This window comes from Pseudoalteromonas sp. Z1A2 (assembly GCF_011378755.1).
In the GTDB taxonomy this organism is placed as follows: domain Bacteria; phylum Pseudomonadota; class Gammaproteobacteria; order Enterobacterales; family Alteromonadaceae; genus Pseudoalteromonas; species Pseudoalteromonas distincta.
Genome location: NZ_WTKX01000015.1, coordinates 57,672 through 112,277 on the forward strand (window position 1 = coordinate 57,672; position 54,606 = coordinate 112,277).

42 protein-coding genes are annotated in these 54,606 nt (G+C 38.7%); 17 read left to right on the top strand and 25 right to left on the bottom strand.

Annotation, left to right across the window (positions count from 1 at the left end; translation table 11 throughout):
* Positions 1–118: 118 nt before the first annotated feature.
* Complete coding sequence (locus GQR47_RS11765; protein WP_310736023.1) at positions 119–1,336, bottom strand: ROK family transcriptional regulator; 1,218 nt, start codon at positions 1,334–1,336, stop codon at positions 119–121.
* A gap of 226 nt (positions 1,337–1,562) precedes the next feature.
* Here GQR47_RS11765 and fucP point away from each other — a divergent pair, with 226 nt between their 5' ends.
* The 7 genes from fucP to GQR47_RS11800 all read left to right on the top strand — a co-directional run bounded on the left by fucP (position 1,563) and on the right by GQR47_RS11800 (position 10,015).
* On the top strand, positions 1,563–2,870 hold the full coding sequence (gene fucP, locus GQR47_RS11770; protein WP_029753314.1) for an L-fucose:H+ symporter permease: 1,308 nt from the start codon (positions 1,563–1,565) through the stop codon (positions 2,868–2,870).
* A 131-nt stretch (positions 2,871–3,001) separates the two neighbouring features.
* The gene (locus GQR47_RS11775; protein ID WP_024597030.1) at positions 3,002–3,610 is read left to right on the top strand and encodes a flavin reductase family protein; all 609 of its coding nucleotides are present in this window, start codon (positions 3,002–3,004) and stop codon (positions 3,608–3,610) included.
* A gap of 43 nt (positions 3,611–3,653) precedes the next feature.
* On the top strand, positions 3,654–5,585 hold the full coding sequence (locus GQR47_RS11780) for a S9 family peptidase (protein ID WP_024597031.1): 1,932 nt from the start codon (positions 3,654–3,656) through the stop codon (positions 5,583–5,585).
* 76 nt (positions 5,586–5,661) lie between these two features.
* Positions 5,662–7,317 carry a YHYH protein gene (locus tag GQR47_RS11785; protein WP_024597032.1) on the top strand — a complete coding sequence of 552 codons (1,656 nt, stop codon included), beginning with the start codon at positions 5,662–5,664 and terminating at the stop codon, positions 7,315–7,317.
* Between the two features lie 9 nt (positions 7,318–7,326).
* Positions 7,327–7,857: a hypothetical protein gene (locus tag GQR47_RS11790; RefSeq protein ID WP_024597033.1), complete on the top strand. Its 531-nt coding sequence runs from the start codon at positions 7,327–7,329 to the stop codon at positions 7,855–7,857.
* On the top strand, positions 7,857–9,302 hold the full coding sequence (locus tag GQR47_RS11795) for an ATP-binding protein (RefSeq protein ID WP_024597034.1): 1,446 nt from the start codon (positions 7,857–7,859) through the stop codon (positions 9,300–9,302). The genes GQR47_RS11790 and GQR47_RS11795 overlap by 1 nt, the downstream gene beginning before the upstream one ends.
* A 38-nt stretch (positions 9,303–9,340) precedes the next feature.
* Positions 9,341–10,015 carry a response regulator gene (locus tag GQR47_RS11800; protein WP_024597035.1) on the top strand — a complete coding sequence of 225 codons (675 nt, stop codon included), beginning with the start codon at positions 9,341–9,343 and terminating at the stop codon, positions 10,013–10,015.
* 24 nt (positions 10,016–10,039) lie between these two features.
* Here GQR47_RS11800 and GQR47_RS11805 read toward each other — a convergent pair whose 3' ends face one another.
* Positions 10,040–10,897: a PA4780 family RIO1-like protein kinase gene (locus GQR47_RS11805; protein ID WP_002958167.1), complete on the bottom strand. Its 858-nt coding sequence runs from the start codon at positions 10,895–10,897 to the stop codon at positions 10,040–10,042.
* Positions 10,898–11,199: 302 nt separating this feature from the next.
* On the opposite strand from GQR47_RS11805, the gene GQR47_RS11810 reads away from it, so the two are divergent.
* Both GQR47_RS11810 and GQR47_RS11815 read left to right on the top strand, forming a co-directional pair.
* Positions 11,200–11,475 (top strand): EF-hand domain-containing protein, encoded by a 276-nt coding sequence (locus GQR47_RS11810; protein WP_165723823.1) that lies wholly within the window; start codon positions 11,200–11,202, stop codon positions 11,473–11,475.
* A 12-nt stretch (positions 11,476–11,487) separates the two neighbouring features.
* The gene (locus GQR47_RS11815; protein ID WP_024603529.1) at positions 11,488–11,943 is read left to right on the top strand and encodes a hypothetical protein; all 456 of its coding nucleotides are present in this window, start codon (positions 11,488–11,490) and stop codon (positions 11,941–11,943) included.
* 88 nt (positions 11,944–12,031) lie between these two features.
* On the opposite strand, the gene GQR47_RS11820 is transcribed toward GQR47_RS11815, so the two are convergent.
* The 5 genes from GQR47_RS11820 to GQR47_RS11840 all read right to left on the bottom strand — a co-directional run bounded on the left by GQR47_RS11820 (position 12,032) and on the right by GQR47_RS11840 (position 18,425).
* Positions 12,032–13,411, bottom strand: a complete 1,380-nt coding sequence (locus GQR47_RS11820) for a VCBS repeat-containing protein (protein WP_024597037.1) — start codon at positions 13,409–13,411, stop codon at positions 12,032–12,034.
* A gap of 499 nt (positions 13,412–13,910) precedes the next feature.
* Positions 13,911–15,851: an EAL domain-containing protein gene (locus tag GQR47_RS11825; protein ID WP_024597038.1), complete on the bottom strand. Its 1,941-nt coding sequence runs from the start codon at positions 15,849–15,851 to the stop codon at positions 13,911–13,913.
* A 259-nt stretch (positions 15,852–16,110) separates the two neighbouring features.
* Complete coding sequence (gene yghU, locus GQR47_RS11830) at positions 16,111–16,956, bottom strand: glutathione-dependent disulfide-bond oxidoreductase (RefSeq protein WP_024597039.1); 846 nt, start codon at positions 16,954–16,956, stop codon at positions 16,111–16,113.
* 87 nt (positions 16,957–17,043) lie between these two features.
* A complete protein-coding gene (locus tag GQR47_RS11835; protein WP_010555361.1) occupies positions 17,044–17,625 on the bottom strand; it encodes a rhomboid family intramembrane serine protease in 582 nt (193 codons plus the stop codon).
* A 116-nt stretch (positions 17,626–17,741) separates the two neighbouring features.
* The gene (locus tag GQR47_RS11840) at positions 17,742–18,425 is read right to left on the bottom strand and encodes a type 1 glutamine amidotransferase domain-containing protein (RefSeq protein ID WP_024597040.1); all 684 of its coding nucleotides are present in this window, start codon (positions 18,423–18,425) and stop codon (positions 17,742–17,744) included.
* Positions 18,426–18,582: 157 nt separating this feature from the next.
* On the opposite strand from GQR47_RS11840, the gene GQR47_RS11845 reads away from it, so the two are divergent.
* The gene (locus GQR47_RS11845) at positions 18,583–19,506 is read left to right on the top strand and encodes a LysR family transcriptional regulator (RefSeq protein WP_024597041.1); all 924 of its coding nucleotides are present in this window, start codon (positions 18,583–18,585) and stop codon (positions 19,504–19,506) included.
* A 19-nt stretch (positions 19,507–19,525) separates the two neighbouring features.
* Here GQR47_RS11845 and GQR47_RS11850 read toward each other — a convergent pair whose 3' ends face one another.
* The 5 genes from GQR47_RS11850 to GQR47_RS11870 form a co-directional block, all read right to left on the bottom strand.
* Positions 19,526–20,260, bottom strand: coding sequence for a dienelactone hydrolase family protein (locus GQR47_RS11850; RefSeq protein ID WP_024597042.1), 735 nt, complete (start codon positions 20,258–20,260; stop codon positions 19,526–19,528).
* 510 nt (positions 20,261–20,770) lie between these two features.
* Positions 20,771–22,096 carry a glycerophosphodiester phosphodiesterase family protein gene (locus GQR47_RS11855; protein WP_024597043.1) on the bottom strand — a complete coding sequence of 442 codons (1,326 nt, stop codon included), beginning with the start codon at positions 22,094–22,096 and terminating at the stop codon, positions 20,771–20,773.
* 69 nt (positions 22,097–22,165) lie between these two features.
* Entirely contained in the window at positions 22,166–23,017 is an 852-nt protein-coding gene (locus GQR47_RS11860; RefSeq protein ID WP_024597044.1) for a carboxylate/amino acid/amine transporter, read from the bottom strand.
* A gap of 114 nt (positions 23,018–23,131) precedes the next feature.
* Complete coding sequence (locus GQR47_RS11865) at positions 23,132–25,267, bottom strand: M3 family metallopeptidase (RefSeq protein ID WP_024598247.1); 2,136 nt, start codon at positions 25,265–25,267, stop codon at positions 23,132–23,134.
* 213 nt (positions 25,268–25,480) lie between these two features.
* Positions 25,481–25,687, bottom strand: a complete 207-nt coding sequence (locus GQR47_RS11870; RefSeq protein WP_002958182.1) for a hypothetical protein — start codon at positions 25,685–25,687, stop codon at positions 25,481–25,483.
* Positions 25,688–25,883: 196 nt separating this feature from the next.
* Here GQR47_RS11870 and GQR47_RS11875 point away from each other — a divergent pair, with 196 nt between their 5' ends.
* The 6 genes from GQR47_RS11875 to yegD all read left to right on the top strand — a co-directional run bounded on the left by GQR47_RS11875 (position 25,884) and on the right by yegD (position 32,863).
* Entirely contained in the window at positions 25,884–26,744 is an 861-nt protein-coding gene (locus tag GQR47_RS11875; RefSeq protein WP_002958183.1) for a mechanosensitive ion channel domain-containing protein, read from the top strand.
* A 414-nt stretch (positions 26,745–27,158) separates the two neighbouring features.
* Complete coding sequence (locus GQR47_RS11880) at positions 27,159–29,423, top strand: TonB-dependent receptor (protein ID WP_024595666.1); 2,265 nt, start codon at positions 27,159–27,161, stop codon at positions 29,421–29,423.
* A 105-nt stretch (positions 29,424–29,528) separates the two neighbouring features.
* Positions 29,529–29,828: a hypothetical protein gene (locus tag GQR47_RS11885; protein ID WP_002958185.1), complete on the top strand. Its 300-nt coding sequence runs from the start codon at positions 29,529–29,531 to the stop codon at positions 29,826–29,828.
* A gap of 75 nt (positions 29,829–29,903) precedes the next feature.
* Positions 29,904–30,560 carry an HAD family phosphatase gene (locus GQR47_RS11890; protein WP_024595667.1) on the top strand — a complete coding sequence of 219 codons (657 nt, stop codon included), beginning with the start codon at positions 29,904–29,906 and terminating at the stop codon, positions 30,558–30,560.
* Between the two features lie 33 nt (positions 30,561–30,593).
* A complete protein-coding gene (locus GQR47_RS11895) occupies positions 30,594–31,436 on the top strand; it encodes a DNA ligase (protein ID WP_024595668.1) in 843 nt (280 codons plus the stop codon).
* Between the two features lie 62 nt (positions 31,437–31,498).
* On the top strand, positions 31,499–32,863 hold the full coding sequence (gene yegD, locus GQR47_RS11900) for a molecular chaperone (protein WP_024595669.1): 1,365 nt from the start codon (positions 31,499–31,501) through the stop codon (positions 32,861–32,863).
* A gap of 19 nt (positions 32,864–32,882) precedes the next feature.
* On the opposite strand, the gene GQR47_RS11905 is transcribed toward yegD, so the two are convergent.
* The 3 genes from GQR47_RS11905 to GQR47_RS11915 all read right to left on the bottom strand — a co-directional run bounded on the left by GQR47_RS11905 (position 32,883) and on the right by GQR47_RS11915 (position 35,254).
* Positions 32,883–33,347: a methylglyoxal synthase gene (locus GQR47_RS11905; protein ID WP_002958191.1), complete on the bottom strand. Its 465-nt coding sequence runs from the start codon at positions 33,345–33,347 to the stop codon at positions 32,883–32,885.
* Between the two features lie 66 nt (positions 33,348–33,413).
* Positions 33,414–34,058, bottom strand: a complete 645-nt coding sequence (locus GQR47_RS11910) for a LysE family translocator (protein WP_024595670.1) — start codon at positions 34,056–34,058, stop codon at positions 33,414–33,416.
* Positions 34,055–35,254, bottom strand: coding sequence for a multidrug effflux MFS transporter (locus tag GQR47_RS11915; protein WP_002958193.1), 1,200 nt, complete (start codon positions 35,252–35,254; stop codon positions 34,055–34,057). Before GQR47_RS11915 ends, GQR47_RS11910 begins: the two co-directional genes overlap by 4 nt.
* A gap of 183 nt (positions 35,255–35,437) precedes the next feature.
* Here GQR47_RS11915 and GQR47_RS11920 point away from each other — a divergent pair, with 183 nt between their 5' ends.
* Positions 35,438–35,911, top strand: coding sequence for a hotdog fold domain-containing protein (locus GQR47_RS11920; protein WP_024595671.1), 474 nt, complete (start codon positions 35,438–35,440; stop codon positions 35,909–35,911).
* Positions 35,912–35,932: 21 nt separating this feature from the next.
* Here the strand turns inward: GQR47_RS11920 and GQR47_RS11925 are convergent, their stop codons facing one another.
* From GQR47_RS11925 to bcsA, 10 genes are all read right to left on the bottom strand, one after another.
* On the bottom strand, positions 35,933–36,415 hold the full coding sequence (locus GQR47_RS11925; protein WP_002958196.1) for a polymer-forming cytoskeletal protein: 483 nt from the start codon (positions 36,413–36,415) through the stop codon (positions 35,933–35,935).
* A complete protein-coding gene (locus GQR47_RS11930; RefSeq protein WP_039487126.1) occupies positions 36,405–37,568 on the bottom strand; it encodes a M23 family metallopeptidase in 1,164 nt (387 codons plus the stop codon). The genes GQR47_RS11925 and GQR47_RS11930 overlap by 11 nt, the downstream gene beginning before the upstream one ends.
* Positions 37,569–37,711: 143 nt before the next feature.
* Positions 37,712–39,025 carry a fumarylacetoacetase gene (fahA, locus tag GQR47_RS11935; protein WP_024595673.1) on the bottom strand — a complete coding sequence of 438 codons (1,314 nt, stop codon included), beginning with the start codon at positions 39,023–39,025 and terminating at the stop codon, positions 37,712–37,714.
* A gap of 136 nt (positions 39,026–39,161) precedes the next feature.
* Positions 39,162–40,208 (bottom strand): 4-hydroxyphenylpyruvate dioxygenase, encoded by a 1,047-nt coding sequence (hppD, locus tag GQR47_RS11940; RefSeq protein ID WP_002958202.1) that lies wholly within the window; start codon positions 40,206–40,208, stop codon positions 39,162–39,164.
* Positions 40,209–40,526: 318 nt separating this feature from the next.
* Positions 40,527–43,256 carry a metallophosphoesterase gene (locus tag GQR47_RS11945; RefSeq protein WP_154903366.1) on the bottom strand — a complete coding sequence of 910 codons (2,730 nt, stop codon included), beginning with the start codon at positions 43,254–43,256 and terminating at the stop codon, positions 40,527–40,529.
* 147 nt (positions 43,257–43,403) lie between these two features.
* Positions 43,404–44,897: a peptide MFS transporter gene (locus GQR47_RS11950; protein WP_024596013.1), complete on the bottom strand. Its 1,494-nt coding sequence runs from the start codon at positions 44,895–44,897 to the stop codon at positions 43,404–43,406.
* Between the two features lie 247 nt (positions 44,898–45,144).
* On the bottom strand, positions 45,145–48,963 hold the full coding sequence (locus GQR47_RS11955; RefSeq protein WP_024596014.1) for a cellulose synthase subunit BcsC-related outer membrane protein: 3,819 nt from the start codon (positions 48,961–48,963) through the stop codon (positions 45,145–45,147).
* On the bottom strand, positions 48,954–50,084 hold the full coding sequence (gene bcsZ, locus GQR47_RS11960; RefSeq protein WP_024596015.1) for a cellulose synthase complex periplasmic endoglucanase BcsZ: 1,131 nt from the start codon (positions 50,082–50,084) through the stop codon (positions 48,954–48,956). The genes GQR47_RS11955 and bcsZ overlap by 10 nt, the downstream gene beginning before the upstream one ends.
* Positions 50,084–52,330, bottom strand: coding sequence for a cellulose biosynthesis cyclic di-GMP-binding regulatory protein BcsB (gene bcsB / locus GQR47_RS11965; RefSeq protein WP_024598452.1), 2,247 nt, complete (start codon positions 52,328–52,330; stop codon positions 50,084–50,086). The genes bcsZ and bcsB overlap by 1 nt, the downstream gene beginning before the upstream one ends.
* Complete coding sequence (bcsA, locus tag GQR47_RS11970) at positions 52,323–54,497, bottom strand: UDP-forming cellulose synthase catalytic subunit (protein ID WP_076914944.1); 2,175 nt, start codon at positions 54,495–54,497, stop codon at positions 52,323–52,325. The genes bcsB and bcsA overlap by 8 nt, the downstream gene beginning before the upstream one ends.
* Positions 54,498–54,606: the final 109 nt, after the last annotated feature.

Sequence of the window (54,606 nt, forward strand, 5' to 3'; positions counted from 1 at the left end):
ATTATTACTTATTATTTTTTGTACAGCTTTTTGATTGTTTAAGTGAATTTTTTACCTCTGATAAAAAATAAATAAGCAGCCAACGTTACCGATGGCTGCTTTTTAACTTTAAAGTATATTAGTGGTGTGAAAGGCTTGCGTGATCTTGAGAAAAGTTGATAAGTAACGGAAGGTTAGCGCAGCCTACTGATTGAGCCTTGGCGCCAATAGAGCCACTTTGTACTTCACAGCGATTAATACCGCGATGATCAGCCTGGCTCAATTTTAACTTTGTTGCCAAAACTATTTTTTCTCTGACATTGATAGGAATGGCGCCATCAATGACAATTGCCTCAAAATCAAAAATAGCTAAAGAACACAATGCCGCGTAGGCGAGGCCATCTGCAACTTGGTCTATCCACTTATCGAGTACGGGGCCTAAGTCTCCCCAATACTCTTTTGAACTCCATAGTATGTCAGTATTGTAGCCATCACCTTTGAGCATTTTTTCGAGAATATACAGTGATGATTGCATAATAAGTTGTTGGGAGGTTAGTTGTCCTTCTCTATTAAGCATAGGCCTAGGTAATGAACCTATAGCGCCGGCATTACCTTTTTTACCAGTAAATAAGGTTTCGTTTATAACAACTCCACCACCAATAAAAGTACCAATAAAAATATATAAAAAATCGCTAAAACGAGCAGGATTACCAAAGCTTAATTCAGCTGAACAAGCCGCAGTATCATCATTACATACATACACGGGAAGGTGTACAATTTGATTTATTTTTTCTTTAAAATCAAAAGACTTCCATTCATTCAATACTGTTTTTGGAGCGCCGGCTTCTTCTGTCCAGTTCCAAATTTCGTAAGGGGTTGCAACACCCACACCTAAGATACGCTTGGCTAATTCGTCACTTAAGCTCATTTTAAGTACGCTGATCCCTTTCTCTAAAAAGGTTAGCAAGCTCTGTACTGTGGGGTAAGCGCAGTTTTCGTGCAAAGTTGCGCGTATATTTCCTACTAAGTCAATCAAGGTTAAATCAAAACTGCGACGACCTACTTTTAAGCCAATTCCAAATGCACCATCTGGATTTAACGCAAATGGGATGGTTGGTTGGCCAACCTTACCACGCTGAGGGTCTTTCCGTATTAATAACGATTCGGCTTCTAAACTATTGATAATTACTGTGACGGCCTGTGCTGAAAGCCCTGTTTTTTGTGCAATTTCAGCTTTTGGAGCACTACCGTGTTGGCGAATTAATGACATAATTCGGCGTTCATTATGAGCACGCAGGCCAGATTGGCTTCGGCCTTCTTGTAAAGAGAGTCGAGGGTTTTTAGATTTGATAATTATTCCTACCTAGTTGTTATTATCTTGAATAACCTGATTAATTGTACACCGAGTGTGTGTAATTGGCGACTATATTAGCTTTATTGCCGGGTTCATTTCTTATTATTAAATTTACGACAGAGTATAAATAAGTCACAGGAGGTCAATAAATAACTATAGTTGATTTATTGACGGAATGATATTTAACTGGTTAAATGCTTTACTTAACATTAACAACTGAGACACGGCAATGACCACACACACACACACACAAACACCTCTTGTCTCCAAGGAGATGGTGGTTCCCTTTATTTTACTTGTTCTGTGCTTTGCTGCATGGGGAGCTGCGGCAAACATGACTGATCCGCTAGTAAAAGTGTTTAGTAAAATTTTTACTATGTCGTCAGTGCAGTCTGCATTGGTACAATTTAGCTACTATGGAGCTTACTTTTGCCTAGCTATTCCGGCGGCATATATCAATAAACGCTTTTCGTATAAAACAGGTGTGTTAACCGGTTTAGGGATGGCTGCAATCGGAGCATTTTTGTTTTATCCCGCCAGCCAAGCAATGACTTATGGTTTTTTTTTAGTGGCTTTGTTTGTGTTAGCTGGAGGCTTATCTATTTTAGAGACATCAGCAAACCCTTATGTAATGGGAATGGGCACCCAACAAGGTGCAACTCGCAGGTTGAATTTGGCGCAATCATTTAACCCTGTCGGTACTAACATTGGTGTTTTTTTAGCCGCCACCCTTATTTTACCAAAGCTCAATACCGCAACCTCTGGTGAGCGCACAAATATGAATAGTGAGCAATTAACTAGCATTATAAGCGCAGAACTTGATGCAGTTATGGTGCCTTATGTTGGTATGGCTTGTGTGTTGGTTTTTATTTGGTTGGCAATTGCGTTTACTAAAACACCTAATTTTTGTAAGCAAAAAAAAGTCTCTAAGCATGTAGAATTTAGTGCAACGTTTAAGCGCTTGTTTAAAAATACCCATTACCGCTTTGGTGTTATCGCCCAGTTTTTTAATGTTGCGGCGCAAACTTGTGTATGGACATTTACCATCCAGTACGTAATGGAGGCACTCGATACAAATGAAGTTACTGGGGGAAGTATTTTACAATACAGTATGATCACCTTTTTAGTTTCTCGATTTGTAATGACCTGGCTTATGGGATTTATTCGTCCTGCCAAACTGTTAATGGCAACCTCTATTATTGCAATGCTGCTGTGTTTTTATATGGTGAAAATGCCAAATATAAGTGGCGTATGGGCGCTGGTAAGTATATCGGCTTGCTTGTCGTTAATGTTTCCAACTATTTACGCGATTTCACTACATGGGTTAGGCGATGATGCAAAACTAGGTGCTGCTGGTTTAGTAATGGCTATTTTAGGTGGAGCGATAGTTCCTGTATTCCAAGCTGTGTTTATTGATACATACAGTGTCGCGTTTTCTTATGTTGTGCCTGCGGGGTGTTTTATTATTGTTGCAGCTTATGCTGCATTTGATTTAAAAACAAAAGTCAGAGTATTCAATAATGTAGCGCCTTGCTAAATGGATTGAAAACCGAGCCTGAAGGCTCGGTTTTACTTTTTAACTTTTCTCATTTGTAAATCTTCTTTAACCCCAACCTTCATCGGATTAAGATATTAGGCATGTTGATATTCTTATTTAGTTGAAAAAATATGTTTTTAGATCTCACCGAAAATACCAACCAAAATGTTTACTCTTACTTAGTAGGCGGTATCAGCCCAAGGCCTATCGCATGGATAAGTACATTAAATAGCGAAGGTAGTGCAAATATTGCGCCTTATTCATTTTTTACTGTGGCTAGTTGCAAGCCAGCTGTTTTAAGTGTTACGCAAGTAAACCCTAGTGATAAAACGAATAAAGATACGCTTAGTAATCTAATGGCAACTAAAGAATGTGTGGTTAATATTGTCAGCCAAGAGCTAGTTGAAAAAATGAACCAAAGTTGTGCAAATTATCCTAGTGATATAAGCGAGTTTGATGCAGCTAACATTGCCCAAGCTCCAAGTAAGTTAGTTAACGCGCCAAGCGTTGCCGATTCAAAAGTACGGTTTGAATGTAAGTTACGCGAAGTTATTAGTATTTCAAATGAGCCTGGCGGTGGAAAAATGATGTTGCTGGATGTAGTGGGTATTTGTATAGACGATGAAGTGATGAGTGGTGGCTATATTGACCCTGAATTATTAAATGCAGTGGGCAAAATGGGCGGCGATTACTTTAGTACAACCAAAGATAAGTTTTTGCTTAAAAGGCCACAGTTGTGAAATAATCGTTTACCTAGGAATATAATAATAAAAGGATTTACGAATGTTTAAGTACATTTTCACTTTGTTAATTGCTTTGCAAAGTTTTGGCTCTTTTGCCACACAAGATAAAAAACTACCTATAGAGGTTTTTGCAGGCTTAAAAGATTTTAGCCAAGTGAAGCTATCTCCCAATGGTAAGAACCTCGCTTTTATAAGAAACCATCAAGGGACTTTAATCTTAATGGTTAAAAACTTGGAGACGGGGGTTACAACACCAATTATAAACTCAAATAACCATACAGTGTTTTTTGATTGGTATAACTGGGCAAATGATGACGTACTGTTACTTGGTGCTCGCTATATAAAATATCAGTTTGGCGGAGTTAAATATACATCAACGCTTATGTATGCGTATAACTTTAAAAATGATAAAGGTCTTAAATTAGCTTTTAAAGCCAACACAGTAAGAGATGAAATCCAGCCACAATATTCAGACCGAATTGTTAGTTTTTTACCTGAAAAAGAAAATAAAATTTTAGTTCAAGGGGATTTTAAAATAGCAAATACCCCAGCAGTTTATGAGTTAGATTTAACCACATTACGTAAGACACAAATACAAAGACCACGCAGTAATGTAGTTACTTGGTTTGCCGACAGGCAAGGTAAAGTTCGTATTGCAAAAAAAATGGACGATACGCAATTTACTTACGATTATTTTGATGAGAATAAACAGTCGTGGGAAACTTTATTTGATTATGAGGTTTTTAGTAAGCAAAGTATTTCTATATTAGGGTTTGATAAAGACTCTAATTTTTTATACATCACTGCGTTACATGAAGGGCGCGATGCATTATTTAAACTCAATTTAACGACTAAAGCTCGCGAGCTAATTTACAGTAATAGTAAATATGATTTTGATGGGTCTATTTTTTATTCACAACAAACTGGCGAAGTTGCAGGCTTTACTGATTCACATTTAGATGATGGTATTAAATATTGGGATAAAGACTTAGATAAATTACATCGTTCTTTGCGCGTATCACTCCCTAAAGATGAATATAAATTAGACATTGTAAGTACCAGTAAAGATCAGCAAAAATATATACTCTATATCAGCTCAGACAAAACGTCTGGTAGTTATTTATTTGGGGATAGAGTAAAAAAGCAGGTGAGTGCAATTGCTGATGTTTATCCGCAAATAGATGCCTCTGTATACAGAGGCAAAAAGCGCATTAGCTACAAGGCAAGAGATGGCTTGAAAATAGAAGGCTATCTAACTCTACCAGTAGAATATAAAGAAGGTGATAAGTTACCAACAATTATATTTCCACATGGCGGCCCCATGGCAAGGGATTATGCTAATTTTGATTACTGGACAGCTTTATTAGCCTATAACGGATATGCTGTTTTACAGCCTAATTTCCGTGGTTCGAGTGGCTATGGGCACGACTTTTTAATGCAGTCAATTCAAGGTTTTGGTTTGGCTATGCAAGATGACTTGCAAGACGGTGCAAACTGGTTAATTGACCAAGGAATAGCACAAGCAGATAGCATTTGTATTGGTGGTGCTAGCTATGGTGGCTATGCAGCGTTAATGGCTGTAATTAAGCACCCAGAAACGTTTAAATGTGCAGCTAGTTTTGCTGGGGTAAGTGATTTACAGTATTTAGTGAGTAAAGCACGACACTTTACAAACAAAAATATCGTTAGAAAGCAGTTTGGAACTGATGATGATTTACTAGAAGCTAATTCTCCAGTGAATTTTGCTAAAAAAATAACAAGACCAATATTGCTTGTACATGGAACTGACGACAGTGTAGTACCTGTTTATCATAGTAGAGAAATGCAGGATGAACTTGATGATGAAGCAAAAGATGTTACTTATATTGAGCTTGAGGATGGCGATCATTACTTATCTTATCAAGAACACAGAGTTAAAACTCTTCAGGCATTTTTAGACTTTTTTGATAAACATTTGAAAAAAAATAAATAACCAGACTCCAGTTAAATAGCAAAAAGACAACTTAGGTTGTCTTTTTTTGATCACAATTTTCCTTTGTTTGTGCACATTGTTTGCACTTTTACTTGTTAACTTTGTTTTATTAAACGTTAAAGTAAAGGTTCAAGCATTGAAAACACTTCTTAAAACAAAAGCTGCTAATGCAACTAAGTTATTTGCGTTAAGTGCGCTTTGTATCGCTTTAAGCGCATGCAATAGCGATTCAACAAGTACTGCAACAGACGGCGATACAGTCAGTAATAGTGTTCCAACGGTTGACGCTGGTATTGACCAAACTGTTAATGCGGGCGATACCGTTTATTTAAGTTCAATGGTTGAAGATGACGGTGAAGTATCGGTTAGTTGGTCACAAACATCAGGCACTACCGTTAGTTTATCTTCAAGTACTGCAACGTCTACAGAGTTTGTTGCACCTGAAGTTTTAACCGATGAAGCACTTGTATTTGAAATTAGTGCAGATGATGGCACAAACGATGTCGTTGTAGATACAGTTATAGTTAATGTTATTGCTTCATCAGACTCAGATACAGTTGATAATAGTGCAAAACTTACCAGCTGGTTAATTAACAACGATACAACTTCTACATACATACAAAATAATGGTGCAGTGGTTGAAGATGTTCAATCAGTTGAGGTTGTTAGCGTTACTGAGGAAGATGCTGACGTTGAATACATGTATGTGCAAACTACTGACATTCCTAAATATGATGTAACGCTTACACAAGACCAAGTAGACGCGTTAAATAACCGCCCGCGTGCAGCTACCGATTTTTATAACGGTGTAACTTCTGCAGCAGTAGGGCAAACCATTTCCTTTGGTGAAGATATTGGCTATAACAGCAGCACTGAAAACTGTGATGACACAGGCGGTGCAGGTTATTGGCCTCCAGGACCGGGTTGCCCAACAGAACAAGCGGTTGAAGCGTATTTTCCGCTAACACCTACCGATTTATCTGACGCTGAAACTTGCGAAACAGGTTTAGGTACAGTTGGCTTAATGGTTAATGGCACCAGTATATTTAACTGGGGCGATGGTATGAGCTACGGAAATAATATTTGGTATACATTAGCGCCCATTGCTGAGCAATATGATGTTGATGTGTGTGGCGGACATGCTGCTAACGGTGAATATCATCACCATTTTTATACTAGTTGCTTAGCTGATTTACTCGAAGATGATGGCGATGCGCATTCACCTATCTATGGGTTTGCAGCTGATGGCTATCCGCTTTATGGTCCTTATGAAAGTAACGGACAACTAGCATTAAGTGGCTGGGAAATGCGAGATTACGGTGCACCTACAAGTGAAGGGGGTTGTGGTACTGAGGGTGAGCGAAGCTGTACCTTAGTTGATCAATACGATGTTAGCCAAGGTACACAAACAAGTGATGCAGGTCCTGCTATAGGTGCACAAGTAACGACGCTCTCTGGTAATACATTGAATGCCGACGATGGTTATTACTTTGAAGATTATTACTACGCGCAAAAAACAGTAACCGGTGCTCAATTAGATGAGCATAACGGCCACGATACTAATGATGGTAAGGGTTATCACTACCATATAACACTAACGTTAGACAGTGATGGTAAATTACAGCCTTCTTTTCCTTATCAAATAGGGCCTCGTTTTAAAGGTCAATTAGCCGCTAATTCAATTGGTCGCTGTGATACTGGCGAAACAATGGGTCCACCACCGGGAATGTAAGGAGTAACTATGCGTTATTTTAAATACGCATTGATCCTAACAACTGCTGCGCTATTGAGCTTCAAGCTCTTTGCGCAGCAGGAAATGATGGATCATAGCCATATGCCTATAGCTGTGCCAAATGACACGCCAATCCCGGCATTAAGCCTTAAGTTATTAAAAGATAGTATGTCGGGTTATAACTTAATTTTAGATACACAGCGTTATGATTTGTCTGTGCCGCCAGAGGGCACGATGAACATGCAACAAATGATGGGCGTGACAACAAACCAAGACACCGGTTTTTTACAAGGTCATGCTCATTTATACATTAATGGGGTTAAAATACAGCGAATTTACGGACAAGCGTTGCATTTACCTGCTAACTTATTTAAAACTGGTATAAATACCGTATCGGTTACTTTAAATAATCATGGTCATATGTATTGGACCGCTCAAGGTAAAAAAATAGTTGCTACGCTGTATGTTAACGACCAAACCAAAGAGTTTATAACATACCGATTTGAGAGCTTTCCTAGCAAGGTTGAAAACACGCATTAATGAAAATTCATAATAAACTTTTTTTAATACTATTTAGTTTTACCTTTAGTGTTATTGCAGGGCTGGTGGTTCTTATACAGTGGAGCATAGGGCAAGGCGTAATTGATTTTGTTAATGCAAAAGAGGTGAAAGCGCTTGAACCACTTGTTGTGCAATTTGCAAAGCAATATGAACAAACACCCTCATGGGAGCGTGTTGTCGGCAATGGCGAAAACTTTAGAAAACGTGTTGAATCGCAATTAGAAAATAGCCAGTTTTTGCCTAGGCCACAAGAAGGTCCAGGTCCGCGTGGGCGAATGATGCGACGACCGCCGCCAGATCATATTCGTTTAGAGGAAGATCGCCGCCCACCGCCAGAAAATATTGCTCACTACGCTTTGCTTGACGAAAATAAACAGCGAGTAGTGGGTAGATACCTCAGCGATTTAAAATATATAACAACCCCAATTATTGTTAACGATAAAATAGTGGGTTACTTAGCAGTTTCTAAAAGAGATAGCTTGGTTGATGGCTACGAGCTTGATTTTTTACAGCAGCAAACTAACTACTTATGGTTTATTGCTTTAGCTGCGGTATTGCTAACATTAATGGTTACTTTTTTATTGTCTCGTCACCTAGTAAGCCCTGTAAAGCAAATTGCTAACGGTATGCATCGCTTAACGCAAGGTAATTACGAGACCAAACTCACGCTTGAGCGAAAAGACGAGCTAGGACAGTTGAGCGAAGATTTTAATACGCTTGCATTTACACTCGCTAAAGATGAGCAAGTACGTAAGCGTTGGCTTGCTAATATTTCTCATGAGCTTAGGACGCCAATGAGTATTTTACTCGGTGAACTTGAAGCTATGCTACTTGGTATACGAGAACCGAACGCAAAAAATATAAGTTCGGCTAACGATGAAGCCCTACATTTAAAACGCTTAATAGACGACTTGCATATGCTCAATAGCGCAGAGTTAGGAGGTATGCACTACACTATGCAACCTACTGATATGGCGTTATTATTAAATACTATTGAGCAAAAGTATCAGGTTTTGCTTGAACAACATAATATAAAAATATACCTACTAAATAGCGCTAAACACATAACTGTACAAGCAGATAAAACACGCCTTTTGCAGCTACTCGATAATATTCTAATGAACGCAGTACACTATGCACAATGTACAACTATTTCTTTAACGGCTAATAATATAAGCATTAAAGGGCAAACTTATTTAGAGCTTATAATCGAAGATAATGGCGTAGGTGTAGATCAGTCGCATTTATCGCATTTATTTGAGTATTTATACCGAGTAGATAGTTCGCGTAATCGCCAAGAAGGCGGTTCTGGCTTAGGTTTATCTATTTGCCAGCATATAGTTAAAGGTCATAAAGGTGAAATCGCTGCAGAAAAAGCCAGCTTAGGCGGCCTTGCTATTATTATTAGATTGCCAACTATTTAGCTTATAAAATAAAGTTAAGGTTACTTACAGAGATGCCTATGAGTGAACAAATACTAATTGTGGAAGATGAAGTAAAGCTAGCTAACTTAATGAGTGACTTTTTAAGCAGCCATCACTTTATTACTCATCAAATACATCACGGGAATGAAGTATTACCTTGGCTTGAAATTAACAGGCCGAGTGTAATCTTGCTAGACATAATGTTACCAGGTCAAAGTGGTATTGAACTGTGTAAAGCAATCAGGCGCTTTTCAAATGTGCCTATTATTATGGTATCGGCAAAAGTAGAAGAAATAGATAGGCTGCTTGGGCTGGAATTAGGTGCAGATGATTATATTTGTAAGCCGTTTAGTTATGCTGAGCTGGTGGCACGCGTAAAAGCTATTTTAAGGCGATTAAATAACGCAAGTGACGTTACAGAGTCAACAATGAAGCTTGACGAAAGCAGCTATAGCGTAAAATATAAATCTAACAGCATAGAATTGACGAACTTTGAATTTCAGCTATTTAAACCTTTGTTTAACAACCCAAATCGTATTTATTCGCGCGATAGCTTAATGGACACTATGTACGCCGATCAGCGTATTGTGAGCCACCGTACAATTGATAGCCATATTAAAAAGTTGCGTAAAAAACTAGATGAAGTGACACAAACTGAAAGTGTTATCCAGTCTGTTTATGGGGTTGGCTACCGGTTTGTGCATCCACAGTAAGGTGGAATGAGCTATGACGATGAGTTACTCATCGTCGTCAGCATTTTTAATTCGCTCTAAACGGTCAAACTCTTCGTATTCGGCAGCTTGGATTTCATCAAGAATAGAATCTACATCAGCAAGTTCGTCGCTGTCTTCAAATTCACCTGTAAGCGTTGAATTAGGCGTTAAATTGGCCTCTTCAAATAGTGCCCACATTTCTTTAGCGTATTGAGTTTTTAGTATGCTTGGCGCAAATTCACCATAGTATCGGCGTATGTTATTGACATCGCGTGCGAACATAGCTTGTGCACTGTTATTTGCTGAGGCGTTAACGGCTTGCGGTAAATCTATAATTACAGGGCCGTTATTATCTACAAGTACATTAAACTCAGATAAATCACCGTGTATTATACCTGCGCAAAGCATTAGCTTAATGTAATGTATCATGAGTTTATACTGCTCAATCGCTTGCTCTTCACTAAAAACGACATGTCCTAGTTGAGGGGCTACGTTACCATCTTCATCAGAGACGAGCTCCATAAGCAGCACGCCATCAATACAAAAGTAAGTATCAGGAACACGTACACCCACGCCAGCTAAACGAGATAACGCATCAACTTCGGCATTTTGCCAAATTTCTTCTTCTAATTGGCGGCCATAGCTAGAGCGTTTACCCATAGCACGCGCTTGGCGTCCACCACGTACCTTTCGGCCTTCTTGATATTGTGCCGCTTTTTTAAAACTACGTTTAACCGCATCTTTATACACTTTCGCACAGCGAATATGTTCACCACAACGCACAATAAATACATCGGCTTCTTTACCGCTCATTAGTCGGCTTATTACTTCGTCAATAAGGCCATCATCAACAAGAGGTTGTAGGCGTTTAGGTATTTTCACAGATTGCCTGCTAAGTAGGGTTGGTTATTAATCATTATTTATGAAAGTGCTCTGTATTTGTTTGTTTAATTGGCTCAAGCAGTATATCAGCTTTGAGAATTAAGGGCAGTAACACTACTGCCAGAGAGTAATTAATCGTATTATTTTATTAGCTTATATATTGATTGCAAAGCAATCAACCAGAACTTTTTTTGAATCATCAGTTTTTATTAAAAATAATTTATTACTTCCTCATTATTTGCACATTGTTTGCGTTTTTAAAGCGTAAGCTTAGTTTAATTCTTAAATACGAGGTTATTACTATGAAGCATTTTTCAACTCTTGCCACTGTGGCAATATTATCTATTGCTTTTTCAGCTAATGTAGCTGCTCGAGGCGGTGACAATCCTCCTGAAAAACCTGACTTTTCAACTATTGATACTGATGGTGATGGCGTAATCAGCTTTGAAGAGTTTAGTGCTAAAAAACCGCCGCACGGTGATGCACAAACAATTTTTGATTCTATAGATGCCGATGGTAATGGCGAAATTAGTGAACAAGAACTTAGCGAACATAAACCACCTCGTCGTGAACGTTGAAAGGATACTAAAATGATTAATAATATTGGCAGCAGCTCTGTGAGTTTTGTGCCGCAACAAAGTAGTCAAGCTGCAAAATTAACAACAGAGCAAAGTGATTTTGTTAAAGAAACGCTTGCACAGTTTGATGCAGAAAACTTAACTAGCGACGATGCGCAAAGTATTCAAGCTGCATTTAAAGAACAAGGTATTGAACCAACAAAAGAGCTTGCTGATTTAATGGGCGAACTCGAGTTTGATGCTAAAAGCATTGGTGATGCAGGAAGAGCAGAAGGTCAAAGACCGCCGCCACCGCCACAAAACTCATTAGAATCAGTCGATACAGACGAGGTAGTGAGCTACTTAGATGAGCTCTTAACTGAGTATTCAAACCAGTTGTCTGATGAAGATAAAGAATCAATCCTTGCATCAGTGCAAGAGAAGTTTGGTTTAAGTGAAGGCGATTCACTGCTAAATGTAACTGCTTAGGTGTTATTACTTAGAGTAAAGCTGACTGTTACTCGAAAGTCTTAAGTCCAAAGCCCAACGGTTAATTCTGTTGGGCTTTTTTATTGGCTTAATTTAATCGTGTTTCTATTTTGCTGGTGCCATCTTCTTCGGTAAATTTAAATACAAAATCTTTTTTACCGTCTTGGTTTATATCTACCAGAAGAATATCTTTATTATTTTTAGGCAGCGTTAGCTTTAATTTTTTGCGTTTATCATTTAGCAGTGAGTCTTGCTCTCCATAATAAATATACAGCGTTTTTTTACTGTATTTGTATACCGCATCAATATAGCTATCGCCGTTAATGTCACCTAAATAGAGAGCCGGTTCTGATTCATCGCCATTCATCCCCACTTCCATTTCTAAATCAAGTTCAATACTCGATTTATTGGCAAATGAGCCGTCGGGTTGCTGCTTATAAAGATTCATTTCTACATCTACATCAGTACTGCCACCGCCTAATGCCATAGAGGCGATAGTACCTAAGCCAATATCTAAGTCCATTTTTTGTAAATCAATTAAGCCATCATTATTAAAATCAGTTTTGAGCAATAACTCACTAGGGCCCTGTGTTTCAAATAAGGTAATGGGCGTATTAGCAAAACCTTTAGCACTCCCTAGGTACAAAGTATGTGCTATTTTTATATCTAGCGAGTCCATACCTTGTGTAGGCTTAAACTGTCTGGTTGTAAAATCTAGAAATCCGTCGTTATTAATATCAATAATTTGCTTTATTTTGCGAGTCTCGCCATTGCTTAGCTCGCCTAGCTCAATGCTAAAATCAATTGAGGTGAGCTTTTTCTCAAAGCCCTCTGAATTAGCAAGTAGTACATCTGCTCCAAAGTCATTTGAAAAAACCAGGTCGTTTAATCCGTCGTGGTTAAAATCGATAACCACAGGTTTATTGTTAATATTAACTTCTAAAGAAAGCCCTTTTCCTGAAAAGCGGCCTTCATATTTAGGTATTTGCTTAAATTGGTTAGGCTTAAAGCTGCCATCTTTATTTTGAATGTATAAAGTACTGCTTGCTAACCCAGGAATGAAAATATCGCTTAGACCATCGTTGTTAGCATCGAAAACAAAGTCTACTTTTTCAAATTTATCTATTTTTAATTGATTAAGAACCGACTCATAATTAAACAACAATGTTGGTTTACCTGCTTGGGCTTTATATACGCCATCACTTGTTAGTACGAGTGCTTGTTTATCGGTGATGTTAGCAAGTGTTGCCACATCAAACCCGATGGCGTTTTTTGGTAAAGCAAGTTCACTACTAAGTGATGTAAGTAAATTGATGGCTTCTAATTGTTTTAATTCTTTATTATATGCAAATAAAATCTCTGAATCGGTTGATACTAATTCATCCGTTGTTTTTATTGCCATTGTTTGAGCTATAACGCTTATGGGGGTAAGTAAAGTGATGAGTGAATAGCAAAGTGGTTTTATCATGCAAATTCCTTTTTTATATTTAGTTGTATCGTTAAAATTTTTATTATTTAAGCAGCGTCAGCGCATAATTTTACGTACTATCCAGCGCTGGGGCTTTTTCGTTTAAACGTAATATACATATGTAAGTTGGATTATATTTAGCCTACGCTAATTATTATGTACTGGGTGTAAGCAATTGTAAGATTATGTTTTAGGAAGGGGCTGTTGACCTTTAAGGATTGAAATTTGTTCAATCTAAGGACGATTTAATCGCGGCGCGAGGTTTGTAACCTAGTAACAAAGAGTCTATCTCCCTAGGCAGAACCTTTGGGCAGCGCATGTTTGGCATTAATACTACGTTATCAACTATGTATGGTTAATAACCACACTTCATAGGCTCTGCCTTGCTTAAATACCAGACAGTCTACTGCAAATTCAACCTCAAAAAATAAACAGGCCCTAATAAGAAAGGTAGCGCATAACTCATATGGTAGCTAAGCGCTTTTAGAGGTGTTTGCTATTAACTACATTGCTTATTTTGCTCATTTAAATAAGCATCTACAAAACCTACTTCCATCGGTTTTGAAAAGTAATAACCTTGTAGGTGAGATACACCAATTTTAGTGAGTGTGTTTGCTTGCTCAATAGTTTCAACGCCTTCTGCAACAACAGTAAAATCTAAAGTAGAGGCCATTTGTACAATTGCATGAATAATACTTAACCCTCTTTTATCCATATTTTGAATAAAGCTTCTGTCTATTTTTACTATATCTACACCAATATCAAGCATGCTTGATAGTGATGAGTAGCCTGTACCAAAATCATCAATTGAAATACAAAAGCCTTGTTTTTGTAGTGCTTTAACGGCTGTCAAAAATGTGAGTTTATCCTCGGCAAATACTGACTCAGTAATTTCTATGTGTAGGTTTTTAGGTTCTACCTGGTGGCGATTTACTATTTTTAATACCTTAGATACAAAATCAGGATCTTGTAGCTGAATAACCGATACGTTTACGCTTATAGCAATTTGTGGTTGTAAGTGACTTAATTTTGTTGCTTGTATACATGCCTGTTCTATTACCCAAATACCTAACTCGGTTATTAAACCGTATTGCTCGGCAATAGCTATAAATTCATCAGGGAAAATATTTTCACCATCTAGTTGCCAGCGTAATAATGATTCAAAAGAGGTTACTTTTGAGGTTTTGCTATCAACAATTGGTTGAAATACTAGCCTTAAACTATTTTCTTCTATGGCACTGGCTAGGCGTTGACTCAAAAGATACTCTCTTTCTTGTATTAATTTGAGTGAATCGTTATAAATATTCATATTGCCTTTCGCGATGCGTTTTTGGTGATACATTGCAGTATCAGCAGAGCGAATTAAAGTATTAAAATCACTCCCGTGCTCAGGATACATGGCAATACCAATAGTTGCAGATACCCATTTTTGATATTTATATGTTTCATGCTCGGCACCAATGCTTTGAAGTACTTTATCTGCAAACTCGATAAGCTCAGCTTGTTTTTGATACGTTGCTAAAATTAAAAACTCATCCCCGCCCCATCGGCATTTAAAAAGCTGTTGATTGCATACATTACTAATTCTTCGTGCTATTTCTTTTAATACTTTATCGCCTACTTTATGACCCAACGAATCATTTATTTGTTTAAATCCATCTAAATCTACGAATAATAAAGCAAAGGGTTCTTGAGGGTTGTCTGCTAGTTGTCTGTTTGCATTTTTTAAAAATGCGGTTCGGTTTAATAGATTTGTAAGTGGATCGGTATTAGACAGGTGGTAAATTTCTTCAGTGCGTTGCTCTACCTTGTTTTCCATTTCATTAAGCAGCTCTCTGTTTTGGTTTTTGAGCTTGATTGCGCTGTGTGTAAATGTGGCTGATTTGTACGATGAAGCCACCATAATAGCAGTAAATGCTAGGCCTAAAATACCGAGGACAGAGTTGTAGTTTTCGTTAGAAAAGGTTAATAAAAAAGAGTAGGGCGCCAATAAAATAATGCTATAGAGTACAGCGGTTACTCGGCTTCCTGAAAGCAGATTTGCAGAGCCTCCTGCGAAGGCAGATAAAATAGCAATCGTGGTCGTCGTCTCTATTGCTGATGAGGTGCTATGAAACCAAAGTGCATACCCACACCACGATAGCGCAGTTAAAATACACCCGGTTGAAAATCTTTTTGAGTATGTGTCAGCATTAAATAACGGGCTATCCTTTTTGGTTTTATAAAACCACATTACATCAATAGCGCGAGCTGCTAATAAGACAACCATAATGCTTAGCCAGATACTTTTTTCGTAGGATATTTTCTGGTTATTTAAATCAAAAGCAAACACTAATATAAAACTGACTACAATCGAAATGGCAATGCCAGAGATGGCATTAGAGTATAAAATTTTAACGGTTTCTCTGCGTTCTTCACTATTTAGATTTTTATATGGCACTAAGTAAAACCTTATACAAAAGTCACTCCAACTAGCGATGGAGAAACGTTCAAGAAATACAGCAAATATTTCAGATGAACAAAAGCGTATTAAACATCGATTAGTTAGGCTCTAATCCTGAGTATAAGAATAAATATAGTTTATGAAAGCAAAAAAAAAAGCTAGCACAGTAAAAAGGCTCATAATAAATAATCATTATGAGCCTTAAAATTATTAAGCAGGTTAAAGTGTTAACGACTTTACTTGCTGTTTAGTAGATTTAACCTTCGAAATCACTATCGTTATGGCGCTCTGCCATTTGATCTTCTTCAGGGCCCCATGTGCGATTTACGCGGCGGCCGCGCTTTACAGCAGGGCGATCAGCAACTTGTTTTGCCCAACGAACAACATGAGTGTATGAGGCAACATCTAAAAATTCAGCTGCATCATATAAGTCGCCTAAAACAAGCGAGCCATACCAAGGCCAAATTGCAATATCGGCAATTGAGTATTCATCACCCGCCATGTATTCATTTTCGCTTAAATGACGATTTAACACGTCAAGTTGGCGTTTAGTTTCCATGGTAAAACGATCAATAGGGTATTGCATTTTACTTGGTGCGTAACTATAAAAGTGACCAAACCCACCACCTAAGTATGGCGCTGATCCCATTTGCCAAAATAGCCAGTTACGACACTGCGTTTTAGCTTTTAAATCCTTAGGGATGAGTACATCAAATTTTTCAGCCAAATATTGTAAAATAGAACCCGATTCAAAAACGCGAGTAGGTGGGGTAGTTGAATGATCCATTAGCGCTGGGATTTTTGAGTTTGGATTAATATCAACAAAGTCAGATCCAAACTGATCGCCATCACCTATGTTTATTAAATATGCGTCATAGTCTGCATCGGTGCAACCAAGCTGTAAAAGCTCTTCAAACATGATTGTAGCTTTTTGGCCATTTGGCGTAGCAAGAGAATAAAGCTGAAATGCGTGCTCGCCAATAGGTAGAGTTTTGTCATGAGTCGCGCCTGCAATTGGGCGGTTAATGCTGGCAAATTTACCGCCACTTTCACTTTCCCACGTCCATACTTTTGGTGGCGTGTATTCGTTTTGATCACTCATAAATAACCTCAATGTTAAATGGAAATGTTTAATACTTACTCATAAATGTGGCCATAAAAAATTAATTAAAGGCCCTAAATATTTAATTTACCGACCTTTTAATTTATCGGCTTTTGCTAATCTATAACCTAAAAACAACCCGCTTAGCGCTCCAAATAAATGGCTTTCAAACGATACATGATAGCGCTGAGGTAAAACACCCCATATAAAACCGCTATAAAGTATAGCCACTACAACTGCAATTATAATTGATTTTAATGAGCGTCTTACTAAGCCGTAGCATAGAATAAAGCCCCATAAACCATATATAACACCGCTTAAACCAACATGTATGTTACTGCGCCCAAATGCCCAAACTAAGAGCCCACCGACTAGAGCGGTAAAAATAAATACGTTATAAAAACGTTTTACGCTGTACTGGCAAATTAGCCAACTTAATACTACAAATGGGATCATATTACTGGCAAAGTGCCACCAGCTACCATGTAAAAAAGGTGCGCATAGTATGCCAATTAATCCTTGGATACTGCGTGGATATATGCCTAAACCATTAAGATTTATGCCAGGTAGACTATTGATCACTTGTAGTACGAAGCAAATAACAACAATACTAAATATTGCGAAACGGGTACTAGTTAGTAATGACAGTGTGGTTGGCTTGGTTGCCATATAATCGCCCTAATTGACTTTAAGAGTTGCCAGTATAGGAATTGTATTTGCTAATGAAAAGCAATTAAAAAAGCACAGCATAAAATGCTGTGCTTAATTTTAATTATTACTCACTATTAACCTAATTTAGTTAATAGTTTTTTTGCAGCTAGTTCAGAGCTTGCTGGGTTTTGGCCGGTAATTACTAAACCGTCTTCTAGTGCTAATACACCCCAGTCGTCAGTTTTTTGATAATCGCCACCTTTTTTAATTAGCTCGTCTTCAACTAAAAATGGCACGATATCGGTAAGTTGCACTGCAGCTTCTTCAGAGTTAGTAAAACCAGTTACTTTTTTACCCGCTACTAGTGCATTGCCATCGGCATCTTTAACATTTAAAAATGCAGCACTTGCATGACATACCGCAGCAACAGGTTTTTGCTCTTTTACAAAGCTTTCGATAAGAGAGATTGAATCTGTGTTGTCAACCAAGTCCCATAATGGGCCGTGGCCGCCTGGGTAAAATACAGCGTCAAAATCGCTAGATTTTACTTCACTCAACACTTTAGTGTTTGCCATTAATGTTTGCGCCGCGCTATCGGCGTCGTAACGTTTTGTTGCATCTGTTTGAAAATCGGCAAGTGTACTTGTCGGATCAATGGGTGGTTGGCCGCCAGCTGGAGACGCTAATGTTACTTCAACGCCTGCATCAACAAATGCGTAATAAGGGGCTGCAAATTCTTCTACCCAAAAACCTGTTTTTTCGCCAGTGTTACCAAGTTCTGCGTGAGATGTAAGAACCATAAGTACTTTTTTAGACATTGAATATATTCCTTCTGATGATTTGAATTAGTTTATCTTGCTTACCAATTACTATATGCACTAACACTGCTTTAAACAACGATGATAAATTTAACTTTATTGGTTTAATAATTGATACAATAAAAAGGTTGAATTTAAAATACACTACGGAGCATTTATGAAAGTGTCGTTTGAGCAGTTAAAGAGCATGGTTGTATTTGCACAAATTGTAGAGCAGGGCAGCTTAACCGCTGCTGCCAAACAGCTAGGGCTTACGCGAGCAGTTGCAAGTTATCATTTAAAAAAATTAGAAACGCAGCTTGAAGTTACTTTACTAAATCGCTCAACCCGTACCATGGCGCTCACTGAAGCAGGCATTGCTTATTATGAGCGTTGTAGAATAATTACCGAACAAGCTAATGCGGCTAATCAGCAAATAGAAAATATAAAGAGCGAGCCACAAGGTTTACTTAAAATTAGTTGCCCAGTAAATGTGGGAATGCAGTTAATTGTGCCTGCAATAAATACGTTTAAGCGCCAATACCCTAAAATTCAAATAGACTTACAGCTTACTGACGATGTGGTTGATATTATTAAAAATGGGTTTGATTTTGCAATTAGGGGCGTGGCACTGAGTGACTCCAACTTGCAGGCAACCAAGCTGACTACAATGAGCACTTGTATTTGTGGCGCGCCGGAATACTTTGCACATTTTGGTAAACCTAAAACGCCTTTAGAGCTAGCAGAGCACCAATGGGTCGTTTATCAATTGGGCAGTAAAACATTAACACTTCAAAAAGATGGCAAAAAACACGATATTACAATGCAAGGCGCCTTAAGCACCAATAATGCCGCTGCTCGTACTGCTTTTGTTGAAGCAGGGCATGGCATTGGGCGTATTCCGCTTTACGATGCGTGGCCAAAAGTGCAAGCTGGACTGCTTGAAATAATATTAGATGATTATAAAAGCAAAGATATTGAGCTTTACGGGGTATTTCCGCCAGGGGCTGCGGGCTCTAAAAAGCTACGATTGTTTATTGATTACTTAAAAGCATACTTTGTAAAACAGCATACCGCTTTAGGTATGCTGAAAAGTACTTAATGAGTAGTTTTTACAGCATTTATAAAGTTCGGCTAAATAATGCCACCGCTTGTTGATACATATTTATCGCAAGGGCTGCATCGTATCGCTCACCTTCATCACGCATAAAGGCATGCTGTGCGTTAACTTCCTGCCACTGGTAATTGATGCCTGTGCTTACGCATTGCTGGTATATTTTAGCGCGGCCTTCTTTTGGCACATGCGGGTCTTGTTTGCCCCATATAAAGTGAATTTCGCCTTGTATATCAGCCATACGCTCGAATGAGTTATTTCCAGGTTGCGCAGGTAATGTATTGCTGTGAATATCAGTTGCGTATAAACAAAAAGCCGCATTAATTTCAGGATTTAGTGCCGCTCTGTAAGCTAAGTGACCGCCAATACATACGCCCATTGCGCCGACGGAGCCTGTGCAATAGCTTTGTAATCTAATGAAGTCGATCATAGTTTGTGTGTCACTGTCGTGGTGCTCAAGTGGCTTTGCCCACTTGTCGGCATTGCCTTTGTCTTTACCTGTATCATCATAAGCAAGCACAGTGCCTATAGGGTTTAACTCATGAAACACTTCAGGCACTAACACTACAAAGCCATGGCTTGCTAAAATAGCTGCGCTGCGTGCGATGGGGGCAGTTTGCTGAAATATTTCAGAATAAAAAATGATAGCAGGGAACTGTCCTTGCGCTTGAGGGCGATATACAGTTGTTCGCATTAAACCTGTCGGTGTTGGCAAGTCAGCATTATGTTGTTGGATTATCATAAAAAGCGCTCAGTAAAATAAAATTATATATGCTGATATGGTAACTGAGCGCGATAAAATATACGACTTTTGTCGTTGAGTATTTATACCAACCTGCATAAATCTTTGATCAATTTAACGAATTAAATTTCACTACAACGTCGTTAAAAATTTTTTATTTAGAACAACTAGATAAAAAATTTTTGCCTAGTTCTAGGGCCTATTGACCTTTCAGGATTAAAATTTGTTCAATCTAGGGGGCATTTAATCGCGGCGCGAGGTTTGTAACCTAGTGGGCTAAGTAAAAACCGAGTAACAAAGAGTAAATAGCCCCTAGGCAGAACCCTTTGGGCAGCGCCTGTTTGGCATTTATGCTACGTTATCGCCTATTTATGGGGAATAACCACACTACATAGGCTCTGCCTTGCCTAAATACCAAACAGTCTGATGCAAATTTAACCTCGAAAGATAAACAGGCCCTAGCGTAATTTTCTTAACGTTAAATAGACCCCATATATAAGCAGATTGGTATTAAATACTTGCAGGCATTTTATTACAACTGGCGTAGTAACTTACCGTGGCAGGCCAATCTGAAAAAATACCCATTACCCCCACGTCCTTTGCGAGTACGTCGACTACTGTCATCATGTCGCCATCGTTATCTATAACATCAGCAATTGATTGATAGTAATAACCTCCACCTTCATTAAGCGGGCCCGAGCGCTCAAGGCTCCATGCAATAAGCTTTAAACCAGCTGCTTTTGCGTCAATAGCGTATTGCGATGGCACAATATTACTTTCGTTATCTATTGTTAGCATCATCCAAATTGGAGGAGCTAAAATCTTCACCCCATCAGCCACTAACTCATCCATACCCGGTTGCCATGTTTGTGGGTTACTTGGATCAAATCCGGCTTCACTGTCACGTCCATCTAGGTAAACGCTTTTATCTGCAAAGTCAGGGTTATTGTTAATCCAGTATTTTACGTCTTCAAGGTTAAATGATTGCGGATAAACTTTTGAGGCTGGCACACCCATTTTCGTGTACTCGTCTAGCATTTTTTGCGCATATTGTTCTTGCGTCATTCCATCAAATGGCATACTTACTTGTGGCGATTTTAGCTCTGGTGTCATTTTTACACCTAGCTCATTAAACAGTGCAATGCTTTGTTTATGGGTCATCAATGTGCCGTTGGTGGCATATAAATCAGTGCGCCAACTTGGTGTGCCATCCATGTAATCGGCAACGGTCGTTGCATTAGTGTTTGCACCATCCATTTTACCTTCAAGGGTTAAAAACTCCGCTAAGCTTATATCGCTGGTACAACATTTAGCTGATGCGGCAATACCATTAGCAGGGTCGGCTGGTGTAAATGGCACACTGCATTTAGCTGCAAGTTCAGGAATAGCTAAAATATTAGTTGTGGTATGTAAATCGCATTGAGAGTGGCGACAAACAAGCTCTTTGTCGTTTGTAAATGTAACATCGCATTCAACAATGCCAGCGCCCATTCTCGCTGCCGCAATGTAGGCTTCTTTAGTGTGTTCGGGGTATTGCATTGATGCACCGCGATGACCAATAGAAAAATCGGTGCGGTAAAAAGGACCTTCGCTGCATGACTCTAATTTTGTTTTTAGTGTGCTTTGCGCCATATCGTTAATTAAATAGTCAGGGCGAGTCCCTAGCTGAATATTTACTCCTTCAGCAACCTCTACAACAATGGGCGTAGGTACTTCAACAATTTCCACTTCGGTGTTGGTAACAACCACTTCTTTTTCTACTATTTCTACATCATCGTCGCAGCCTGCAAGTGTGGCTAACAATATACAGCTTGTAAGTAAGGTAATACGTTTCATTGTTTATCCTTAAAAAGTAAAATTTGTACTACCTTAATGATTATTAATGACAATTTTGCTACAAGCTTATTAATTTACTTTTTTATTAAGCATTTGATTGACCAATAATGCACCTAACATTATAGCAGCCCCAATACTTAACCGAACTATATCGGCATCTCTGTTCCAGATCAGCACGTTAATTATAATCCCAGCTGGAATAAGCAAGTTATTCATAACTGCCAAAGCACCTACGTTGACAAGGGTTGCGCCTTTATTCCACATAAAGTAACCAAGTCCTGATGCAACCAACCCTAAATAAATTAGTATGCCCCACTGTGTGAAAGTGGTTGGTAATTTGTTTGAGTTACCAAATAATGCATAGCAAATTGTGGCAATAATAAGTGCGCCTATAAAAAACCATCCAAATACGGCTTTATCATCAAGCTGATTGTTATTCATTAATCGTTTGTAGGTAACTTGGCCTACAGCAAAACTTATATTCGCCCCTTGAACGATTAATAAGCCGATTATGAAATCGCTATTTAGGTTTTCGTAACGAATAGTAATTGCACCGATTACAGCAATAAGTGCGACTATAAAAAAGCGTGGGTTAAAGCGTCTGTTCAATACATCATTTAGCAGGGTAATGTACAAAGGAGTCATTACAGTAAATAGCAGCACTTCGGGAACGGTTAAAAATAAAAATGAGTGGTAGTAAAAGCTATACATAACACCAAGTTGTATAGCGCCAATCAGCATAAGCTTTAAGGCTAAAGGTTTAGGCGTTTGTTTGAGCTTTAAAAAAGGTAAAAAAATCAGTGTTGCCAGTGCTATGCGTATTAATACGCTAAACCAAGCGTCAACTTGGCCTGCTAAATACACACCAATTAAACTAAACGAAAACGCCCAAAGCAAAGTGACTGCAAATAAGTACTGCATAACCATCATCTTTTAATAAATATTGAGCTAAGTTTATCTGTTATATGTGAGGGTATAAACAATAAAAGCCCGCAAGCGGGCTTTTATAAAAGTGAGCTTAATAAATTAAGTTATTTACTCAACTAAACCACGGCGCTTAAGTAATGCGTCGGTAGTTGGTTTTTGACCTCTAAACTCAATGTAGCTTTGCATTAAGTCGCGGCTGTTACCTTTAGATAGGATTTCTTTACGGAACTTATCACCATTTTTACGTGTTAAGCCGCCGTTGTTTTCCATGTGTGCAAAGGCATCGGCTGCAAATACTTCAGTCCAAAGGTATGCGTAGTAACCCGCAGAGTAACCACCGGCAAATGTATGGCTAAAGTAGTTTGATTTATAACGCGGTGGTACAGGGTAGTAATCAATACCGTGTGCTTTTAGCGCATCGCTTTCAAACTTTTGAACATCAGTAATTTTTTTATCTGAGCCAAACGAGTGCCATTCCATATCAAGTAAAGCAGCTGCTAAATATTCAGTGGTACCAAAACCTTGGTTGAATTTTTGCGATGCAAGTACTTTATCAAGTAAAGCTTGTGGAATTGGCTCACCTGTTTTGTAGTGTTTGGCGTAGTTAGCAAGTACCGTAGGTTCAATCATCCAATCTTCATTCGCTTGCGACGGAAACTCAACAAAGTCACGCGCTGTAGCAGTACCTGCTAAGCTTGGGTATTTAACGTCAGAGAATAAACCGTGCGCCGCATGACCAAACTCATGGAACATAGTTGACACTTCGTCAAACGTCATTAACGTTGGCTCGCCTGCAGCAGGTTTTGGAATGTTTTGGGCATTGTAAATTACAGGTTTAGTGCCTTTTAAGCCGCTTTGACTTACGTAAGCGCTCATCCATGCACCGCCACGCTTACCTTCACGTGCGTATGGGTCTAGGTAAAATAAACCGATGGCGCTGCCGTCAGCGTTGAATACTTCGTAGGCTGTAACATCTTCATGATAAACCGGTAAGTCTTTACGCTCTTTAAATGTAATACCGTATAGCTTGTTCATTGCAAAGAATAAACCATCGTGAATTACAGAATCCATTTCAAAGTAAGGCTTAACAAGGGCAGGATCTAAGTCGTACTTTTCAGCACGTACTTTTTCTGCGTAAAAAGCCCAATCCCATGGTTTAAGCTCAAAGCTTTCACCTGAATCGTTAATTACTTTTTGAATAGCAGCTGCTTCAATTTTAGCTTTTTCAACTGCTTTTGGTGCTAGGTCATCTAAAATGCCGTACACGTTGTCAGTTGTTTGTGCCATACGCGAAGTCATTACATACGATGCCCAATCTTTAAACCCTAGTAGCTCTGCTTTTTGAGCGCGTAGGTTTGTTTCTTCAATAATAATTGGGCCGTTAGTTTTTGCTGCACGGTTAGCAGAGGCTTTAAATATTTGCTCACGTAGGTCGCGGTTTTCAAGGCTTGATAAAATTGGCTGTTGGGTCGTATTTACCAGCGTGATCATGTAGCCGTCTTTACCTGCTTTTTTAGCAGCGGCCGCAAGACCTGCAATTTCACCTTCAGAAAGGCCAGCAAGTTTAGATTTATCGGTAACTACAATGACATCTTCTTTAAACGATTTTAAAATGTTTTGAGAAAACGCAGTAGAAAGCTCTGCAAGTTGTGAGTTGATTTCACGCATTTTTGCTTTTTCAGCGTCATTTAATTTAGCGCCTGCTTTTACAAATTGCTTATAGTAAAAATCCACAAGGCGTTGATCTTCAGCATTAAGCGAGTCTTTGTTGTCGTAAATAGTTTGTACGCGCTTGAATAATGCACCATTTAAGTAAATGTCGTCAGAGTGAGCAGATAATACCGGCGCCATTTTTTTACTTATACGTTGGTATTCGTCATCAGAAATCAAACCTGAAAGGTTATAAAAAGCAGCTGATACACGGTTTAGTAGCTCGCCAGACATTTCCATTTCAACTAATGTATTTTTAAAAGTTGCAGGAGCTGGGTTGTTAGCAATAGCTTGTATTTGCGCAGTATGCTGAGCAATACCAGCATCAAAGCCGGCTTCGTAGTCTTTTGTACCAAACTTATCAAACTCAGGTGCCATGTATTGTAATGGGCTGGGTTTGAATAAAACATTGTTTGCGTTCATGTCTTGCACTTGTGCTGCGCTCTCTTTTGCCATGTCTTGAGGTTCGTTAGAAGAACAAGCCGATAGGATTAGGGCACTAGCAATAGTAGTGGCGATCAGGGTTTTACGCATAATAACTCCATAAAAAGATTAGCCGAAATAGGCTTTGCGAGTCGAAAAACCTAGTTAACTTATCAAATTTGTGGGTTTATACAATAAAGTTTATCGGTATTAAGGGGGATTTGAACGCAAATTAGCTAATAATTAGTATTAAGGTGGGTAAAAGTAGCTCTAAAATCAAACGTTAAAGCTACTTAATTATACGATTGTGTGCTTGAGAGGGGGTTAGTTATAACCTAAAACAAATTTTTTCTCTGAGCCAAAGCTATTAGATTGCTGCCCAAACTCTTTATTAATAGTTGCTAGAGTTTGCTCTTGTTCGGCCAGCAAGCACAAAACTTTATTTCGGTAATCTAGGCTGCTTTCAAACAATTTTAAATCTACCTGCGGCTGCAAAGTAGCGAGTCTTTGATTTAGAGTAAGTTGTGTCATATGTGATCTCCAGTGCTTGTACACTATTTATATAGCACTCGGTGCAATAAAGAGTTAATAAATTGTTTATAAAATTCATATTGAACTTATTAACTTGGCGTTTTAGTTATATTATGACGTGCTAAGCTTAGCGAAAACTGAACCACACTTATTTTTAGTGAACAAATAACAATCAAAAAAGATATTGGGAACACTTATGACCCTCGAACAAATTAATCAATACTTAGCCTTTGTAATATTCACTTATAACGATGTGAATATTACGGTAGCAAAAGTAATTCAAGTGCCACTTATATTGTTTGCTATGTGGTTTGTAGTCACACGTATTGGCAAGCTTATTAAAAAAACATTACTCGCTAAAAAAATAAGCCAAGATGCAGTGCATTTGTTTACTCGTATTTACTTTATTTTAAGTATCGCAATTTTAATTTTTACATCGCTTGAAGTGCTCAGCATCCCGCTTACGGCATTTGCTTTTGTATCCGGTGCGATTGCTATTGGTGTAGGTTTTGGTGCACAAAACATTATTAATAACTTTATCAGCGGTTGGATATTGATGTGGGAACGTCCAATTCGCATTGGTGACTTTTTAGAGGTAGGTAACGCAAAGGGCGTAGTTGAAACTATTAATACGCGTTCTACACGTATTCGCCGAAATGACGGCGTACATATGCTTATACCTAATTCTCAATTGCTCGAAAATACAGTAACAAACTGGACGCTGATAGATGGCAATGCACGCTCATCGGTCAGTGTCGGCGTTGCGTATGGTTCAGACGTTATACTGGTTAAAAAGCTTATCCAGCAAGTGCTTGATGATCATGATGCAATATTGGTTAATCCAAAGTCATCAGTGTTATTTGATGACTTTGCAGATAGCTCGCTTGTATTTAATGCTATTTTTTGGGTATGCGCCGAGTCTGAAACCATGCTTAGAAAAGTGCGCAGTGATATTCGTTTTAGTATTTATGCTGTATTTGAAGAGCATGATGTAGTGATTGCGTTTCCACAGCGCGATATTCATATAGATGGTGAAATTGCTTTTAAAAGGTCGTAGTTCTAATAAAAAAAGTCGCTTGCGGGTGACTTTTTTATGAGTAACCACAACGTTTCTATTTTGGGTTAATATGTAAAGCAATCTATTTTTCCTACTTTACTTCGCGAACTTCAATAAAGGACATATGTCCTCATTATTAGGTTTTTGCATCTAAATATTGATAAAAACACGCAATCTTGTAGTTAAATGTTGCAAAAAAGTTTCCATTTATGTTCATATTTATGCAGTAAAATTATTACACAATGGTATAATCTTAATTGTTCGTTCAGCCTTGTTACTCCGTTTTGTACTCTCGGTGATGAGGTCCGCGCGCCATATAGCAAGTCGCGAAAAATTGTACGAGCCCGCAATGAATACATTGCGCAACACAAAAAACCGTTGAACAAGAGTGCATACTAAAGGTTAATACCCGACATGAAATCATTAAAGAAATCTGCAATAGCGACAATTATTAACGCTGCACTACTATCTGCTGCTGGCACATCTATTTCAGCATTCGCCGCTGAAGAAGAAACGGCTAAAAAAAGCAATCAACTAGAAGTTATTCAAGTTACCGCCCGTAAACGCGTAGAAAATGCACAAGAAGTACCTGTAGCAGTATCTGCATTACAAGGTGATAACCTTGATGCATATAGCTCTGCAGGTATGGATATTCGCTTTTTAAATGCGAAAATTCCAAGTTTATCTATTGAGTCTTCATTTGGTCGTTCATTCCCACGCTTTTACGTTCGTGGTTTAGGTAATACCGATTTCGATTTGAATGCATCACAACCAGTATCACTTGTTGTTGATGAAGTAGTTCAAGAAAATGCAATTTTAAAAGGTTTCCCAGTATTTGATGTTGAACGCGTAGAAGTATTACGTGGTCCTCAAGGAACGCTATTTGGCCGTAACACGCCAGCTGGCCTTGTTAAGTTTGATACTGTTAAACCAAGCCAAGAATTTGATGGTTATGGCTCTGTTTCATACGGTAGCCGTGGTGCTGTAGATACAAGTGGTGCTGTAGGTGGTGCTTTAACTGACCGTTTATCTGCTCGTGTTTCATTATTATGGCAAGACAAAGACGATTACATTGATAACCAAGCTCCAGGCTTTGAAGCTAAAGATGAGCAAGGTGGTTACACTGAAAAAGCGGCACGCGTTCAGTTTTTATATGAAGGCGATGATTTTACTGCTTTATTAAACTATCACACACGTGACTTAGATGGCTCACCAATTGCCTTTCGTGCAAATGTAATTAAAGCGGGTACTAATGAGCTAGTAGATAACTACGAAAATGATGTTGTTTATCAAGATGCGGCATCTCGCTCTACTCAACAAGTAGAATCGGAAGGTGCAAGCTTAAAGCTTGAGTGGGAACTTAAAAACCACACAATCACTTCTATTTCTGCATGGGAAAGTGCTGAAATTTATTCTCGCGCTGACATCGACGGCGGTTATGGTGCTTCTTATATTCCAGATTTCATGGGACCCGGTTTTATCCCTTTCTCTTCAGAAAGTGCTGATGGCATTCCAGATCACGACCAGTTGACGCAAGAGCTACGTTTATCTAGTAACTTTGATGGTGACTTAAATTATCAAGTAGGTGTATTTTACTTTGATGAAGAGCTAACGATTGAAAACTTCAGCTACGATACATTCTCAACACCTAATGCTGGTGCTTTAAATGGTTATGTTCGCCAACAACAAGACACAACTGCATGGGCTGTATTTGGTTCTGTAGATTATACTTTTTCAGATGATTTAAAAGTAACAGCGGGCCTTCGTTATTCTGATGATGATAAAGATTTTGTAGCTGATCGTACACTTAGCCCAATTGGTGGCGGTGCATTACTTGTAGAGCGTGATGTTAGTGACGACCATGTTAGCTGGGATTTATCTGCAAACTATAAAGTAAACGATGATGTTAACTGGTACGGCCGTGTAGCAAACAGCTTCCGCGCACCTAGTTTACAAGGTCGTATTTTATTTGGTGATGACGTTACAACAGCTGAGTCAGAAACGGTAACATCGTACGAGACAGGTATTAAATCAGACGTGCTAGACGGCCAAGGCCGTGTAAATGCAACTGTATTTTACTACACGATGGACGACCAACAGCTTACTGCTGTAGGCGGTGGTGCTAACTTTAACCGTTTAGTTAATGCTGATAAAACGACTGGCTATGGTTTTGAGTTAGATACGCAGTGGGTATTAAGCGATGAGTTTAATGCAACGTTTAACTTAAGCTACAATAAAACAGAAATTAAAGATAACGATTTAGCTGTCGCTGTTTGTGCTCAATGTACTGTAACTGACCCAATTAATGGTTCTGGTCTTGCTGTACTTGATGGTAATAGCTTACCGCATGCTCCTGAGTGGATCTCTAACTTTACGCTTCGCTACACTAAAGAACTTGCCGATGGTAATTTCTTCGCAAGCGGTGATATTTCTTATCGTAGTAAAATCAATATGTTCCTTTACGAATCAGTAGAGTTTGAAGGTAAAGAGCTTATTGAAACAGGTCTTCGTACAGGTTACACATGGTCTGAAGGCGATTACGAATACGAAGTTGCTGCGTTTGTTCGTAACTTATTTGACGAGCAACAAGTTATTGGCGCTGTAGATTTCAATAACAATACAGGTATTGTTAACGAAGAGCGTTATGTTGGTGCTGAATTTAAAGTTAACTTCTTCTAGAGATAACCTTAAATTATATTAATTTTTAAAAGCCTGCCTTGTGCAGGCTTTTATGTTTTTATAAAGCTGGTAAAGTAGCGTTAATTAATTTAAAGAGATAAAAAGATGGCTGGATTTTGGAATTACCGTGTAATTTTTTGTGAAGCAACGAAAGACGAAGCAGCGCAATATCAAATACATGAAGTAGAATATAACCTAAATGGTAAAGTAACTAACTGGTCAGAAACTGGCGCAGCCCCTTTTGGAACAACCTTAGATGAGTTGAAAGATGACTCTGAGCGTTTAAAAACTGCATTTGATAAACCAGTACTTAAAGTTGTACGTAAAACGCGTGGCTACGAGCTTGTTGATGTTGAAACGGGTGAGGAAGCAACGGGTGAGCCGCCAGCAGGCTTAACGCAATAACTGTATTTATATAAAAGGTGCTTAAGGCGCCTTTTTTATTGTCAAAATTTAGCACAAGTTAAATAAGGAATGAGGATGACTTTAAAAGCAATATTATTTGATATGGATGGCACATTAGTTGATTCAGAAAGCATGCACTTTGTATGCTGGAGTAAATTACTTAAACCCTACGGTGTTAGTTATTTAGAAAATGATTTTTGTCAGCGCTTTTCGGGACGGCCCACTTTAGAAGCCGCAATTGAAATTAAGCAAGAGCATAACTTATCGGTAAGTGCACAGTTTTTAGCAGATGAAAAATACCGTTTATTTGGTGAATATGTAGTAACACATTTACCGCCACTGATGCCATTTACAGAGCAAACATTGAAAGCTGTAAAAGCGAGTGGCTTAAAAATGGCGCTAGTAACAGGCAGTGCTAAAAGTGAAGCTATGCCAATACTGAAAGGCTTAGGGTTTTATGAGCTGTTTGATACGGTGGTTACAAAAGATGATGTAACTAATCCTAAACCTGCAGGGGATCCGTATTTACTGGCACTTGAGCAGATAAATATACAACCTGGCAATGCAATTGCTGTTGAGGATACTTACACAGGGGTAACAGCTGCTAATAATGCTTTGTTACGTGTTGTAGCCATTGCCAATAGCCATACTAAAGATCACGACTTTAGCCAAGCTACCTATCAAATGAGCAACTTAGATGAGTTTTGGCAATGGGCGCAATCTCAACTATAGTTTAAGCCAACTTTTACGTGCTTGGATGCGCCAATGTTTACTATTAAACACCTGCTTTTAATTGTTATTGTACTTTTTACGCAATGCATAAGTGCAGCACAACCGTCTGTTTTACTGGCTAAAGTATATGACGAAACTAAGCATTATGATGTAAGTAAATATTTAGTCAGTGAAAAATATGATGGCGTAAGAGCTATCTGGACCGGCACGCAGTTTGTCACTCGTAAGGGTAATATTATCAATGCGCCAAGTTGGTTTACAGTGCCATTGCCAAATGTATGGCTTGATGGTGAGCTGTGGACTAAACGTGAGCACTTTTCTGCGCTTAGTGGCATAGTCAGAACTAAAAAACCTAATAATCATGATTGGCAAACTATTACTTATAAAGTATTTGATATGCCAGATAAAAATCTGCCTTTTAGCACTCGTTATAAAAACTATAATGAGCTTATTACTAGCCTAAACTCGCCGCACATTAGTGCTGTAGTTCAATATAGCTTTACAAATAATGAGCAACTTACAGAGTATTTTGAGAACATAACTAAGCAGGGCGGCGAGGGAGTAATGCTTCATTTGGCCAGCGCTAAGCACAGCAATGGAAGAAGTAATGCATTACTAAAATTAAAACCTTATTTAGATGCAGAAGCGGTTGTAATTGCGCACTTACCAGGCAAAGGTAAATATCAAGGTATGTTAGGGGCATTAAGGGTAAAAACAGCGCAGGGGCAGGTATTTTCTATTGGTACTGGGTTTAATGATGCACAGCGCTCCATCCCACCGGAGATTGGTAGTACTGTAACGTACCGATTTCATGGCTTAACAAAAAATGGGTTACCGCGTTTTGCCAGTTTTTTACGGGTCAGAGATAGTTTATAACATTTATAAATTTTACAAAGTGTGCTAAATTGCGCGGCCTTTTTGGTAATGTGTGGTGAAGTATGTTTGTAGGTTTTGATTACGGTAGTTCTAATTGTGCTATGGGTGTAATGAGCGAGGGTAATGTTCAATTAGTACCGCTAGAGCAAGGAAAACATTACTTACCGTCTACACTTTACACTCATCACAGCGCGTTGGTTGTTGATTTTGTTGCTAAGCATTTACATGGCACAGCCCATGAGCATGACTTTTTAACGCAGCGCCAAGCATTATTAAATACCTTACCTCGTATTAAGTCAGACCTTGATTTACAACCTTCAGATGAAACCCTATTTATTGGTCGTGAAGCGATTAGCGAGTACGTGCAGTTTCCTGAAGAAGGCTATTTTGTTAAGTCTCCTAAATCATTTTTTGGTGCAACAGGTTTAAAGCAAGGTCAAATTAACTTTTTTGAAGATATCGCAACCGCGATGATCTTAAAAATTAAGCAACGTGCTGAGCTCTCTTTAGGTAAAACACTTACACAAACAGTGATTGGTCGCCCAGTAAACTTTCAAGCTGTGGGTGGTGAGCAATCAAATCAACAAGCGGTCGGTATTTTAGAGCGTGCTGCTAAACGTGCTGGTTTTAAAGACGTAGAGTTTTTATATGAGCCACTTGCTGCGGGTATCGATTACGAGAGTGATTTAACTCAGGATCAAAAAGTACTCGTTATTGATATTGGTGGTGGTACAAGTGACTGCTCATTTGTACAAATGGGCCCAAGCTTTAGAGGAAATAGCCAGCGCGATAGCGATTTTTTATCTCACAGTGGTAAACGTGTTGGCGGAAACGATTTAGATATTGCTTTGAGCTTTCATGGTTTAATGCCGTTATTGGGTTTAGGTAGTACGTTTAAATCGGGTTTGCCTTTGCCTAATCAAGCGTTTTGGCAAGCGTGTAAAATTAACGATGTAAACTTACAAAGCCAATTTTATAGTGAAAGCCATACCCGAGAGCTAAACGCACAATTACGTGATGTAAGTGCACCTGAGCTTTATAAACGTTTAATACATTTACAGCAAAACAAGCAAGGCCATCAGTTAGTGCAACAAGGTGAAGCGGCTAAAATAGCACTTTCGTCTGCTAGTGTGTTTGATTGTGATTTAAGTTTTTTAGATAGTGGGCTGAATAAAAATGTATCTGTAAGAGATTTAGCTGTTGCCGTTGAGAGTAGTATTAGCCAAATAGTTACTTTAGCAAAACAAGCAATCAGCGACGCTGCGACCACGCCAGACATTATTTACTTAACAGGCGGTAGTGCGCAGTCACCATTGATTAAAGCGGCTTTAAGTGAGCACTTAGGCGATATAAAGATGGTTAACGGGGATCACTTTGGTAGTGTAACCGCTGGCCTGACTAAATGGGCCAGCATGCTTTATAAGTAACCTAGATTACAATTGAGGTTTAAAGATCTATTTGTCGGGTTGCGAGGTATTTTTCGTAATCTGGCAATGTGCGTTCAAGCTCTACGTCCATAAGCGGTGAGCTTAATAACATATCTGCACTCACTTCATTACACGCCACCGGAATATTCCAAACAGCTGCTAAACGCAGCAGCGCTTTAACATCAGGGTCATGAGGCTGTGATGCTAATGGGTCCCAAAAAAATATTAAAACATGTATCTCATGTTCTGCTATTTTAGCGCCAAGTTGTTGATCGCCGCCCATAGGACCACTTAAAAGCTGAACTACATCAAGCCCCGTAGTTTTTTGAATTAAATGCCCCGTAGTACCTGTGCCATATAAAGTGTGCTTACTTAGTATTTCTTTGTGCTTTTCACACCATAATTTTAGTGCTGCTTTTTTACCATCGTGTGCCACTAAAGCAATATTTTTTTGTGCGGGAAGAGATTGTGTTTTTTGTTCCATGCTAATTCTTTTTATTGATGAACCTAAACTCGGAAGAATAAATCTCTTAACCAAAGTGCAGGTTAGTTAAAATAATAGATTGATAGCAAGGGCAATAAATACAATGCCAGTGATCCTATCAATCCAAAGTTGGCTATTTGGGTTACGTCTAAAAAACTGTGCAATTTTGTCGCCAAAATAAATATACGTGCAGTCAATCGGAAAAGCAAAAAGAGGGTAAAGTAAGCCAAAAAATGCGAGCTGAAAAGTAGCCGATGAAAGCGTTGGATCTACAAATTGTGGAATAAATGCAATAAAGAATAATGCTACTTTAGGGTTTAATACTTCAGTCATCATGGCCTGAAACATGACATTACTTTTTTTACTGGTACTTATATGCGGTTTATCGGTTTGCTTGTCATCAGATGTCGGCTCTGGCTGCTTTAGCGTGCCTTTAATCATCATAAACCCTAAATAGCATAAGTATGCTGCGCCTGCATATTGCACTGCGGCATAGGCACTAGGGGAAGCTTTCAGTACTGCGCTTAGGCCTACAACAGCAAATAGCGTATGAACAACCCCACCTAATGCAAAACCAAAAGCACTTTGCATACCAGCACTTCGACCATTAGCAAATGTTTGCGCCATCAAAAATGCATTTGATGGCCCAGGCGCTACTGCCATTAAAAAACTGGCTAATAAAAATGAGACTAGAAAGTCAGGATTGATCATTGAGTACTTTTAGCCGGGTGTAAAGTATGTGCTTTTTTGCTCATTAAAATAAGCCAAAGCGGAACTAGCAATAATAAGTGAAAAGCAATCAACCACGGTGTGCTTAGCCCTAAATATTGGGTTAAAACAACAAGTATACTCGCGCCACTCATTTGCATAGCACCGAGTAATGCAGAGGCTGTGCCTGCTTGTTTAGGAAAGCTAGACAGAGACATTCCTGCAGCAGAGCCTAAACTTAAAGCAAACCCTAATGCAGCAATTAAGATAGGTAGCATAAGCGCAAATGCAGTTTCTATATGACTCAAGGCTAGCATTAAAATGCCTGAGAAAACCAGTACACTCACACCGACACGCAAAGCACGTTGGCTATTTCGTTTAATGTAGGTAGGTAAAATAAAACTTGCGACAATACTTATTACGGCATTTAACGTAAACCAAAAAGTAAAGTCGGCTACGGTACCCCCTAAATGTGTAATAAGCCAGCCTGGTGCGAGCGTTACATACACTAATATGGCTGACATTGAGACCATACAAATTAGGCTATTAAACAAAAATACCGGTGTTTTAATAATCGGTGTAAAGCGACGTAAATCTAAAATATGCCCCTGATAATGACTATCAGCAGGACGAGTTTCTCTAAAAAAGAATAGGGTAACAATAAGGCCCAAAATAGCAAACGCGGTTAAAAACATAAAGTTCATACGCCAGCCAAACTGTACGGTAAGCCAAGCCCCTAAAATAGGTGCCATTGCCGGAATAAAGCACACAATCCCGTTAAGGTAGGTAATCATTTGTCCGCTTCGTTCACTACCATATTTATCACGCACTATCGCAAATGCGACAACAAATGTGGCACACGCTCCAAACCCCTGAAAAGCACGTGCTATTAGTAATATCTCAAAAGAAGGCGAGTAGTATGCGAGTAATGCAGAGCTTGCATACAAACTAATGCCCACTACTGCCACTGGTTTTCGGCCAAATCTATCAGCCAAAGGGCCCGCAATTAATTGGCCTAGACCTACTGTTAGCATAAAAATAGCAACTGTTTGCTGTACTTGTTGTTCAGTAACTGCAAATTGTTCTGCAATAGTTGGAAAAGCAGGTAGGTAAATATCGATTGCCATAGGGCAAAATATAACGAGTAACGCTAAGATAAGTAACAAAGTCATATTAGGTTTAGCGGGCTGTGTTTGCATTGAGTCTCCTTTTGTCGAGTATTTTAGGTGGGCACTCATAAAAAAGAAAGGGCTTATGACCCCTGCATAGGTCGTCATTCTTACTTTTTGATTGGATTAAGCTAAAAAGCCAGCATAAATGCACTTTTTAAAACTGGTCTGATGTGTTAATTTTAATAAAGTAACTGTTGATGGAAAATAATAATGAGTAATAAATCTGCACTTGTACAAACATGGCATAAATTTAAGCGCCTACCTTTTGGGAATTGGCTTTTTACTAAAGCTGTTTGCTTTAAAGCGCCATATTTTGGTTCGATGAAACCTTACGTACTCGATTTGAGAGAGGGCCATTGTAGTGCGGTGGTTAAAAATCGTCGAAGTGTTCATAACCACATTGGTACCATACATGCAATTGCGCAGTGTAACTTAGCTGAATTGTGTGCAGGTGTAATGGTTGATGCAACAGTGCCAGTTAAAACGCATCGTTGGATCCCAAAAGGGATGACAGTTAGGTATTTGGCTAAAGTAGATACAGATGTACGAGCAGTCGCTGAAATTGATTTACCACACAAGTGGATTGATAAAGAAGACTTAGTAGTACCGGTTAAACTGTATAATACCCGCAATGAGCTTGTTTTCACTGCAGATATTACTATGTACATTACTGAGAAAAATTAATTTACGTAAAGCTAATTTGACTTAGCTTTTATCAGCGGCTTGTTTATTTACAAATGATAAGTCGCTGCCATCTTCTTTCAATAATGCTTTAACTTCTTTTGCGGGTTTTAGTTCTTTCGAAATTAGTTCCGGCTCTTCTTTTTCAAAGCGTTGCTTTAAACTGCCTTCAATTACTGCGCCTGCATCAATACTCAATGTATCGTGAAATACATCGCCATGAACATGAGCGCCACTTTGTACTTTTACTTCACTGGCATTAATTGACCCAATAACTTTACCTTTAACAATAACGCTTTTAGCTTCAACAATACCTTCAACAACTCCCGCTGAGCCAATAACTAAATGCTCCACTTTTATGTCACCATCAATACGGCCATCAAGCTGTACTTCACCTTGGCTAACTAAAGTGCCTGTAAGGCGTACGTCTTCAGAAATAATAGACGGTGTGTGATTCACTCTTTTTAAATTAGAGCTAACTGTTTTTTGTTTTTTTCTACCAAACACGAGAAAGCGCCTTTGTTATTTTTAGAGGATTGACTTGTTTACCATTAAGTAATACTTCGTAGTGTAAATGCGTGCCTGTGCTTCGGCCGGTGCTGCCCATTAAACCGATTACATCATGTTTAGTGATTGATTGACCTTTCTTTACTTTAATTTTATTTAAGTGTCCAAATCGAGTCACTAAGCCATTTTTATGTTCAAGCTCAATAAAGTTACCATAACCACCATTACGACCGGCACGAAGCACTACAGCGTCTGCTGGAGCGAATATTTCGGTTTTATGCCAACCGGCTAAATCAATTCCTTTATGAAAGGCATGATTACTATTCATGGGATCTTTTCTAAGGCCAAAATTACTCGAAATATAGTATTTAGCTTTAGCTAAAGGCAGGGTATTTGGTAGCTCAGTTAAAAAGTTTTCTAAATTATTTAATATTAATAGCTTATCAACGATGGCTAAAAAGTGGCTCGGAATTTTTGTTTCGTTAAATATATCAAGTGGCCCACCTTGTGCAGTTGTCTGGGCGCTTAATATTAGGTGTTGCTCAAGCGCAGACTCAATTCCTGCGCCTTTAACCATAGCTAAAATGGCTTGGTGACGTTCACTAATTTGGTTATCTAAATAGGTAAAGCTTTGCTCATAATGATTATTTAAGTTGGCCACTCTTGTTGCGAATGTAATTGGAGCGATTAACTGTGCTTGTTTACCTTTTTGATTTTCATCGACTAATGGTTCATGAAATTCATTGCCATTTTCATTAATAGGTACATCAAGTTCTGTATCAAGCTTAATAACATCTTTGCTAATTGAAGCAGGAAGGGATTCTATCATACTTTGCAGTAGCGCCTGCTTTTGCTCAAGAATTGCAAGTTGCTCTAACTGCGTTGCTTGAAGGGCTTGTTGCTCACTGACTTTTTGTTGCCACAGCGTTTGCTCGGTTATTTGATTTTGTTTTATGTCAGAGATTTTATTTGTTTGTGTATAAACACGAAAGCTCGAAATACTCAGCCAAGTAAAAGTGACTAAAATAAGCAACGCTACAAGAAGTTGAAACCAAGAGGCTAAAACAACATGCTTAACTTCGCCATTTTGACGAATAAGTAGCTGACGAGCAGGGAAAAATTTATGATAAAAAGACTTTATAAATACTGACATGGCATATAAACACTGGCTATTAACCGAATTAAGATAGCAATTTGAGTTAAAAAAGCTAGAAAAAAATTGTAACTGTTCAAAAATTAATAAAAAAGGGCTGCTTTTAGTAAGCAGCCCTTTTAATAATTTTTTTGGTATTCGTATTATTTTGCCGGCAGTACAGTACTCTCTACAGAGCCAAAACCTATACGTGCATAGCCTTCTTTTTCACACCAGCCACGCATAATAACGTTATCGCCATCTTCTAAAAAGCTGCGTTGTTCGCCGTTGCTTAGCGTAATTTTTTCTTTACCGCCACGAGAAAGCTCAAGTAATGAACCTGCTTCTTCGTGTGTTGGACCAGACTGAGTGCCCGAACCTAGCATGTCACCTGGCATAAAGTTACAGCCATTTACTGTGTGGTGAGTAACCATTTGTGCCACAGTCCAGTAAGAGTGCTTAAAGCTAGATGTTGATACGCGCGTTGGGTTATGGCCTTCGCTACGCATTTTTTGTGTTTGAATTTTAACATCCATTTGAATGTCAAAAGCACCTTGGTCGCGATTCGCTTTTGACTCTAAATAGTCCATAGGCTGTGGATCGTTTTCATCACGTGTCCAGCTTGTTCTATAAGGCGCTAATGCTTCGGTTGTTACAATCCAAGGCGATACCGTTGAGGCAAAGTTCTTAGCTAAAAATGGACCAAGCGGTTGATATTCCCACGCTTGCAAGTCACGTGCTGACCAATCGTTAAATACACAAAAGCCAAATACATGGTTTTCAGCATTTTCGATAGCGATTGCATCGCCCAGTGCATTGCCTTTACCTAAGTAAATACCAAGCTCTAGTTCGTAATCAAGGCGTTTACAAGGACCGAATGATGGCACTTCTGCATCAGGCGCTTTAGTTTGGCCTTTAGGGCGATGAAATGTTTGACCCGATACGTCAATAGATGAAGAGCGACCATGATAACCAATAGGTACCCATTTATAGTTAGGTAGTAGTGGGTTATCAGGGCGAAACAAACTACCCACAGCAGTAGCATGATAAATAGAAGTGTAAAAGTCGGTGTAATCACCGATGCGACAAGGCAAAGAATACTCTATATCAGACTGTGCAACCAATGTATCGCTAAGCGCTTGTTGGTGCTCAGAGCCTGCTCGTAGTGCTTTTGAAAGCGCTAAACGAAGTGCTGACCAATACTGCCCCCCTAAACCCATAAATGTATTTAGAGTTGCTTCACTTGCTGCATCAGCGGCTGTTTTAGCATCACCTGTTAAAACATTTAATTTACTCAGTTTTGCTAAATCAATTACTTGGTCACCAATTGCAACACCACCACGAAAGGCCTCATCAGACCCTTTACGGCGAAACTCTGCAAACGGTAAGTTTTGAATAGGGAAGTCGCAATTATCAACATTAGCTGACTCTACCCAGCTGGTTAAATTAATATCGTGGGTTTCGTTAATTAGGCTCATTACATTTCCTTTGGATTTTACTGTATGGCGACAAGGTATAGTTTATTTAATCATACTTGTACTTGGCGCCATACTTTTTAAATATTAAAACGACAAAAAGCAGCGAAGTTCGCTGCTTTTAATTTACTCAAATATTTTATAATACGCCGCGACGCTCTTGGTCACGTTCGATTGATTCAAATAATGCTTGGAAGTTACCTTCACCAAAGCCACCATCATCAACGCGTTGGATCATTTCTATAAAGATTGGACCAAATAAGTTTTTAGAGAAAATTTGTAATAAATAACAATTTTCACTTTGGCTATCTACGAGTATCTGATGCTCACGAATTTTTTCTTTATCTTCAGCAACCCAAGGTACACGGTCAAAAATAGTATCGTAGTACTCTGGGATAATATCTAAAGTGGCAATTGTTGATTTATCAAGCTTATCAAGAGAGCTTACTAAGTCATCTGTTAAAAACGCTAAATGTTGAACGCCTGGGCCGTTGTACTCACCAAGGTATTCATCAATTTGGTTGTTATCGTTACCTTTACCTTCGTTTATTGGAATAGAGAAGGTGCCACAAGGTGATTTTAGTGCATACGAAATAAGCGCTGTTTTTTGACCTTTAATGTCAAAGTAGCGTACTTCAGTAAAACCAAATACGTCTTTATAAAAGTTAGCCCATTTTTCCATGGTGCCTTTATAAACGTTATTGGTTAAATGATCGATTCGGATAAAGCCTTTATCTTCTACAACATTTTGCGTTTCTAAGTCTTCAAAATCACTTTCGTAAATAGTGCCTTTGTCGCCAAATTGTTCAATAAAGTAAATTAGGCTGTCGCCAATACCATAGATCGCAGGGTAAGGCATATTTTTATGCGTTGAGTCGGTCGCTGGTTTTGCACCACGTTCTACAGCTGTTTCAAATGCTTTTTGCGCATTCTCAACACGCCAACCCATTGAACAAATAGCAGGGCCATGGCTTTTAGCAAATTCTGCAGAAAAACCTTCACGCTCGTTATTCAGTAAAAAGTGAATATCGTTTTGGTTGTAATAAACAATGTCTTTACCTTTGAATTTTTTAAGCTTAGAGAAGCCAAAATCAGTAAATACTTTATCCATATAATCAGCATCAGGTGTTGCGTACTCGGTAAACTCAATACCGACTAAACCCAAATAGTTATTTACTTCACTCATTATTATTACTCCCGCAATTAAGCACTGCGATTATGTGTTGTTGTCATATTGCAGTAGATAATCAACCAGATTTTTAATTTGGGGAAGAGGGGGGCGCTATTTAGTATGTAGTGCATGTGTAAATTTTATAGGACGGTTATTATAAAGTTACGTGTTTGTAATACAGTTAAGTAAAATGAAGTTATATGGTATAAATTCAAGTGGGAGCATTTGTTTTTAAGTCATTGTATTTAAATACTAAAAAGGAGGTTTAACCTGCGCTAAACCTCCTCTTACAATTAATAAGTAAAAGCCTTTTTGTATGTAATTGTTTACACTTTAAGAGCCGTTACCAAAGAACTTGTTCCGTTGTTCTATCCACATGTTAGTTTTAATTGCTGGAGCTGCTTGGTAATGGCGCTCAATGGTTTGATTTAGCACTCGCGTCGGTTGCTCAAAAGACAGCTTTTGTTGTGCGCCGCCCATACTTTTAATTTCATCTCTGGTCATAGCACGTCCTGCATAAAGCAGCGAATTTAAGTACCCTGGTACTGTTTCATAATTGTTATCTGTAAAAAGCAATACAGATTGATTGAGTGCCCAGCGACTATCGATTTCGCCATCCTCTTTTACGCCAGCAAGTTCTCCATCTATATAGACTTCAAACACCCCGTTGGTTGGTGCTGTATAAAATACAAAAGCTATACGATGCCAAGAGTCAGGTTGTGTATTGCCAAAATAGCCGCTATCGCTAGTTGCTTGTCCATAGCCGCCGCTTGGGTCAATAAACATATCGGCATCATCATTAAGATAATCAGTTGTATTGGCTTGCATAATTGCACGGTAAATATCTTTACCTTCTGCGGGCCAGTATAAATCCATAACCAAGGTGTAGTCAGACACCATTCCTTCATTTGCAAAGTCACCATTTGCTGGTGTGTTTAAATCAATAAGTAAGCCTTCTGTTGGAGCGTGGCGAGAAAACGCCATAACACCTGAAGGACCATCACTTAAATCATCAATATTTAATTGAGTAGTGGTGCTATATTGTGTCTCTGCAGTGCCCCAGTTTGTTTCATCTGGATCAAAGTAGCTAAGTACCGAAGGTCCAAAATCAGCTGCTAACGGGTTGTTAGTATCGTCAAAGTTCCATACGGTTACATTTGCTAAGTTGTTGCATGAATAAAGTTCGGTGTCACTGTCAAGGTGTAGGCACTGACTTGTTCTAGCACGTGCATATTTATCAAGTAGCCACCAAGCTTCAGCTATCGGTTCTACGTTTGAGAATGTAACACTATTAAAAAATAAATCAGGATTCAAAGCTGCTCCTTTAAATAGTGCAACTTCGTAATTATTAGTGGGTTGTATATCCTCAGGTTTAAGTAAAAACCAATCTGGTTGACTTGCAAACATCGTTGTTAAGTCGCTTCCCGATACAGTTACTTTATAAATAGAGTTAAACCCTGGCGTATTTGATGGCTGTCTTTCTACGTAAAAAGCTTTATGGAAGTCTTCTTGAGTAAGTGTGCCGGGTGTCCAGCGCTTTTGTACTAGTTCAGGATTAAGTAATGCTGCGCTAATTGTGCTTGAGTGTTTTGCGGCTAAGGCGGTTATTTCGGCTAGCTGCGCATCAGTTGGATAGTTTTCAGAAATAGCGATTTCAGTTTCTGCATCGGGAGCATAACGCCCCATTATCTCATCTATAGCTAGTTTTGTTGCCTCATCGCGTTCATCAATTGTATCGGTTTCAATCGTTTTGTAATCAACAACTGGGGATGATTTATCAGCTAAATTAAAATTAAGCGTTAAGTCCGTAATACCTTTAGCGTAAAAGTCCGGTTGTAAAACAATAGCGCCGTTATCAAGGGTTGTGTAGCTTTCCCCACCGTGTGTATGGCCGCCAAGTACTAAGTCTATACCGGGTACGTTTGTTGCCATATCAGTATCTTGGCCTACACCTAAATGGCTCAACATAATCATGTAATCTACATCATCACTGTATTGGTTTACGATGCTTTGTGCGATTTGTTGCCATTGCCAGCTCATTTTAAACTGTTTAATAAAATCAGGGATCGGATCATCTTGAATAGGTTCATCTAGCTCATTCCATGGCACTGAGGTCATGCCAAACACACCAAGTGTAATACATCCTACTTGAACTTTTGCAAATCCTACGCCTTCAAAATCTTGTAGTTGCTCTGCTTCATAACGAGTATTACTAGCAAGTACGATTGCATTCTCGTCTTGGGAATAACTTAGTAATTTTTCAGGGCCCCAAGCATAATCATGATTTCCAACGACTCGTAGGTCAAACTGCATTGCTTTAATAGCTTCTTCTGTCGCGGTACCTTGTGATAATTGCTCAGCAACGGTGCCTTTTTCATAGTCGTCACCACCGTTTGTAAATAAGGTGTGCGGAGTTTGGCTTGCTACTTGGTTGTAGTAGGCTTTGATCCGGCTGAAATATTGCTCTTCATAGCCAAAGCGAGCATGTAAATCTGCAACGTGAACAAACCTTACCGACTGCTCTGTTGCATTAGCGTCGCAAGTTGGGCCGATATTTGCGAAAGCTTCATTGCGCTGCATTTGTATTGCATATGTGCCCAGTGTTGTTACTTGAGCGCTAACAAACCCATCTAAAACTATTGAATTTGTAACAGTATCCCAATTAGCGCCCGATAGTTTTGCGATAAACAGTTGTCCGCCTAATGCATAGTCATCAGGGATTTTTATTGTAATGGTAATAGGTTTTTCAAGAGTAAGCGTGGAGGGCGTAAGCGCATGTAAATCAGAAATTATATTTTGTTGTATATTCGTCTCATCTAATAATGTTTTCTCGTAGGTAAGCTCTACATCACTAGAAATAGCACTGGAAGGTGCATTAAATATAAAATTGCCTTCGTCTAATGTAACGTCTAAACCATTAGCGCTTGATAGTGTTAATTTGCTAGGTTCAGGCTCAACAGGATCGTTTGGATTAACCGTCACTTCATCACCGCTACCACAGGCAGTTAGAATAAAGCTAAGAAATATAAATATAATAACACGTGATATCGTTAACGATTGCATCTACGGATGTCCTTGAGTCTATTCAATAACCAATCAGGATATAATATCAGTTAACGGGGGAAGGGCAAAGTTGAATAAAAAATTCCCCCATAGAAGCTATGGAGGAATTGTCTTAGGTTATATTGCTACATTTGAAAAAAACAATAATTAAGAGACTTTCTCTTCTAAACCTTGTTTTTCCCATACTTTAGCTTTAAAAGTCATTAGTACTAAAACAACACCAACACCAATGCTAAATAATGCAATTTGTAAGTATAAGTTAGGAATTTCATCAACATTATTCGGATCGAAATTACCAGCAAGTAAACCCGCAATAATATTACCAATCGAGTAAGTTAATACAAACACACCCATCATTTGGCCAGTGTAACGTTTAGGCGATAACTTACTTACAGCACTTAATGCTACAGGGCTTAAACAAAGCTCACCCACTGTATGTAAAAAGTACGTAGTAACAAGCCAGTAAGGCGCAACTTTTAAGCCTTCAGCTGCGTAATGAGCCGCCATAAACATAACTAAAAAGCCTGATGCCATGATAATTAAGCCAATTGCACACTTAACGCTATAGCTAGGTGATACTAAGCTTTTAGATAAGTTAATCCAAAGCGCTGCAAAAAATGGCGATAAAGTAATAATAAACAGTGAGTTTAATGATTGAAACCACGTTGTAGGGATTTCAAAAGTACCAATAAGGCGGTCAGTATAGTCGCGAGCAAATAAGTTTAATGATGAACCAGCTTGTTCAAAGCCAGACCAAAAACATGCAGATGCAATACATACTAAAAATAGTGCCCACATTCTTTGTTTTTCTGCATCTGTTAAATTACCTGTAAAGTAAATAACACCAAAATAAACAAAAAAGATAATAGTAAATACAATCGCTGTGTAACCTGCAACTACAGTTGGATTAATAACAATAGCGCCGGTCATTGCAGCCGTAGTAACTGCAGCAGCTGCAATTACAAATGCAGCAATACCGCCCCATGCACGTGAAGTACCTTTAGAGCCTAATGGATTAGCCGGTAAAGCGCTGTGCTTTGGTAAGTTATTAAGTGTGAGTTTGTACTGCACTAAACCAATGGCCATACCTACAGCTGCCGCACCAAATGCCCAGTGCCAGCCTACGTTCTCCATAAAGTAACCACATACGTAGTAACCTATTAAAGAACCCATGTTAATACCCATGTAATAAATAGCGTAACCGCCATCACGACGCTCATCAGCATCGCTATATAATTGGCCTACCATTGCACTGATATTTGGTTTTAGTAAACCAGTACCTGTTGCTACAAATATTAAGCCAACGAAGAAAGAATAATCATGTGGAATAGCCAAAATAATATGGCCAATCATAATAATTATGCCGCCATACCAAACCGCTTTTTGACCACCAAACAATCTATCAGCTAGCCACCCACCCGGTAAGCCTAAAAAGTATACTGCGCCTGTGTACAAACCATAGATTGCAGCAGCTGATGCAACAGTAAAGGCAAGGCCTTCTTCTTGTAAGCTTGCTGTCATGAATAATACGAGCATAGCTCGCATACCGTAATAACTCATTCGTTCCCACATTTCAGTGAAGAACAATGTCGAAAGTCCTTTAGGGTGGCCAAACCAACCACTATCTGGAGCTGAACTCATATTTACTTCCTAACTTTAAGAATTGTTGTAATGGCCTTATAATTTTTTGCTTTAGCTATCTTAATATTTAGTCATACTAAAATGCTCGACCATCAGTTTATTATTTGTAGCTAAGATAATGATTTGCTATATGGTAGTAACACCAGAAGGTAAGAGACACACCCTTATCCTAGTTACAATTGAGCACAAGTATACATATACCTTAGTGCTAGGGGAAGTATTGCGCGGTGTATCACCTTATGCCAAGTTAGAACTCAGCATAAGGAACAATAGGGGTACCTGGGAACTCAAGCGTTCCATAAACAGGGTTAAAATAGTAACGTATGTAAAGTTGACCAAAGTTTGGTTCGTAAAAGTCAGAACGATCGATGGCTAAGTAGCCACCAAAGAACCAATTCGGCGTTATTCTATACTCAAAACTACCTTCAAGATTATATGAAACACCAGAACTTGTTTCACCTTCAAATACAGGGTCAACACCTGTTATTGATTCTCTATCATACGCAGCTATTTGCAAATCGCTATCGTTAGGGAAGAAATCAATAGATTGAGTTTTTGTTTGCGAGTACGAAACACCGGTTTTTAATCGATAAACAAAATCATCGCCCCAACGCGCGTCATAAGTGAGTGGCACGGATAGACCTACATAGTTTTGCGGACTGTAATAACCACCATGGCCCCATGTTTCTTCACTTAAATTATACTTGTATGCCCAATGTAATAAGCTAGCGCCTACGATAAATTCACGCTTTTGATTGCTTATTACACGGTAATAAGTACCGCCCATCATACGATAGCGTTGGTTGTCTTTTACATTTTGGCCTTTATAGAGGGTAAAGTCGGCGCTTGACCAAAAACCCCATTTTCCGCCTAAGTCGTGTGATACATTAGCTGTTAGGCCTGTAGAGCGTACGCCCCCCCAAACTTCACCTGTATTTACATCTTTTAAGCCCGCATAAGAAAGCACTGAATTTGTAACTGGGCGCTTTTCAAGTTCTAGGCTGTATCCAAAGTCGCCAAAACTGTCTGCGTAATTTACACCCCACACAAAGTCTTCAATTAAAAAGCCAAGTGGGGTAGTGCCTACATCTACACGCCAGTTTTCGTTTTGCCAACCAATACCTATATCTACACCACTTTCCTCTGGTGTCACTTCATCGACTGAACAAGTGAAAATACATAAAGCACCTTGTCCGTAGCGACTACCAGCGAACTGCTCATCAAAGCGAGTTGTTTGTGCGCTAATAGTAGTCGGGTCTACTTTAATAAAACCTTGGCCTTGCCAAAGTGGAAAGTAAGCTTCAATTGGTACTAAGCCCGCACCAAGTGTTGCTTCACTTTCGGTGCTTGTTTGTCCACTAAAGTTAACACCAATGGCAATGTATGCTTGGTTTTTGTTTTGCTCGTTTATTAGCTCACGTTTAGCACCGTTTACATACCATTGATCGTTTTCATCTATTTTTAAAAGCGCTCCGTAAAGCTCTTTTTCGTTTAAAGTACGATTAGGTGACAGGGTTTGTGCGTACCAAGATTGTGCTTGTTCGGTTTCATTAAACTTACTGGCTACTTGAGCACCTAAATAGCGTAACTCTTGATCGTTTGGTGACTTTTCAATAAGTTGCTTAGCTAAATAAAGTGCATCCCCTGAGTAATTAAACTCATTAAGAGATGACATGATTTGGCGTTGTAAATAACCCTCTTGCGATGTGGTTTGCGCTATCGCTTTTTGCGTAACTTCTTTTGCTTGAAAGTCGTCTCCAAGTTCTATGTATGCATTAGCAATAGCGAGAAGTGCTTGAGGCTCAATTGTTTGACTACTTTGTGCTTTTCGCTGATATAAGATAACGGCTGCTTCATATTGTTCTAGCGCTAAGTTTGCATTAATAAGGGCAGTTGTTGTTGCTGGAATATCTTTATATTTTTGATCAAGCTGATTGAGCTTAGCAATTAAGTCACTGCCTGTATAAAACTGGTTGAGGTAGTTATTTTGTAACTGCACATATTGAGCCGTTTCGTTTTCAGAAGCGCTCTCTGGTAACACGTAATCCTCAAACCAGCGTTCTATTTCAACTTGGTTACCTTGCTCTAGTATCCACTGGCCTTGTAAAAGGTGCCAATAAGGCGACAAAGATGAGTCAGATGAAAGGGCACTTGAAAGCAATTTAAGAGCATGTCGTTTTTCATCAATTTTGTACCAACTATTAGAAAGCTCAGCTTGCATTTCAGGTGTTAGCTTTCTCGCTTCTAAGTTACTTAAATGGTAGATAGCGACAGATTTGTTTTTTAAATCAAGATATTGCTGGCTTTGAGTAAGAGACTCGTTAAGCAACAATTGTTGCTCTAAAGCAATAATGTCGGTATCTCGATTTTTAAAAGGAATATATTTAAGTGTATCTAAAGCACCTTCATAATCATTTATAGAGCGCAAAAATAAAGCATGGCTATATCTAATTTGGGGGTTTAGCGGGAACTGCCACAATACATTATTAAATAAATCACGTGCTTGTTGAGTCAGGCCTTTTTGTTGGTATATAAAAGCTAAATCGTAATATAACCAAGGTTGTTCAGGTGAAAGCTCAATAGCTTGCTTAAGTAGTTCTTCTGCTTTTTCTAGCTCTCCACCATTAGTATACTGGCTTGCTTTATCCCTTAGAGTATTACTGGTAGCTAGTGCATATGAGGGGTAGATTAAATCTCGTTGCTTTGCGTTTAATGAATTATAAAAGTTGCGAATTGATTTTTGGTTTTGATCTAGTTGCGCGATATTTAATAAGCCAAGTAAGGCATTTTCATACAAAGGATTGGTTTTTAGGGCTGCTTGATAGGCGGTAGCTGCTTGTGTGTAATTTCCTTGAGCTACAAATAATAGGCCTTTGTTATAAAGAAAAGCTTCTTGGTCATGATTTAATTGCTCAGCTAGATTTAGTTTTAGTTGTGCTGTTTTAAAATCAGATTGCTCAATAGCATCTTCCATTTCAGACATATACAGCCAAAACTTCGCAACTGTCGCGAGTTCTTTAAGTCTTTCACGCTCATCAAAGTTAGGTGTATATTTTTGCGCGGTAAAAAAATAGTAATATGATTTTTTGTAGTCGCTTTTCGCTAAATACAAATACCCTAAGCTGCGCATAATCTCTTTATCGGTTGGCCGCCCTTTTAAAGCATTTAATAGTAGGGGCTCAGCTTCTTTTAATTTTTTATTATTAAGTAAACGATCGCCTTTAAGCCAAAGCTGATACGCGGGATCGGCAAGTAATGCTTGTCTTACTTTAAAATCTCGTTGGAAATCTTCGTATTGTAACTTACCTTTACTACTAAATGGGTACACAGAGAAGTAACGTTGGTATTGCTCAACTGTATTTTGAGTAAGATCCATACTCTTAAGAGCTGCAAGCCAAATAAACTCAACTTCATTAATAAAAGAAGGGCTAGTACCGTAATTACTTAAAATATCTATAGCTTTATTATTTGCTGGGTTTTTCCTCAGTAAATGGCGAGCATAAGGTATTTCTACTTGAGCGATATTAGAATAGCTTTTTAATAACTTTTCATAGCCTTTTTTAACACTTTCCCATTGGTCGCTGTCTTGTCCGTACCAGCTTAAATGCTCAAGCTCGTAATTAAGTGTAGGGTAGGTGTTTTTAAATATTTTATTGTATATTTCACGGGCTTGTTCATAACGTCCAGCTCGAGAAAGTAGCCTAGCTTCATGAATTAAAGACTTATCTTTACCCTCAATACGAGAGAGTATTTTAAGCTTTTCAACGCACGGAGCCTGTTTGGTAAGCCCGTTATCTATTTTGCTTAATAACTGGTTGGCTTTCACTGATTCGCCATTGGCAAAATCATAACGCGCTACTGCGCACTGCGTTTCTATTCGGGCAGGGGCAATAGCGACTAGCTTTCGTAAGCTATCTTCAACTAGTTTTTTATTTTGCTGTGCTTCACCAATACCTATTTGGCTTAGTAACCAATCAACAGATTGCGTATCAATATCGTTGACTGTGTTAGCGCTTAATCCAGAGCTAAGTGCTAATGTGCAAGCGAGGGCAAACCTTAACGGCATTCAGTGCTCCATACCGGTTGTAGCGTCCCATCTGCTGTAATTGAAAAACGCTTATTTAAAGCACTTGTACCAAACAAGTTAAGCACGCTGTCGTAATAACGAGTCTGGGTAAATGATTTATCAATCATTAGTTTTTGCTGAATCGCCATTACCGTAGAATTATCGTTATTAGTCGCCAGTAAAGGTAATAAAGCTGAATTAAAGCCCAAAGGGCCTCTTTTTTCAGATTTTCCAGATTTAGCAAAGGTATTTAAAGGCACGTAACCACGTTTATTAATTGTTTCAATAAAAGGGTTGAATTGCGCTAATAGCTCTTTTTTATAAGGCGCGTCGTCTGCCATCATGCTTGCCCATAAATATACTCTAATAGCGTTGTAACTGCCCAAGTCAGTTGTTTTTTTATCGTAGTAAAAGCCGTTATTTGCATCAAACATTACCCAGTCAGGGCTAACACCTTGCTTTGCTGTATCTAAAATTAGCTTTGCTGAGCCTTCGTGTAATTGATGCCAAGGCGAGTGTGGGTAGAGCTTTTTAAACTGCTGGTAAATAAATAATGGTGAGTAGCTCGGGTTTAACTTAAAACGTTCATTATCAAATTCAAAACCTGTAGGAGCGGGTAGTAATGATAAACCTAGGCCCGAGATATAAGCGGTTTCTTCACGCATTATTCGCTGTGCAATTACAGCTGCTAATATGCTGTAGCGGCGCTCATCCCAAAGAACAGCAGCTTGCGATAAGCTGTATGCTATCCATAAGTCTGAATCAGACGCAGGGTTTGAATCTAAAATTCCGCCAACATTTTGATTATTAACACCCCATTGCCATGCCGGTAAACGAGTGCTTAAATCACCTTCTGATAAATGTTCTTGCGTCCAATCAAGCACTAAGTCAAACATTGCTTTGTCATTTGCTACAACAGCAAAAAACAACGCATAAGATTGGCCTTCAGAGGTTGTGACTTTTTTCTCACTCCCCAAGTCAATAACGCGGCCATCTTGGCTTATAAAGTTACTTTTAAACGTTTGCCATGCATCCCATGGTTGGCATTGCTCTATTTGTGCACTGGCATTAAAGGTAAATAATGCAATCACGGTAAAAAATACATTAATGAGTGACTTCATTACTTATCTCCTTCAGCTAAGCGCTTGTATGTTAATGCTTGCAGTAATCGCCATATAATAAATGAGATCAGCAGTAGTGTTAAAATAGACAACAGTGCCAGTACAAATGGGTGATCCGATAAATGGAACCAAATTAGGGTATGCACAGGAATGTGACCAACAAAATATTGCTCATCAGTTTTAATTGTTTTAATGCCTTGAGAGTTTATGACCGCAGCACTGCCTTTAATTTGCGCAAGCGCTTGTGAACTCATTAACGCATCATCTAGTAGAGTAAAGGCTTTTTGTGATGTTGCACTGAGCGATACTATTGATCGCTCTGAATCAAACGGTGATTGAAAGCCTGTAATAACGGCCATATCACCACTACTTTTTATACTTACTTGAACTTTATCTGTTGTTTGCTCATCGTAAGCACCATTGTATATAGCTTGTTTAATAGCGCGCTGATTGTTATCAAGCAAGATATTAGTTTGCGCATCTTCATCTAAGTTGTTAGCAATGCTATTAGGTTTTGCGATTACTAAGAGGTCTTTATCATCTAAGTTGGCATCTTCATTTAAGTGAGCAACGCTTATTCTATGAGCGGGGTAACCTGTGATAGCACCAAAGTGGCCTGTTAAATTAAACAATACAGATAGCGCTTTAGGTGATGGAACTTCATCTATCAATACTAAAGTTTGTTGTAAGTCTGCGTATTTAGTAAATGGGAATCCGCTGTTTGCAAATACATTTAAATCAGGCAGAGCTATGTAATGGTCAAACCCACTTACATCAATATTAGAATTTCCATCAATTACACCGTATTCGCCGCCAGGGGGAGCAACGGCACATTCGCCCTTCTTAAGTACTGCAAACCTAAAATCAAAGTTTAGTTCATTGCGATTGGCAAGATTAATACCTTCCAATGAAAAATCTTCAGCGCTTTGCGTTGTGTCTGTATTAGCGATTAAAGGCAGCAAGGTTTTTGCGGTAGTTAACGATGTGTCTTTTTTATCAAGTAAAAAACCACTTATAAACTCTTGGTTTATTAACATGTTTAAACGTGAATTTAAGGTTTCGCTCTCTGGCGTATTACGGTATTGCAAAGTAATAGGAATGCCTTTTTCACGCCAAGTAAATAAATCAGGTGCAAAACGAACATTTAGTTTTATAGGACCATTGTTAAGACCCTCAGCCTGTAACTGAGTTGGATAGTCAATAAGCTCGTCAAAGTGCACGGGACGATCGTTTCTAAGCCATCTTGGCGCATCATAAGCTTTACGCAGTGGGAGTTTGTTAATTGCTTCGATACTTGCACTTCGGCCAGTCATAATCTTATGACCAAACACAAGACCAGTAACCGCTGTTTTTAAGTCTTTTTCGTCACGCCCCAAAATTAGCAGCATTTTATTGTATCTGTGAATAGGGCTTGAAATTAGCTCGACGGTTGGCTTTTCAACATCTGGATAATCTTTTAAAAAATCAGGTTTTGAGTCATTAGTAATAAACACCACACTGTGCTGCTCTGGTGCTTTATTTAAAACTACTGGAAAGTTAGCGCCACGCCAGTCTGCTTGTGCGCCAAACCAACTAGATAAAGTGGCTGCCGCTTCTATAGCTTGTGTATTAGGTGTGCTTGCAAATACAAAAGGTAAGTTTAATTTGTTGTAATCTTTAGCATCAAAAAATGGTTCTGGTAAATATTCAAGGCGGCTATCAATTGCTAACTGTTTTTGATCAAGCGTTATGTGGCTTGATTTGTTTATTTCAGTCCAAATTGAGCGGCTAAAGTAATCTTGGCATCGTAAATCATAGTAACCAACTAGTTCAAAGCGAATTTGGTTGTAGTCTTGAATGTATTTAGCATTTAGGTCAAGGCTATGACTTACCGTATTTTTTACAACACTTAGCTGTTCATTAATAGGTAATACTGTTACTAAGTTATCGTTAAAATAAACTTTTAAGTGCGATACATTAGCCAGTAATGAAGGTGAGTTAGTGTACGAAAAGTTAAGCTTTAAATTAGTGCTTAATTTATCAATTCTATTTGTAAAATCGACACGAGAATTATTATTGACGCCGTCGAGTTTATAGTCATTGAATCCTAATTTTTCAAAGCTAAGGCGTAAACTAGAAACCTGGGCACTCTCAGGGTAGCCATTTACAAACAGGGTTTTGTCGTGCATAGGCTCGATAGCGAGCACTTTATATGCGCTACTAATAAGTAACAATGTTAGAAATGTATTAAGTAACTTTTTAATCATAATTATTATGCACTATCGGTTTTTTTGGAGTAAATGAATTTATGTAAATGACAATATTAGTCATTAACTTAATAACTGGTTGTAACGCTCTTGGAGCATGAAATAATAAATTACTAAAGCCCCGTAAACTGGTTTTTTGTACTTCTTTGAAGCTATACGATGGACGGTCATGTCTAAAGTTATTTTGCCAATCTAGCCAAGCATCTGCTCTTGAGAAGGTACATTGTATAAAAGCTCTCTGTTTTTCGAGAGATAAGTCTTTAAGTGTAAGGCCAATTTGTTTTTTGCGGGTATTACATACATAAGTTGTAAACGAAAACTGCTTATTACCGCGACTCATTAATAATTCAATTTTATCGTTAACACGACATAAATGCGCGTGATCTGTCTCTATGCCCACGCCGTTATCTGAATAATCCGTTATTTTTACTTTCAAAGTATGACCATTTGCTAAACGAACGCCGGCAGGAAAGTTTGCCTTTATACGATGCGAGTGCCTCACTTGACGAGCTTCAGCAGCAACGGCAACCGCAGCACCTAAAATTATAATATTATAAAAAGCCCAACCCATACTTATTATAAGTACGCCAATCTGGCTTGGGTCACCTAAAAATAGACGTAATACACCCACTAATATACCAAGTAAATTAATAAGTAAGAGAATTAAATACGGTTTAGAAATACCCCAGTCGTAATGCTCTTCATCATTTAAACCGCCTTTTTCGGTTACATTAAACTTACCTTTATTGGGATTAAATAAAGCAACGGTGGTTGGTTTTAATATGTACCAAGCAAGTACTGACTCATACACTTCACCCCAAAAGGAGTAACGGTATTTACCTTGAATACGTGAGTTAGTCGCTTTGATTTGAATTAATGTCGGCACTACATAAATAAAAATAGCTAAAAATGGGGCATAAATTATGTATGCATTAAAATATATTAGCGCTAAAGGGGCTGTTAAAAATACAATACGAGGAATACCCGATAAAAAGTGCAGCATTGCGTTTATGTAGCATAATCGTTGAGGAATGCTTAAACCCTTACCCATTAATGGATTATCAAGTCTAAATATCTGCGCCATACCACGCGCCCACCGAATGCGTTGACCTATATGCGCTGACAGGCTATCGGTTGCAAGACCTGCTGCCTGTGGAATATTTATATAAGCAGTTTTATAACCAGCGCGCTGCATACGAAGTGCTGTGTGAGCATCCTCCGTAACTGTTTCAAACGCAAAACCGCCAATATCATCAAGCGCAGCTCGTTTTAATACGGCGCAAGAGCCACAAAAGAAGGTTGCATCCCACATGTCGTTTCCGTCTTGAATAAGCCCATAAAACAACATGTTTTCGTTAGGAATTTGACTATGGTTGTTAAGGTTACGCTCAAACGGATCTGCAGAGAAAAAGTGATGCGGTGTTTGTACCAAGCATACTTTACTGTCTTTTAAAAACTGCCCCATCGTCATTTGTAAGAACGAGCGAGCAGGAACGTGGTCACAATCAAAAATTGCGATATATTCGCCATCGGTATAACGCATAGCGCTATTCATATTGCCGGCTTTAGCATGATTGTTATCCGAACGAGCTAAATAGCCTACTCCAATTTCCTCTGCAAATTCCTTAAACTCTGGGCGCTTACCATCATCTAATATATAAACATTTAGTTTATCTGCAGGCCAATCGATGCTTAGAGCAGCCAGAGTAGTGGGTCTTACAACGCTTAACGGCTCATTATAAGTTGGAATATATACATCTACTGTTGGCCATAAGTCAGTGTTTTTTGGTAAAGGAACCGGTTTTCGCTCAAGCGGGTTAATTGTTTGGAAAAAACCTAAAATCAGTACAAGCCAGGCATACGTTTCAGCAAGTAATAAGCCACCACCTAGTGCAAGTGCAAGTGGATCATCCCAATTTAAAGTCTCAGTGTAACGCCACCACAAGTAACGAGAAGACGTAGTTACTGACAGAGTAATCATGACAATGGTTGCCATTTGGCCTTTTACTCGTTTAAGCGCATACGCAACTAGTAAAATAAAGCTTATAAAAACGGCTTGAGCTTCCAAGCTAAAAGGAATTGTAATAAATATTGCTAATAAAAATAGAATAAACGCGAGAATGACGTATTTGACTAGTTTATTTTGCCATACACGCGCATCCGCCATGGTTTTAAACGCACTTTTTTTAGCTGTCTCTTGATCACAAGTCTGACTCAAGAGATTTTGCTAAATCGTAGCCTTCCAGGATGGCTTGTAACTTAAGCCATCCTTTCCA

Coding starts and splice junctions, on each gene's coding strand:
- yghU (WP_024597039.1), bottom strand. CDS start 16,956: ATGAGTGATCAAAACGAATACACGCCACCAAAAGTATGGACGTGGGAA.
- GQR47_RS11930 (WP_039487126.1), bottom strand. CDS start 37,568: ATGTCAGTATTTATAAAGTCTTTTTATCATAAATTTTTCCCTGCTCGT.
- GQR47_RS11865 (WP_024598247.1), bottom strand. CDS start 25,267: ATGCGTAAAACCCTGATCGCCACTACTATTGCTAGTGCCCTAATCCTA.
- GQR47_RS11780 (WP_024597031.1), top strand. CDS start 3,654: ATGTTTAAGTACATTTTCACTTTGTTAATTGCTTTGCAAAGTTTTGGC.
- GQR47_RS11890 (WP_024595667.1), top strand. CDS start 29,904: ATGACTTTAAAAGCAATATTATTTGATATGGATGGCACATTAGTTGAT.
- GQR47_RS11915 (WP_002958193.1), bottom strand. CDS start 35,254: ATGCAAACACAGCCCGCTAAACCTAATATGACTTTGTTACTTATCTTA.
- GQR47_RS11795 (WP_024597034.1), top strand. CDS start 7,857: ATGAAAATTCATAATAAACTTTTTTTAATACTATTTAGTTTTACCTTT.
- GQR47_RS11905 (WP_002958191.1), bottom strand. CDS start 33,347: ATGGAACAAAAAACACAATCTCTTCCCGCACAAAAAAATATTGCTTTA.
- GQR47_RS11945 (WP_154903366.1), bottom strand. CDS start 43,256: ATGCAATCGTTAACGATATCACGTGTTATTATATTTATATTTCTTAGC.
- GQR47_RS11815 (WP_024603529.1), top strand. CDS start 11,488: ATGATTAATAATATTGGCAGCAGCTCTGTGAGTTTTGTGCCGCAACAA.
- GQR47_RS11885 (WP_002958185.1), top strand. CDS start 29,529: ATGGCTGGATTTTGGAATTACCGTGTAATTTTTTGTGAAGCAACGAAA.
- GQR47_RS11855 (WP_024597043.1), bottom strand. CDS start 22,096: ATGAAACGTATTACCTTACTTACAAGCTGTATATTGTTAGCCACACTT.
- GQR47_RS11850 (WP_024597042.1), bottom strand. CDS start 20,260: ATGATAATCCAACAACATAATGCTGACTTGCCAACACCGACAGGTTTA.
- GQR47_RS11950 (WP_024596013.1), bottom strand. CDS start 44,897: ATGAGTTCAGCTCCAGATAGTGGTTGGTTTGGCCACCCTAAAGGACTT.
- fucP (WP_029753314.1), top strand. CDS start 1,563: ATGACCACACACACACACACACAAACACCTCTTGTCTCCAAGGAGATG.
- bcsA (WP_076914944.1), bottom strand. CDS start 54,497: ATGGCGGATGCGCGTGTATGGCAAAATAAACTAGTCAAATACGTCATT.
- GQR47_RS11775 (WP_024597030.1), top strand. CDS start 3,002: ATGTTTTTAGATCTCACCGAAAATACCAACCAAAATGTTTACTCTTAC.
- GQR47_RS11880 (WP_024595666.1), top strand. CDS start 27,159: ATGAAATCATTAAAGAAATCTGCAATAGCGACAATTATTAACGCTGCA.
- GQR47_RS11790 (WP_024597033.1), top strand. CDS start 7,327: ATGCGTTATTTTAAATACGCATTGATCCTAACAACTGCTGCGCTATTG.
- GQR47_RS11910 (WP_024595670.1), bottom strand. CDS start 34,058: ATGATCAATCCTGACTTTCTAGTCTCATTTTTATTAGCCAGTTTTTTA.
- yegD (WP_024595669.1), top strand. CDS start 31,499: ATGTTTGTAGGTTTTGATTACGGTAGTTCTAATTGTGCTATGGGTGTA.
- GQR47_RS11870 (WP_002958182.1), bottom strand. CDS start 25,687: ATGACACAACTTACTCTAAATCAAAGACTCGCTACTTTGCAGCCGCAG.
- GQR47_RS11860 (WP_024597044.1), bottom strand. CDS start 23,017: ATGCAGTACTTATTTGCAGTCACTTTGCTTTGGGCGTTTTCGTTTAGT.
- GQR47_RS11895 (WP_024595668.1), top strand. CDS start 30,594: ATGTTTACTATTAAACACCTGCTTTTAATTGTTATTGTACTTTTTACG.
- GQR47_RS11810 (WP_165723823.1), top strand. CDS start 11,200: ATGAAGCATTTTTCAACTCTTGCCACTGTGGCAATATTATCTATTGCT.
- GQR47_RS11835 (WP_010555361.1), bottom strand. CDS start 17,625: ATGGCAACCAAGCCAACCACACTGTCATTACTAACTAGTACCCGTTTC.
- bcsZ (WP_024596015.1), bottom strand. CDS start 50,084: ATGAAGTCACTCATTAATGTATTTTTTACCGTGATTGCATTATTTACC.
- GQR47_RS11875 (WP_002958183.1), top strand. CDS start 25,884: ATGACCCTCGAACAAATTAATCAATACTTAGCCTTTGTAATATTCACT.
- GQR47_RS11800 (WP_024597035.1), top strand. CDS start 9,341: ATGAGTGAACAAATACTAATTGTGGAAGATGAAGTAAAGCTAGCTAAC.
- fahA (WP_024595673.1), bottom strand. CDS start 39,025: ATGAGCCTAATTAACGAAACCCACGATATTAATTTAACCAGCTGGGTA.
- GQR47_RS11840 (WP_024597040.1), bottom strand. CDS start 18,425: ATGTCTAAAAAAGTACTTATGGTTCTTACATCTCACGCAGAACTTGGT.
- GQR47_RS11920 (WP_024595671.1), top strand. CDS start 35,438: ATGAGTAATAAATCTGCACTTGTACAAACATGGCATAAATTTAAGCGC.
- GQR47_RS11845 (WP_024597041.1), top strand. CDS start 18,583: ATGAAAGTGTCGTTTGAGCAGTTAAAGAGCATGGTTGTATTTGCACAA.
- bcsB (WP_024598452.1), bottom strand. CDS start 52,330: ATGATTAAAAAGTTACTTAATACATTTCTAACATTGTTACTTATTAGT.
- GQR47_RS11955 (WP_024596014.1), bottom strand. CDS start 48,963: ATGCCGTTAAGGTTTGCCCTCGCTTGCACATTAGCACTTAGCTCTGGA.
- hppD (WP_002958202.1), bottom strand. CDS start 40,208: ATGAGTGAAGTAAATAACTATTTGGGTTTAGTCGGTATTGAGTTTACC.
- GQR47_RS11820 (WP_024597037.1), bottom strand. CDS start 13,411: ATGATAAAACCACTTTGCTATTCACTCATCACTTTACTTACCCCCATA.